Annotated in this window: 46 protein-coding genes and 3 pseudogenes (2 of these 49 running past the window's edge); 21 read left to right on the top strand and 28 right to left on the bottom strand. The window is 71.4% G+C overall.

Annotation, left to right across the window (positions count from 1 at the left end):
* Both WME89_RS43025 and WME89_RS43020 read left to right on the top strand, forming a co-directional pair.
* On the top strand, window positions 1-761 hold the 3' portion of the coding sequence (locus tag WME89_RS43025; RefSeq protein ID WP_438005383.1) for an SDR family NAD(P)-dependent oxidoreductase. It extends 22 nt beyond the left edge of the window; only the last 761 of its 783 coding nucleotides appear in the window; its start codon lies off the left edge, out of view; it ends in the stop codon at window positions 759-761.
* A gap of 356 nt (window positions 762-1117) precedes the next feature.
* Window positions 1118-2395 carry an amidohydrolase family protein gene (locus WME89_RS43020; RefSeq protein WP_438005382.1) on the top strand — a complete coding sequence of 426 codons (1278 nt, stop codon included), beginning with the start codon at window positions 1118-1120 and terminating at the stop codon, window positions 2393-2395.
* 15 nt (window positions 2396-2410) lie between these two features.
* Here WME89_RS43020 and WME89_RS43015 read toward each other — a convergent pair whose 3' ends face one another.
* From WME89_RS43015 to WME89_RS43000, 4 genes are all read right to left on the bottom strand, one after another.
* Window positions 2411-3808, bottom strand: coding sequence for an MFS transporter (locus WME89_RS43015; RefSeq protein ID WP_438005381.1), 1398 nt, complete (start codon window positions 3806-3808; stop codon window positions 2411-2413).
* Between the two features lie 206 nt (window positions 3809-4014).
* Complete coding sequence (locus WME89_RS43010) at window positions 4015-5820, bottom strand: fatty acyl-AMP ligase (protein WP_438005380.1); 1806 nt, start codon at window positions 5818-5820, stop codon at window positions 4015-4017.
* Window positions 5817-6083 carry an acyl carrier protein gene (locus tag WME89_RS43005; RefSeq protein ID WP_012239660.1) on the bottom strand — a complete coding sequence of 89 codons (267 nt, stop codon included), beginning with the start codon at window positions 6081-6083 and terminating at the stop codon, window positions 5817-5819. Before WME89_RS43005 ends, WME89_RS43010 begins: the two co-directional genes overlap by 4 nt.
* 104 nt (window positions 6084-6187) lie before the next feature.
* On the bottom strand, window positions 6188-7186 hold the full coding sequence (locus WME89_RS43000; RefSeq protein WP_438005379.1) for a helical backbone metal receptor: 999 nt from the start codon (window positions 7184-7186) through the stop codon (window positions 6188-6190).
* A 320-nt stretch (window positions 7187-7506) separates the two neighbouring features.
* Here WME89_RS43000 and WME89_RS42995 point away from each other — a divergent pair, with 320 nt between their 5' ends.
* Entirely contained in the window at window positions 7507-8919 is a 1413-nt protein-coding gene (locus tag WME89_RS42995; RefSeq protein WP_438005378.1) for a serine/threonine-protein kinase, read from the top strand.
* Between the two features lie 139 nt (window positions 8920-9058).
* Here WME89_RS42995 and WME89_RS42990 read toward each other — a convergent pair whose 3' ends face one another.
* Window positions 9059-9655, bottom strand: a complete 597-nt coding sequence (locus WME89_RS42990; protein ID WP_438005377.1) for a DUF2231 domain-containing protein — start codon at window positions 9653-9655, stop codon at window positions 9059-9061.
* A 479-nt stretch (window positions 9656-10134) separates the two neighbouring features.
* On the opposite strand from WME89_RS42990, the gene priA reads away from it, so the two are divergent.
* Complete coding sequence (gene priA, locus WME89_RS42985; RefSeq protein ID WP_438005376.1) at window positions 10135-12591, top strand: replication restart helicase PriA; 2457 nt, start codon at window positions 10135-10137, stop codon at window positions 12589-12591.
* A 52-nt stretch (window positions 12592-12643) separates the two neighbouring features.
* On the opposite strand, the gene WME89_RS42980 is transcribed toward priA, so the two are convergent.
* Complete coding sequence (locus WME89_RS42980; protein ID WP_438005375.1) at window positions 12644-13219, bottom strand: hypothetical protein; 576 nt, start codon at window positions 13217-13219, stop codon at window positions 12644-12646.
* Between the two features lie 456 nt (window positions 13220-13675).
* On the opposite strand from WME89_RS42980, the gene WME89_RS42975 reads away from it, so the two are divergent.
* Window positions 13676-14125: a helix-turn-helix domain-containing protein gene (locus WME89_RS42975; protein ID WP_438005374.1), complete on the top strand. Its 450-nt coding sequence runs from the start codon at window positions 13676-13678 to the stop codon at window positions 14123-14125.
* Between the two features lie 12 nt (window positions 14126-14137).
* Here the strand turns inward: WME89_RS42975 and WME89_RS42970 are convergent, their stop codons facing one another.
* Window positions 14138-14689: an RNA polymerase sigma factor gene (locus WME89_RS42970; protein ID WP_438005373.1), complete on the bottom strand. Its 552-nt coding sequence runs from the start codon at window positions 14687-14689 to the stop codon at window positions 14138-14140.
* Between the two features lie 568 nt (window positions 14690-15257).
* Here WME89_RS42970 and WME89_RS42965 point away from each other — a divergent pair.
* Both WME89_RS42965 and WME89_RS42960 read left to right on the top strand, forming a co-directional pair.
* The gene (locus tag WME89_RS42965) at window positions 15258-16226 is read left to right on the top strand and encodes a prephenate dehydratase (RefSeq protein WP_438005372.1); all 969 of its coding nucleotides are present in this window, start codon (window positions 15258-15260) and stop codon (window positions 16224-16226) included.
* Between the two features lie 353 nt (window positions 16227-16579).
* Window positions 16580-18706, top strand: a complete 2127-nt coding sequence (locus WME89_RS42960; RefSeq protein ID WP_438005371.1) for a hypothetical protein — start codon at window positions 16580-16582, stop codon at window positions 18704-18706.
* On the opposite strand, the gene WME89_RS42955 is transcribed toward WME89_RS42960, so the two are convergent.
* The 3 genes from WME89_RS42955 to WME89_RS42945 form a co-directional block, all read right to left on the bottom strand.
* Window positions 18690-20621 (bottom strand): bifunctional metallophosphatase/5'-nucleotidase, encoded by a 1932-nt coding sequence (locus WME89_RS42955; protein WP_438005370.1) that lies wholly within the window; start codon window positions 20619-20621, stop codon window positions 18690-18692. The genes WME89_RS42960 and WME89_RS42955 overlap by 17 nt on opposite strands.
* 91 nt (window positions 20622-20712) lie before the next feature.
* A complete protein-coding gene (locus WME89_RS42950) occupies window positions 20713-21996 on the bottom strand; it encodes a diaminopimelate decarboxylase (protein ID WP_438005369.1) in 1284 nt (427 codons plus the stop codon).
* A 248-nt stretch (window positions 21997-22244) separates the two neighbouring features.
* On the bottom strand, window positions 22245-23195 hold the full coding sequence (locus WME89_RS42945; protein ID WP_438005368.1) for a protocatechuate 3,4-dioxygenase: 951 nt from the start codon (window positions 23193-23195) through the stop codon (window positions 22245-22247).
* A gap of 1116 nt (window positions 23196-24311) precedes the next feature.
* Here WME89_RS42945 and WME89_RS42940 point away from each other — a divergent pair.
* Window positions 24312-24716: a response regulator gene (locus WME89_RS42940; RefSeq protein WP_438005367.1), complete on the top strand. Its 405-nt coding sequence runs from the start codon at window positions 24312-24314 to the stop codon at window positions 24714-24716.
* Between the two features lie 100 nt (window positions 24717-24816).
* A complete protein-coding gene (locus WME89_RS42935) occupies window positions 24817-25716 on the top strand; it encodes a dienelactone hydrolase family protein (protein WP_438005366.1) in 900 nt (299 codons plus the stop codon).
* A gap of 59 nt (window positions 25717-25775) precedes the next feature.
* Here the strand turns inward: WME89_RS42935 and WME89_RS42930 are convergent, their stop codons facing one another.
* From WME89_RS42930 to WME89_RS42920, 3 genes are all read right to left on the bottom strand, one after another.
* Complete coding sequence (locus tag WME89_RS42930; protein WP_438005365.1) at window positions 25776-26651, bottom strand: Uma2 family endonuclease; 876 nt, start codon at window positions 26649-26651, stop codon at window positions 25776-25778.
* 124 nt (window positions 26652-26775) lie between these two features.
* A complete protein-coding gene (locus WME89_RS42925) occupies window positions 26776-28110 on the bottom strand; it encodes a hypothetical protein (protein ID WP_438005364.1) in 1335 nt (444 codons plus the stop codon).
* Window positions 28107-32411, bottom strand: a complete 4305-nt coding sequence (locus WME89_RS42920) for a VIT domain-containing protein (protein WP_438005363.1) — start codon at window positions 32409-32411, stop codon at window positions 28107-28109. Before WME89_RS42920 ends, WME89_RS42925 begins: the two co-directional genes overlap by 4 nt.
* Window positions 32412-32949: 538 nt before the next feature.
* Here WME89_RS42920 and WME89_RS42915 point away from each other — a divergent pair.
* Both WME89_RS42915 and WME89_RS42910 read left to right on the top strand, forming a co-directional pair.
* Entirely contained in the window at window positions 32950-33660 is a 711-nt protein-coding gene (locus tag WME89_RS42915) for a thermonuclease family protein (protein WP_438005362.1), read from the top strand.
* A 655-nt stretch (window positions 33661-34315) separates the two neighbouring features.
* A complete protein-coding gene (locus tag WME89_RS42910; protein WP_438012046.1) occupies window positions 34316-35656 on the top strand; it encodes a cytochrome B6 in 1341 nt (446 codons plus the stop codon).
* A gap of 23 nt (window positions 35657-35679) precedes the next feature.
* On the opposite strand, the gene WME89_RS42905 is transcribed toward WME89_RS42910, so the two are convergent.
* Window positions 35680-36597, bottom strand: coding sequence for an NmrA/HSCARG family protein (locus WME89_RS42905; protein ID WP_438005361.1), 918 nt, complete (start codon window positions 36595-36597; stop codon window positions 35680-35682).
* A 134-nt stretch (window positions 36598-36731) separates the two neighbouring features.
* Between WME89_RS42905 and WME89_RS42900 the strand changes: the two genes are divergently transcribed.
* Together WME89_RS42900 and WME89_RS42895 are read left to right on the top strand one after the other, a co-directional pair.
* Complete coding sequence (locus tag WME89_RS42900) at window positions 36732-37067, top strand: winged helix-turn-helix transcriptional regulator (protein WP_438005360.1); 336 nt, start codon at window positions 36732-36734, stop codon at window positions 37065-37067.
* A gap of 261 nt (window positions 37068-37328) precedes the next feature.
* On the top strand, window positions 37329-38717 hold the full coding sequence (locus WME89_RS42895) for an extracellular solute-binding protein (protein ID WP_438005359.1): 1389 nt from the start codon (window positions 37329-37331) through the stop codon (window positions 38715-38717).
* A gap of 93 nt (window positions 38718-38810) precedes the next feature.
* On the opposite strand, the gene WME89_RS42890 is transcribed toward WME89_RS42895, so the two are convergent.
* Window positions 38811-39179, bottom strand: coding sequence for an MmcQ/YjbR family DNA-binding protein (locus WME89_RS42890; protein WP_438005358.1), 369 nt, complete (start codon window positions 39177-39179; stop codon window positions 38811-38813).
* A 375-nt stretch (window positions 39180-39554) separates the two neighbouring features.
* On the opposite strand from WME89_RS42890, the gene WME89_RS42885 reads away from it, so the two are divergent.
* Window positions 39555-40247, top strand: a complete 693-nt coding sequence (locus tag WME89_RS42885) for a hypothetical protein (RefSeq protein ID WP_438005357.1) — start codon at window positions 39555-39557, stop codon at window positions 40245-40247.
* A 59-nt stretch (window positions 40248-40306) separates the two neighbouring features.
* Here the strand turns inward: WME89_RS42885 and WME89_RS42880 are convergent, their stop codons facing one another.
* The gene (locus WME89_RS42880; RefSeq protein ID WP_438005356.1) at window positions 40307-41002 is read right to left on the bottom strand and encodes an NmrA family NAD(P)-binding protein; all 696 of its coding nucleotides are present in this window, start codon (window positions 41000-41002) and stop codon (window positions 40307-40309) included.
* A gap of 133 nt (window positions 41003-41135) precedes the next feature.
* Between WME89_RS42880 and WME89_RS42875 the strand changes: the two genes are divergently transcribed.
* Window positions 41136-41471 (top strand): winged helix-turn-helix transcriptional regulator, encoded by a 336-nt coding sequence (locus tag WME89_RS42875; RefSeq protein ID WP_438005355.1) that lies wholly within the window; start codon window positions 41136-41138, stop codon window positions 41469-41471.
* A 15-nt stretch (window positions 41472-41486) separates the two neighbouring features.
* On the opposite strand, the pseudogene WME89_RS42870 reads toward WME89_RS42875, so the two are convergent.
* The 7 genes and pseudogenes from WME89_RS42870 to WME89_RS42840 form a co-directional block, all read right to left on the bottom strand.
* Window positions 41487-41603 (bottom strand): annotated as a pseudogene (locus tag WME89_RS42870) (helix-turn-helix domain-containing protein); the annotation flags it as partial.
* Window positions 41604-41615: 12 nt separating this feature from the next.
* Window positions 41616-43928 (bottom strand): xanthine dehydrogenase family protein molybdopterin-binding subunit, encoded by a 2313-nt coding sequence (locus WME89_RS42865; RefSeq protein ID WP_438005354.1) that lies wholly within the window; start codon window positions 43926-43928, stop codon window positions 41616-41618.
* A gap of 9 nt (window positions 43929-43937) precedes the next feature.
* Window positions 43938-44927, bottom strand: a complete 990-nt coding sequence (locus tag WME89_RS42860) for an FAD binding domain-containing protein (RefSeq protein ID WP_438005353.1) — start codon at window positions 44925-44927, stop codon at window positions 43938-43940.
* The gene (locus WME89_RS42855) at window positions 44924-45598 is read right to left on the bottom strand and encodes a 2Fe-2S iron-sulfur cluster-binding protein (protein ID WP_438012045.1); all 675 of its coding nucleotides are present in this window, start codon (window positions 45596-45598) and stop codon (window positions 44924-44926) included. Before WME89_RS42855 ends, WME89_RS42860 begins: the two co-directional genes overlap by 4 nt.
* Window positions 45537-46085, bottom strand: coding sequence for a DsbA family protein (locus tag WME89_RS42850; RefSeq protein ID WP_438005352.1), 549 nt, complete (start codon window positions 46083-46085; stop codon window positions 45537-45539). The genes WME89_RS42855 and WME89_RS42850 overlap by 62 nt, the downstream gene beginning before the upstream one ends.
* Window positions 46082-46561 carry a redoxin domain-containing protein gene (locus WME89_RS42845; protein WP_438005351.1) on the bottom strand — a complete coding sequence of 160 codons (480 nt, stop codon included), beginning with the start codon at window positions 46559-46561 and terminating at the stop codon, window positions 46082-46084. The genes WME89_RS42850 and WME89_RS42845 overlap by 4 nt, the downstream gene beginning before the upstream one ends.
* A gap of 114 nt (window positions 46562-46675) precedes the next feature.
* Entirely contained in the window at window positions 46676-47329 is a 654-nt protein-coding gene (locus WME89_RS42840) for a BON domain-containing protein (RefSeq protein WP_438005350.1), read from the bottom strand.
* 468 nt (window positions 47330-47797) lie between these two features.
* On the opposite strand from WME89_RS42840, the gene WME89_RS42835 reads away from it, so the two are divergent.
* Complete coding sequence (locus WME89_RS42835; protein WP_438005349.1) at window positions 47798-48148, top strand: Hsp20/alpha crystallin family protein; 351 nt, start codon at window positions 47798-47800, stop codon at window positions 48146-48148.
* A 95-nt stretch (window positions 48149-48243) separates the two neighbouring features.
* Window positions 48244-48897 (top strand): BON domain-containing protein, encoded by a 654-nt coding sequence (locus WME89_RS42830; protein WP_438005348.1) that lies wholly within the window; start codon window positions 48244-48246, stop codon window positions 48895-48897.
* A 136-nt stretch (window positions 48898-49033) separates the two neighbouring features.
* Here WME89_RS42830 and tkt read toward each other — a convergent pair.
* Window positions 49034-51158: pseudogene (gene tkt, locus WME89_RS42825) on the bottom strand (transketolase).
* 314 nt (window positions 51159-51472) lie between these two features.
* Between tkt and WME89_RS42820 the strand changes: the two are divergent.
* Together WME89_RS42820 and WME89_RS42815 are read left to right on the top strand one after the other, a co-directional pair.
* Window positions 51473-52150, top strand: a complete 678-nt coding sequence (locus tag WME89_RS42820; RefSeq protein ID WP_438005347.1) for an erythromycin esterase family protein — start codon at window positions 51473-51475, stop codon at window positions 52148-52150.
* 9 nt (window positions 52151-52159) lie between these two features.
* Complete coding sequence (locus WME89_RS42815) at window positions 52160-52822, top strand: HAD family hydrolase (protein WP_438005346.1); 663 nt, start codon at window positions 52160-52162, stop codon at window positions 52820-52822.
* 165 nt (window positions 52823-52987) lie between these two features.
* Here the strand turns inward: WME89_RS42815 and WME89_RS42810 are convergent.
* From WME89_RS42810 to WME89_RS42795, 4 genes and pseudogenes are all read right to left on the bottom strand, one after another.
* A pseudogene (locus WME89_RS42810) lies at window positions 52988-53134 on the bottom strand (glucose-6-phosphate dehydrogenase); the annotation flags it as partial.
* Window positions 53135-53228: 94 nt separating this feature from the next.
* Window positions 53229-53639: a hypothetical protein gene (locus WME89_RS42805; RefSeq protein ID WP_438005345.1), complete on the bottom strand. Its 411-nt coding sequence runs from the start codon at window positions 53637-53639 to the stop codon at window positions 53229-53231.
* Window positions 53640-53665: 26 nt separating this feature from the next.
* Window positions 53666-54817 carry a zinc-dependent alcohol dehydrogenase gene (locus tag WME89_RS42800; protein WP_438005344.1) on the bottom strand — a complete coding sequence of 384 codons (1152 nt, stop codon included), beginning with the start codon at window positions 54815-54817 and terminating at the stop codon, window positions 53666-53668.
* Between the two features lie 443 nt (window positions 54818-55260).
* Window positions 55261-55617 (bottom strand): BON domain-containing protein, encoded by a 357-nt coding sequence (locus WME89_RS42795; RefSeq protein WP_438005343.1) that lies wholly within the window; start codon window positions 55615-55617, stop codon window positions 55261-55263.
* Between the two features lie 273 nt (window positions 55618-55890).
* Here WME89_RS42795 and WME89_RS42790 point away from each other — a divergent pair, with 273 nt between their 5' ends.
* Together WME89_RS42790 and WME89_RS42785 are read left to right on the top strand one after the other, a co-directional pair.
* A complete protein-coding gene (locus WME89_RS42790) occupies window positions 55891-56487 on the top strand; it encodes an Hsp20/alpha crystallin family protein (RefSeq protein WP_438005342.1) in 597 nt (198 codons plus the stop codon).
* Window positions 56488-56529: 42 nt separating this feature from the next.
* On the top strand, window positions 56530-57075 hold the 5' portion of the coding sequence (locus tag WME89_RS42785; RefSeq protein WP_438005341.1) for an HdeD family acid-resistance protein. The gene runs 60 nt beyond the window's last position; the window shows 546 of its 606 coding nt (coding positions 1-546); the start codon lies at window positions 56530-56532; its stop codon lies beyond the right edge, outside the window.

Below are 57075 nucleotides of genomic sequence, written 5' to 3'. Positions count from 1 at the left end.
CGCCGCCCCGATTCGACCTCACGGGCCAGGTCGCGCTCGTCACCGGCGCCGCGCGCGGGCTCGGGGCCGCGTGCGCCGTCGCGCTGGCGCAGGCGGGGGCCGACGTGGTGCTCGGGCTGCGCGACGCGGGTCGCGACGACGGGCCGGCGAGCGCCATCCGCGCGCTCGGCCGCCGCGCGCTCCCGGTGCAGATGGACATCACCCGCGCCGAGGAGATCTCGCGGGCCGTCGCCGAGGCCGAGCGCACGTTCGGCCGCATCGACATCCTCGTCAACAACGCCGGGATCGGCCCCCCCAACCCGGCCGAGAAGGTCACCGAGGCGGACTTCGACCACACCGTGGCCGTCAACCTGAAGGGGACCTTCTTCGTCAGCCAGGCGGTTGGCCGGGTGATGCTCCGGCAACGCTCCGGCAAGATCGTGATCCTCAGCTCGCAGGCCGGCTTCGTCGCGCTTCCGACAGAGTCGGTGTACTGCATGACGAAGGCAGGGCTCGTGCACCTCACGCGGTGTCTGGCCGTCGAGTGGGGCCCTCACGGGATCAACGTCAACGGCGTCGCGCCGACCTTCATCCGCACGCCAGGAACGGTGAAGTGGCTGGAGGACGACGCCTTCCGCAACGACCTCCTTTCGCGCATCCCGCTCGGCCGCGTCGGCGAGCCGGTCGACGTGACCGGCGCGGTCGTCTTCCTCGCCTCCCCCGCGGCCTCGCTCATCACCGGTGCCACCCTGCTCATCGACGGCGGCTTCACCGCGCGGTGACGGCGGCTTCACCGTGCGATGACGGCGGCGCCTCCGCGCGCCAGGCCGTCACGTCGGTGCCCTCACCCCTCGGTCTGCCCGCGGGTGCCCTGCGCGCGGTCTCGTGAGGTTCGGCCCGGCATATGGTAGATTGCGCCGCCCGCACGGCGAATGCGTGCTCCGGCGGCGCTTCATTGCGCCGATTCTTATCGCAGTAGCAATTTGCGGTTTAGCTGTATGAGGCGACGAACTGCTGCAGCGAGCCTCGAGGTTCGGCTCGCACCTCGCCTTCGCACCTCCGAACGCCGCATCGGCCGGACAACCCATCAGAACCGTCCCGAAAAGGACAGCGCCACTGCAATCGCGGGAGGCATCCAGTGACACAGACGATCTTCAGGAACGTGGCGGTCGTGGACGGCTCGGGGGCGCCGCCGTTTCGCGGCGAGGTCCTGGTCCAGGGCAACCGCATCCAGGCGGTCTCCCGGACGGCCGGGGCGCTGTCGGCGCCCGGCGCCGAGGTCGTCGACGGGGGCGGCGCCACGCTGATGCCGGGCATGGTCGAGGCCCACGCGCACCCGAGCTTCGCCAACACGCCAGATATCGAGTCGCTCGGCGCCATCCCGCCGGAGGAGCACACGCTGCTCACGATGAAGCACGTGCGCGTGCTGCTCGACCAGGGCTTCACGAGCATCCTGAGCGCCGCGTCGGCGAAGCCGCGGCTCGACATCGTCATCCGCAACGCCATCAACGCGGGGGAGATCCCGGGGCCGCGTATGCTGGCTGCCTCGCCGGAGATGACGGTCACCGGCGGCCTCGGCGACGTCCGGCTCCACCATCACCACCGCGACAGCTTCGCCGTCATCGCCGACGGCCCTGACGAGTTCCGCCGGGCCGCGCGGCACTTCGTCCGCGAGGGGGTCGACACCCTCAAGATCAACCCTTCGGGCGACGAGTTCGTGCCGAGCGCCAGGGCGATGCACACCGTGATGAACGAGGCCGAGGTCGCCGCCGTCTGCGAGGTGGCGCGCTCGCGCGGCAGGCGCGTCGCCGCCCACGCGCGCAGCGCCGAGAGCGTGAAGATGTGCCTGCGCAACGGCGTCGAGATCCTCTATCACGCGACCCTGTCCGACGCGGAGGCGCTCGACATGCTCGAGGCCGCCAAGGACAGGATCTTCGTCGCGCCGACGCTCGGCATCACCTACACGTCGCTCCATGAGGCGAAGGATTACGGCGTCATTCCGCCGAGGGACGTGGCGCGCGCGCTCGAGTCCGAGCTCTCCCTCGGCTGCGAGAACATGAAGGCGCTGCGCCGGCGCGGGGTCCGCATCCTCCCCGGCGGCGACTACGGCTTCACCTGGAACCCGATCGGCCGGAACGCGCGCGATCTCGAGCACTTCGTCAACCTGCTCGGCTACACGCCGATGGACGCGATCGTCGCGGCGACCAGGCTGGGCGCTCAGCTGATGATGCTGGGCGACGAGCTCGGGCAGGTCAGGGAGGGGTTCCTCGCCGATCTGCTGCTCGTCGACGGCGATCCGACGGAGGATGTAGGCATCCTGCAGGACAGGGACCGGTTCCTCGCGATCATGAAGGACGGCCAGCTCCACAAGCGCCCGCCCGCCGCGCGGGGCGCCTACGCGATCGCCGCGGAGTGACCGGCGGCGCGCGCGTCAGTGCGCCGCCGCCTGCCGCTGCGGCCTCGCGTTCCACAGGCGCGTCGCCAGCGCGAAGCCGACGAGGGCGACAGGGAGCATGGCGACGGGCCAGGACATCCAGTTTCCCGGGTTCTTCGCCGCGTCGCCGGAGGGCAGGACGCTCGCGTAGAGGAACGACTGCGCTGCCGTGCCCAGGTAGACGAAGCCGTCGATGATGCCTGTCGCGATGCCCGCGTTCTTCTTTCCGCCGAAATCCATGCTCGCGGTCCCGGAGAGCATGCCGTGGACGCCGATCACGCAGAGGGACATGAACACGACGGTCCACCCCGCGATGGGCAGGCTCAGCGTGAACAGGACGATCACGGCGCCGAGCACGAGGCCCGCGTACAGCACCGAGGCGACCGGGCCGCGGCGCGACTCGAACACGTGATCGGAGATGAAGCCCGCGAAGACGCCGCCGAGGATGCCGGCGATGCACAGGAGCACGCCCCAGTGCGCCGACACGAAGCCCTGGAGCCCGGTCTTGTCCGCGAAGATGAGGTACCACTTCATCACCGCGTTGCGGAGGAAGCCGCTGCAGAACTCGATGGCGACGATGATCCAGATGACCTTTTGCGAGAACATGCGCCGCGCGACCTCGAAGGGCCCGATCCGCTCTCCTGTGTCGCCTGACGAGGCGTCGGCCGTGTCGAAGTCCTTGTATCCAGCCTGGCCTGGCGTGTCGCGGATGACGAAGAAGTCGAGCACCGCGAACCCGAGCAGCAGCAGCGCGGGGATCTGGAAGACCCACGGCATGGGCAGGAGCTTGGCGATGAATCGACTCCAGTCGTAGGCGAAGTAGAGCCCGAGCGAGATCAGGATGCCAAACACGCCGCCGAGCATCCCGCGCTCGCGCACGTGGAACCAGGGCGCGTTCACCTTGACGATGGACACGGCGCCGAAGCTCTGGAAGTACATGTTGCCGGCGAAGAGCACCGTCATCGCGGTGATGGCCGCGTCGTGGTCGATCTGTCCTTCCTCGGCGAAGCGGACCGCGGTGCCCATGAGCAGGTTCATGAGCGCCGAGCCGCCGGCGGCGAGGAGGATGGTGACGCGCCCGCCCCACCTGTCGGTGAGCGGCCCGTTCAGCAAGAAGGCGATCCCGTAGACGGCCGAGCCCCAGCCGTCGATGTTCCCGAACTCCTGCTTGCTGACGAGGTGCATGGCGTCGAGCGCCGACGCGTTGGCGGAGAAGTTGTACCGCCCCATGTAGAGAAAAGCGTAAGTGAGCCCCAGCGGAAACCAGTTGAAGAACCGCCGGCGCCGGAACTCCGCCGAGTGTCCGAGGTCGATCTTCGGCAGCCGCCGCATGACGACCGCGATCGCCGCGAGCAGCAGAAGGATCGGCAGCAGCTGATTGAGCCAAGCAGGCATGGATCGCCCTCCGGCCGCGGACGATAACGGCGCCCCGCACCAGCGGCTACGCCTTCACGCGCACTCCTGCCCGCCCGCTCGCTCCACAGAGAGCCGCCGCACAGGGCATCCGGCACGGCCTCGAGCCGCCGGAGGGGGCAGCGAGCGCGTGCGGCGCGCGCGCTGCCCCCTCCGGCGGCCCTTGCCTTTCAGATCCCCCGCCCGGATCACCCCCCGCGCCCGCGGAAGATGGCGTGGCGGAAGTAGTTGATCTGGCTCTTCGCGAACTCCTTGGCCGCGTCCAGCCGGTCCCCGTCGCGCGACGAGCTCCGGATCAGGAGCTCCCCGTTCTCGTAGAGCTCCCGCGTCTTGCTCCGCTGGAGCTTCCCGCTCGACGTCTTGGGCAGCACGCCCATCCCGACCGCCACCACGTCGTCGACCGTGAGCCCCATGGCCTGCTGCACCACGCGGCGCACCTCGCCCTTCAGCGCCTGCTTCTCCTGCTCGTCCGACGCCGCCGTCTCGAAGACGATCACCACCCGCTCGCGGTCGTTATGCGGCTTCATCGTCCCGAACGCGATCACGTTGCCCTTCCGGACCCCGGCGACGCGGTTCGCCTCCCACTCGAGGTCCTGCGGGTAGTAGTTGCGCCCGTTGACGATGATGACCTCCTTCGAGCGCCCGCAGATATAGACCTTGCCGTCCGCGAGATACCCGAGGTCCCCCGTCCGCAGCCACCCGCCCGCGAACGCCTCCTTCGTGAGCTCCGGCTCGTTGAAATAGCCGGGCATCACGCTCGGCCCCCGCAGCCTGAGCTCCCCGACCTCGCGATCCCCGAGCGGCCGCGCGCTCTCCGCGTCGTCCGACGCGAACACGGCGATCTCGTGCCCCTCGAACGCCGACCCGCACTGCACGAGCGACGACGCGCCGTCGCTGTCGGCCGCGGCCGGCACCGCCTTGCCCTCTTTCCAGAGCGTCTCGCCGTCCACCACGTCGGTCTGCAGCCCCGTCCCGAGCGTGCTGAACGACACCGCCAGCGTGCTCTCGGCCATGCCGTAGGAGCAGACGAACGCCTTCTCGTCGAAGCCGACCTGCGCGAACTTCTCCGCGAACGCGCGCAGGTTGTCGGCCCGGATCGGCTCGGCGCCGCAGCCGGCCACCCGCCACGTCGAGAGGTCCAGCCCCGCCATGTCCTGCTCCCGGATCCGCTTCACGCAGAGCGCATAGGCGAAGTTCGGCCCGAACGACACGTTGCCCCGGTGGCGCGTGATCGCCTCCAGCCAGCGCACCGGGCGCTTCAGGAACAGGAGCGGAGGCAGGAACGTGACCGTGTTGACGTAATAGAGCGGCGCGATCACGAAGCCGATGAGCCCCATGTCGTGGTAGAGCGGCAGCCACGACACGCCGGTATCCACCGACTCGCGCACCCCGAGGCCGAGGTCCACGATCGCCCGCACGTTGGCGGCCAGGTTCGCGTGCGTGAGCACCACGCCCTTCGGGCGCGACGTCGAGCCGCTCGTGAACTGGAGGAAGCACACGTCGTCGAGCTCGACCTTCACTGGCTTGAGCTCCTCGCGGGAGCCGCGGATGCCCTCCACCGCCACGATCTGCTGGAGCTCCGGCGCCTGCGCCTGGATCGTGCCGAGCACGCGCTTGATCTCGGCGCTCGTGAGCAGGACCTTGGCGCCGCTCTTCGCGACGATGTGCAGCGTGTTCTCGAGGTAGCCGGTCAGCTTGCCGAGGCCGGTCGGCGGGTAGATGGGCACCGGGATGACGCCCGCGCGGATCGCGCCAAGGAAGGCGAAGATGAAGTCGGCGTTGTCCGGCAGGATCAACGCGACGCGATCGCCCTTCTGGAGCCCGAGCGCCTGGAGCGCGCCGCCGATGCGCGCGCTCGCCCGCTCGATGCCGCCATGCGTGAAGAACGGCTCGGTCTCGCTCGACTCCTCGATGAAGCGATAGCCCGTCTTCGTGCTCGTCGCTGCGTCCTCGATCGCCTGTGCGACCGTTCGCGCTTTCCAAACAGCCGTCATCCCGAGAGCCTTCCTTCGTTCTTGAGCCTGAGCTCGATGGCCTTGACGACGTCGGCGACCGTGTCGACCTCGCGCAACATGTCGTCGGGGATCGAGAGGTCGAACTTGTCCTCCATGTCCGCGACGATCTCCATCACCCCCAGCGAGTCGAGGCTGAGGTCGGCGACCAGATGGCTCGACTCCTCGATCTTCACCTCGCCGGCCGTGTGCCCTTCCAGGAGCTGGATGATCTCTGCCCGCAACGTCTCCCGTGTCCACGTCATCGTCCGGTCCTACCCCAACTGCGGCGTGGCGAGGAGGGGGCTTGCTCCGGCGGCGAGGCGCTCGAATGCGGCCGCGCGTCCCCTGAACAGACCTTCGCGCTGCATCAGGGACGGGCGGCGTCGATGATCTCGCGCAGCCGACTGAGCCCCTCCAGCGCCCGCGCCCCGTACCACATGAGGTCCTTGCCATCGCACCGGAACACGTGCCCACGGCGGGCGGCGGGGATGTCGAGGGAGCGAAATATTGCCGCGTCGGCGTCGGTGAACGCGTGCGGCTCGTCGGGCAGCAGCACGATGTCCGGGGCGCGGGCGATCACCTCGTCCAGGGTCACCCGGGGGTAGCGGAGGTCGCGGCCCTGGACGCGCTCGGGCGGGAGCGGCGGCGCCTTGCCCAGGTCGGCCGCGAGCGGGTAGCGCCGGGGCCGGTCCTCGAAGACGTTCTGCGCGCCCGCGAGGTCGAGCATGTCGGAGATGAATGTGTCGCCGTGGACGGTCATCAGCGGGGCCATCCAGATCGGGACGAAGGCGCGGAGCGGCGGGCGCTCGCGGCGCCGCGCCTCGGCCGCGGCGTGGGCGCGGTAGGCGGCCGCGACCTGCTCGCGCGCGACGGCCGAAGGGGGCGGCGGGGCGGGGGCGCCGCCGTCCGGCGCCGCGGGGCGCGCGGACGCCGTGGGCGACGCGGAGTGGCCAAGCAGGCGCGCCAGCCGGGCGAGGTGCGCCACGCCGTCGGCGACCCGCCTCGGGAACGAGACGAGCACCCGGAGGCCCGCCGCGTCGAGGCGCTCGATGTCGCCCTTGCTGTTCTCCTCCTGGTTCGCGACGACGACCTCGGGGTCGAGCGCGACGATGCGGTCGACGTCGGCGTCCTTCGTGCCGCCGACGAGCTCGATGCCCTCGACGTCGTCCGCGGGCGCGACGCAGTAGCGCGTGCGGCCGACGAGCCGCTCCCTGGCGCCGAGCCGGATGAGCGAGTAGGTGTCGCTCGGGACGAGCGAGACGATCCGCTGCGGCGAGCCGCGCCACTCGTGCTTGCGCCCGCGGTCGTCGACGATGCGGATGAACGACCCGGCGAAAGCCGGGCCCCAGCCTGCGCTGAACGCCATGCGCCGGATGTAGCCCGTCGCCGCGCGCGCTGCACGCGCTCGGCGCGGCGTCGCGCGCGCCGCGCGCGATCGGCGCGGGGCCGCAGCCGAGCGCGGCGGGCACGGCGGGCGTGGCGGGCACGGCGGCGTGACGGGCACGGCCGGCGCCGGGGTGGTGTCGGGACTGGACGACGGCGGCGGGAAGATAGGGCAAAACCTGAACAAATGTGGATAGTTACAGGCCTCGTGCTGGCGCCTCCGGGCGGATGCGACAGCCACCTCGCCGGGCGCGGCGCCCGCGTAGAGTTGGCCCACCCGGGCGAAGTCTGCGACGAGGGGTCGTGCAGATCGATCGCCTCGATGTGCGTCGCGGAGGCACGCTCCCGTACCCGCCTTCCGGCCTGCCGCCCCTCGCCCGCGTCCCCGCGCGCGAGGAGCCCCCGCTCCGCCGGGCGCCCCGCGGAGGGCGGCTGCTGCCGTGCCGCATCGGGCGCTACACGCTCTTCGATCACATCGGCCAGGGCGGGATGGCCGACCTCTACCTGGCGCGGGTGCGCACCGACCTCGGCGCCGCGCGCCTCGTCGCCATCAAGGAGGTCGCCCCGAGGTTCGCGCACGACCCGCGCTTCGTGGAGATGCTCGCGAGCGAGGCCAGGCTCGCCGCGGGGCTGCGCCACGCGTCGATCGTGCAGGTCGAGGACCTCGGCCGCGAGGACGGCGCGATGTTCATCGCGATGGAATACGTCGAGGGCTTCGACCTGCGCGAGCTGCTCCGGCGCTGCGCGCGCCAGAAGGTGAAGCTCCCGGTCGCCTTCTCGCTGCTGATCATCGTCGAGGCGCTGCAGGCGCTCGCCTACGCCCACCGCAAGGGCGTCGTGCACCGCGACGTCTCGCCGTCGAACGTGCTCCTCAGCTTCGAGGGCGAGATCAAGCTCTGCGACTTCGGCATCGCCCGCGCGCACGAGCGCGGCGGGGGGACGCTGGACGAGGCGCTGCAGGGCAAGGCCGGCTACATGAGCCCCGAGCAGGCCCGCGGCGAGGCGCTCGACGCGCGATCCGACATCTTCGCGACGGGCATCCTGCTCTGGGAGCTGCTCGCCGGTCGGCGGATGTACAGCGCGGGCAGCGCGTCGCTCTCCAAGGAGGAGGCGCGCGGCGAGCTGCTCGAGCTCGCCCGGCGCGCCGCGATCCCGCCGCTCGTCGAGCGCGGGCTCCCGGACGAGGCCACGCTCCACGCCATCGTGGCGCGGGCGCTCGCGGAGGCGCCCGAGGATCGCTACCCGAGCGCGGCGGCGATGCTGCGGGACGTCGCGGCGTACGCGGCGGCGGCCGAGATGGCGGCGAGCCCGCTGCGCTTCGGGGCGTGGCTGCGCGACAACTTCGGCGCGGAGATCGTGGCCGCCCGCCGGGCGCGCGAGCGCGCGGTGCGCGCGCTGGAGCTCGGTCCGCCTGCGGTGATCGAGCCGGTCGCGACGGCGGCCGCGACGCCGCGGGCGCGGGCGGCGGCGGCGGCACCGGCAGCGGGGACGGCGGCGCCGCCGAGGGAGGCGGCGCCTCTGGCGAGGGCGGCCGGCGCGCAGCGCGCCAGGCCTGGCGCGCGGGTCGCGGGCGCGCCGATGTCGCCCCGGGTCGGGGCGCAGCTTTCGCTCGCTCGATCCCGGCGGCGCGCGCTCGGGCCGCTGCTCGCGCGCGGTGCGCTGCTGCTCGTGCTGCTCGCGCTCCTCGTCGCCGGCTGCTACCTCGCGGCGCGCTGACAGCGCCCTCTGGGCCGAGGAGAGATCCGGACGGCCCGGAGCGCCAAGGACGCCAGGAGGGCGCCAGGAGAAAGCAACGAAGAGATCTCCTGGCGGTCCCTGGCTTTCCCTGTCCGCGCGCCGGCGCCGCCGGTCGCCTTCATGCCGGCTCGGCGATCGGCGCCTCGGGCACGGGGACCTGCGTCTCCGGCTTCCGCTCGCACGCGTCGTTGCTGATGCCGACGCCGTAACGGTAGATGAGCTCTCCTCCGAGCCAGCCGCTCGCGCCGGCGAGGCCGAACCCCGTGGTCGAGAGCGCGATCCCGAGGGAGCGAAGCCCGACCGCCCGCGACGCGAGCGAGGCGCCGTACAGGCCGGCGATCGCCATGTTCATGGCGCCGTGGACGAAGCCGATCCGCTTCGCCGACCCGAGCGTGGTGCTCCAGTCGGCGAGCCCGGCGGCCGCCGCCGCGACCGCGCCGGCGAGGCCGATCGCCGCTGTCGCGTCCGCGCCGCGGTGGACCTTGCGCCCGCCCCCGATGCCGGCGAGGTCGAGCACGAGCGCGCACGACCAGGCACCGATGGGGATGGTCACCAGCACCGGGTGCAGAGGGTGCCCGAGGAACTTGCCGTGGAGCACCTTGGCCACCGTGGGCGCTCGCCTCAGGACGGACCGGATGCCGCGCTGCAGCGGGTCGGCGATCCGGTCGATCCAGTCCTGCTGCTCGATCTCCCCCAAGACTGCGCTTCCGATCATGTTCCCTCCCCAGAGGCGCGCGTCTCCCGCGCGCATTCCCGGCTCATGGCGCCCGCGCGCCGAACGTCCAGCCGCCGTCCAGCGGTGGACCCCCGCACGACGACACACGAGCAATCGGCGGACCCCGCGCGAGCGGTTCGGGCCTTCCCACCGCGGCGCGGACAAAGGCCGGCGCACTCGCTCCTGCAATCGTGCGATGCCGAAATTTCAGATTCGAAATCGAACGCGCGTATCTGGGAAGAAATCCGTTCGAATCGTGAACATCACGGATGGCATGGACGGTGCTCTATGTCCGGACAGCGCTGCCGGCGCGGCCTTCCCCCCCCCGAGGCCCCGGCGGCGCTTTTTTTTGTCTTCTTTCCCCGCCGTGCAGGGCGCGCCCGCGCGAGGGCGCCCTGCGTTCCTCGTCGTTCCTCGTCCCGCGCGGCGTTCTCTGGTATCTCGCCCGTGCCGCGCCGCGCGCGGCCCTCCCCGGAGCGATGCCCCTTCTCGCCGACGTCGCGGTGCCCGTCCCGCTCTCGCAGGCCTTCACCTACGAGGTCCCCGCCGCGCTCGCCGGCGAGGTGCGGCCGGGGGCGCGCGTGCTCTGCGAGTTCCACCGGCGCAAGCTGCTCGGCGTCGTGCTCTCCGTGAGCGAGCGCAGCACGGCGATCGATCCGTCGAAGATCAAGCCGCTCGCGGCGCTCGTCGACGCGCGGCCGGCGCTGCCCGCCGAGCTGCTCTCGTTCCTGCAAGAGCTCGCCGCCTACTACTTCGCGCCGATCGGCGAGGTGCTCCGCCTGGCGCTGCCGGCGCTCGAGCGCGAGCAGGTGCGGGCGCTCAAGGCCCAGGGCGAGCTCGACGGCGTCCTCGACCTCGGGCGCGCCAAGCAGGTGGGCGGCCGCAAGGTCGCCTACGCGCGGGCGACGGACGCGGTCGAGGAGCCGGGCACGCTCCGCGGGCAGGCCGCGGCCGTGCTCGCGCTGCTCCGCGCGAACGGCGAGCAGCCGGTCGCGCGGCTCGAGGAGCGCTTCGGCAACGCGCGCAGCGCCCTGAAGAAGCTCGCCGAGCGGGACCTCGTCGCCCTCGAGGAGCGCGAGCCGCCGCGCGACCCTTTCTTCCGCCTCGCCGAGGCGCGCGACGTGCCCCCCGAGCTCAACGCGGCGCAGGCCGAGGCCGCCGCGCGCATCGACGCGGCGCTCGCGGCCGCCTCCGCGCCCGGGGCAGGGGAGCACCGCGCGGGGGCGCCGCACGAGCCCCGGCCGGCGGCGCCGAGCGCGTTCCTGCTCTTCGGCGTGACCGGCTCCGGCAAGACGGAGGTGTACCTGCGCGCCATCAAGAGCTGCCTCGAGCGGGGCCGCGGCGCCCTCGTGATGGTGCCGGAGATCGCCCTCACCCCGCAGCTCGTCGCGCGCTTCCGCGCCCGCTTCGGCGACGCGCTCGCCGTGCTCCACAGCGGGCTCAGCGACGCCGATCGCCACGGCATGTGGTCGAGCCTGCACGGCGGCAACGTGCGCGTCGCCATCGGGGCGCGCTCGGCGCTGTTCGCGCCGGTGCCGGACCTCGGCCTCATCCTCGTCGACGAGGAGCACGACGGCTCGTTCAAGCAGGAGGAGGGCGTGCGCTACCACGCGCGCGACATGGCGCTGCTGCGGGCCCACCGCGCCGGGGCCGTGTGCGTGCTCGGCTCCGCGACGCCCTCCATCGAGTCGGTCGCGCTGGTGCGGCGCGGCAAGCTCGCCGAGCTGCGCCTGCCGGACCGCGCGCACCGCGAGGCCAGCCTGCCCGAGGTCACCCTCGTCGACCTCCGCCGCTTCGGCGCCGGCCCCTCGGGCGACCCGCTGATCTCGCTGCCGCTGCACCGCGCGCTCGAGAAGACGCTCGCGGCGAAGGAGCAGGCGATCCTGTTCCTGAACCGCCGCGGCTTCGCGCCGAGCGTCGTCTGCGGCTCGTGCGGGACGCTGACGACGTGCGAGGCCTGCTCTGTCGCGCTGACGTACCACCGCGGGCGGCGCCGCGACGCGCCCCCGCCGGCGGGCGTGCCCGCGGCGCCTGCCCCTGACGGCGCGCCCGCGGCGCCCCCGTCCGCCGGCGCGCTCGCGGCTCCCCCGATGGACGAGCGGCCCCAGGGCGGGCGGCTGCGCTGCCATTACTGCGACTACGCGGGGCCGCTGCCGGACCGCTGCGCGGCGTGCGGCTCGCGGACCCTGCTGCTCGAGGGGCTCGGCACCGAGCGGCTCGAGGCGACGATCGCCGCGTCGTTCCCGGAGGCGCGCGTGGCGCGCCTCGACCGCGACGTCGCGGGCAAGGACCGGTCGCAGGCGATCCTCGCGCGGATGCGCGAGGGCAAGATCGACATCCTTGTCGGCACGCAGATGGTCACGAAGGGCCACGACCTGCCCAACGTGACCCTGGTCGGCGTGGTGAACGCCGACGCCGCGCTGGGGCTGCCCGACTTCCGCGCGGCCGAGCGCGGCTTCCAGCTGCTCGTGCAGGTGGCCGGGCGCGCGGGCCGGCGCGACAGGCCCGGCCGGGTGCTCATCCAGACGCGCAACCCCGAGCACCCGGCGATCGCGTTCGCCGCGGCGCACGACGTGCCCGGCTTCCTCGATCGGGAGATCCGCGATCGCGAGGAGGTGGGCTATCCGCCGGCCACGCGCCTCGCGCTGCTCCGGGTCGACGCTGTCGACGAGGACGTGGGCCGCGGCGCCGCGGCGAAGCTCGCGGCCCACGCGCGCACCTGCCCGGAGGGGCTCGCGCGGCGCGTCGAGGTGCTCGGGCCGTCGGCGGCGCCGATCGCGCGCCTGCGCGGGCGGTACCGGTTCCGGGTGCTCCTCCGGGCGCGCGAGCGCGGGCCGCTGCGGGGGACGCTCGCGGCGCTGGCCGGGCTCATGAGGGACGGCCTCGACCGGAACGCGCGCGTGATCATCGACGTGGATCCCGTCGCCATGCTGTGACGGGGCCTCCGCGGCGCGCGCTGGGCGCTGGCCGGGCTGCTGCCGGGCGGAGCTAGCCGGGAGCGGAGAGCGCCGCGAGCTCGTCGCGCGCGGCGCCCGAGAGTCGCTCGAACTCGGCGCCCAGCCAGTCGAGGAACGCCGCGTCCCACGACGGCCCCTCCGGCCGGGCGGCGACCGCCTCGGCGAGCTCGCGATCCCAGCGGCCGTAGACCTCGCGGAGGAGCGCGTGAGCCCGGCGGGCCGCGGCGGAGGCCGGGTCCGCCTGGCCGTCCAGACGCTCGGCGAAGGCGTCCTCGCAGAGGAAGTAGTTGCACGTCGCGGCCCGCCGCTCGGCGGCGACGGTGCAGCCGCGGGGGCCGTGATACACGCACTTCGAGCGCCGCGGGGCCGAGCGCTCCTCGCGCTTGCGCACGCGCCGGAGCTGGAGTCCGCGGCTCACGGGGAGCAGGTTGCCGGCGGCGATCTGCTCGAGCAGCCAGGCGCGGCCGCCGAGGGAGGCGATGCGCCCGACGTCGGTCCAGTCGAGCTCGGGCGGGCTGACACAGCAGCCCGCGGGGCCTTGCGGGCACTGGCCGCACAGCGTCGAGTGCAGCCGGGTGTGCTCTCCTGAAAGCTCCAGACGGATCATCGATGCCCTTGCCGCGGCCCGAGGGGCCGAGACATGCCCTCCAGACAGCGCACGTCCTGGTACATGACTGGCGAGGAATGCCAAAAGCGTAGCGCGATTGCAAGAACGCAAACCAGACGCAGCCCCACGCGACCAGACACCGACCCGACGCGAGCTGCGCGACCCGCGCAAACAGATGTAAACAGACGCAACCAGACGCAACCTGCGCGACCAGACACAGAGCGGACGCGGGCCCGGCGCGCGCCAGCCGCGACCGGCGCGCCCCTCCGTACCAACAGCGTGTTCGAAAAGAGCGACAACTCGCACTCCCGGGCGCTCGTGGAGGAGCTGAATCAGTAATAGTAAGTAACGGGCACCGACGTGCGCGCACGTGCGCGTGGACACGCGCGCGACGGCGAGAGAAAGGTGCGATCGTGCTTCTCTGGCCGCGGCGGGAGTTGATAGGCTGCGCCGGTCATGGGCGATACGCTTCCCAAGGAGGTCGGTCGGGCCATTCGCGTGCTCCGGCTGCTGCACGGGCTCAGCTACGCCGAATTCGCCGAGAAGGCGCGCCTCTCTGCGACGTACCTGCGGCAGGTCGAGCGCGGCGAGCGCGACCTCGGGCTCGGCGCGCTGGCGCTCATCGCCCAGGGGCTCGACTGCGATGCTCGACTCCTCCTTCCCGGCGACGGGCGCAGCCCGGTCTCCGCCGTGGTCGCCGATCGCTTCGACCGCGCGCCCGAGGCGCTCCAGGACGCGCTCCTCTTCCTCCTGATCGAGCCAGACGACTCGCCGAAGAAGCAGGCCATCCTGGCGCTCATCAACGAGGATACGGACCGCGCGCGGCCGCGCTCCCGGCCCCGGCCGGAAGAGCGCGCGTCGCGGGGCGCCGTGCCCTCGTCGTCGAGCCGGCGCCCCGGGCGATGAGCCGCTGAGCGCTCACGGCCGCGCCGACAGCACGAGGAGCGGCGCCGCGCCGCCCGGAGCCCGCCGCGCGCCGTTCCGGGGCTCCGCGCCCCCGTCCATCGACGCGAGCCGCTGCGTGGCCAGGAGCTGAAACGCGGTCAGCGCGCGGGTCCGCCGCTTGTAGGCCGTCGAGAGGGGGATCCCGGACTGGCTCGCGAAGTCCGCCATGGGGACGCCCTCGATGTCGTGCGCCATGAGGACCGCGCCGAGCTCGCCGTCGATCTCCCGCAGGACGGAGAGCGCAAACAGCCGATCGCACTCCGAGATGATGTACTCCTCCGCCGACGGCTCCTCGAGCTCGGCGTCGAAGTCGTCCGGCAGCGGCTCCTCCACCCGGCGTCGCGCGCGCTCCGCGTAGTGGGACGCGGTGTGGACCGCGATCCGGTTGAGCCAGCGATCGGGCGGCCCGCGCGCCGGATCGTAGTTCGCGAAGCTCTCGTGCGCCGCGAGCATCACGATCTGAGCGACGTCGCGGCGATCACGGCGCGGGACCCCCAGGAGGCGCAGCCAGCGCCGCACGAGCACGATCGTTTTCTTGTTGAAGATCCGCCAAAAAGCCTTTTCCCTGTCGTTCGGCGGCTGCGCACCGTTGCTCCCATGCCCCGTGCCCGGCATTGCGTAACGATCGTTATCACAAGAAACGAAACTTGCAAAACGCGGTCGACGCGATCCCAGGCAGAATTTCGCCTGGTAGGTGAGATGATGTAGGTGAAGGTGGACGGGATTGCCCGTGGCTGCCTGGGGCGTGTTTTACGCGTGCGAAGGCTGAAACGTAGGAGAATGCGTCGTTTCACGATGGTGCTGGAGATGTAACGATCGTTCCTCTTCCGGTTCCGGACACGCCGGTTCCGGTTCCGGACACGCCGGGCCCGTTCGAGCCGCTGGCGCCTCGAGCACGTTCGTTTCCGGGCGCCTCGGGGCCTCCTCCCGGGTGGCGGCCGCTTTCCTCGCTGGACGCCACGGCACCGCGCCGGTACACGGCGCTCGATGCACAGGCTCCATCGAAGGATGCCGGCCTTCCGGTGGCTCGGCGCGCCCTGCCCGGCGCGCGACGCGCTCGTCCGCGGGGGCTCTGGCGAGGCGCTCACCGCCCATGTCCGCTGACGCAGGGAACCCAGGGGCGGCGCCCCGCGACGAGGCGGCGGCCGCAGGCGGCGCAGAGGCGGCGGCCGCAGGCGGCGCAGGGGAGGCGGCTGCAGGCGGCGCGGGGGAGGGAGAGCCCGCGGCGGCGAGCCAGCGGGTAGCGTACTTCGGGCGGCCCGGGACGTTCAGCCACGAGGTCGCCTCCCGGCGGTTCGGTCAGGGCGCGGAGCTCGAGCCCCGGCGCACCATCTCGGCCGTGTTCGACGCCGTGGCCGGCGGCGCGGCGACCTACGGCGTCGTGCCGATCGAGAACGCGGTGGGCGGCCCGATCTACGACACCGTGGATGAGCTGATCCGACGCGAGGGCACGGGCGCCGGGCTCGTCGTATGCGAGGAGCTCTCTCTGCACGTCACGCTGTCGCTCCTCGGCAGGAAGGGCGTGACGCCGAGGCGCATCTACTCGCACTTCGTGCCGCTCAAGCACTGCGGCGACTGGCTGCGCGAGAACTACCCTGGCGCGCAGATCCTCGAGGCGGAGAGCACCGCCGAGGCGGTCGAGCGCGCGGCGCAGGACGGCGAGGCCTGGGCGATCGGCAACAAGGGGGCGGCGGCGATCTACAAGCTCGACATCCTCGTGCCGAAGCTCGGGGTGAAGGGCGAGAACATCACGCGCTTCTTCGTCGTCGGCAGGGCCGAGGAGCCGCCGCCCGCGGGCGGGCGGACGCTGCTCCTGTTCGGGCTGGACCACCGCCCGGGCGCCCTCGTCGCGGCGCTCTCCGCGCTCGGGAGACACCATATCAACCTCACGCGCATCGTCTCGCGCGCGCTGCCGGACAGCCCCGAGGAGTACCTCTTCCTCGTCGAGTGCGAGGGCAGCACCGAGGAGCCTTCCTTCAAGGAAGCGCTCGCGCTGCTCCAGCAGCACGCGACGGGGGTTCGCTCGCTCGGCTCGTTCCGCGTCAGCCAGAAGTACGAGTGAGGGCCGCGGCCTCCGGCCCTTCGCCGTCCGCTTCACCCCACGGTCCCGGGCGCGTGACCCGCCCGTGAGCTCGGGCTGGGTACCTTCGCGCGTCATCCCCCCTGGGAGACACAGGGTGCGCCTCGGGACCAAGCTGCCCGATGACAGCGAGTTGATCGCGGCGGACGTGGGCCGGCCTCTCGTCGAGTAGGCACCCTCACTGGCTCGCTCAATAACGCCGCTCGGAAGGTGGAAATATCTTTGCGCAGGGTAGCCTGCGTGACCCTCTGTTCTTTTCGGTGGCCAATCGCGCCTCGCCTGCGACTAGAACGCTCGCTGCGTGCGGTCTCGCACTCCTCGACAGGCAAGGTGACATGGATCGACGATGGCGATGGCTCTTCGTGGTTGTGCCGGCGCTCATGGGCTCTCTGGAAGGGTGTGATGTGGGCCCGTGGGTGGCGGCGTTACCGGTCGAAAGCGGCATGCGCGGCGGCGGCGCAGGCCCGAAGGTCAAGCCGGTCGGGGCGAGCTGCGGCTGTGATGCGGACTGCGACGGCGAGGCGGTCGTCTGCATGCTCGGCATCTGCATGCAGCGCGCGGAGGGGCTGTGTGCGGCGCCGAACAGCGAAGAGGGCTGCGCGCCAGGCTCTCGCTGCTTCAACACCGACATCCTGACGGACACGGGGGTGTGTTATCCCGTCTACGATCCCGCGACCTGCGAGGGCGTGGAGAACCGTCATGGCCTGTGCTCTCCGCGGCGCGGCGACGGGTGCAACGCGGCGTGCGGCGCGGCGTGCGCGGAGGACACGGTCATCCCCGGGGACGTGGGCGCGGCGTGCGACACAGCGGAGGCGTGCTCGCTGCCCGGCGCGACGTGCTACAGCGACGCGAGCACGACGGAGCCGAACGGCTGGGTCGAGGGCTACTGCCTCGCCTTCGACTGCGAGGGCGACGACCAGTGCGGCCCGGAGGCGGGCTGCTTCCCCGCGGGGGAGGACGGCGCGCCCATCTGCCTGAACACCTGCGGCAGCGACCTCGACTGCCGCCCTGGCTACGTGTGCCACTCGTTCGACGGCGCGAGCGGCGACGGCGCGAGCGGCGACGGCGCGAGCGGCGACGGCGCGAGCAAATCTGCCTGCTTCGCCGGCTGCGACGCCGCCGCGACCTGCCCGCGGGGCACGACCTGCCTCGGGGAGCTCTGCGTGTCGGACGAGGTCGCGTGCTCGCCCGACGTCCCGTCCGGGTGGTGTCCGGAAGGCGAGGCGTGCGACGACGGCGTGTGCCGCAAGGACGCCTTCGCCTGCGAGGCCGAGGGCGACGCGCTCGAGCCCAACGATGATCCGGGAGCCGCGGTGAGCGTGCCCGTGGGCCTCACCGAGGAGCTCACGCTGTGCGAGGGGGACGAGGACTGGTTCAGGATCGTGGTGCCGGAGAAGACGATCGTCCGCGTGGGCATCGAGCTCCGCCACGCCGCCGGGGACATCGATCTGGTGGCCTATGACGGCCAGGGTCGCCTGCTCGGCTCGCGTTACGGCGATCAGTATCCGTACTCGTATCGAGATCAGGAGACGAACACCGAGGTGTACGGGTTCTACTCCGAGCGAGGCGGCGCCGAGTACCTCGTCCGGGTCGTCGGTCATGACGGCGCGCAGAACGCCTATGGGCTGGACGTGACCACGTACCCGTACGTCGACGGCCCGAGCTGCGTGGACGCCGGCTTCTCCTTCGACGAGTGCGCCGGCTTCGGCGAAGGCGGCAGCGGGCTCTTGCCGTTCCCGTTCCCCGACCCCGACGACTCGGTCGTCGGCGGCGGCTATGTCTGGGAGACCTTCAGCAACTACCGCTTCGCGCGGCGCGAGCTCATCATGCTCGTGCGCGACGCGCTCGCCGAGACGATGTGGGCGTTCCCGGGCACGACGCCGCTCTCGCTGATCGACGTTTGTCAGATCAACGGCGTCACGCCCGGATACGACATCGGCGACCCGCGCCACCCCGAGTCGACGCACGATCAGGGGGGCAACATCGATATCGCCTACTTCCAGACGGACGGCTCGAATGACGGGGAGATCATCTGCGGAGACGGGTCGAAGCACGAGGACGGGTACTGCTCCTCGGCGGCGAAGCGAAAGCACATCGTCGATCTCGAGCGGGAGGCGTTCTTCATGGCCAGGCTGTTCCGCTCGCCCCGCACGCGCGTCGTCGGGGTGGACAAGATCATCGCGCCGTTCCTCTCGAGGACCGCGGCCAGGCTGAACGCCCTTCCGGAGCGCGACCGGCGGAGGATCACCGACGACGAGCTCGCGAGCTTCTCGGACCGGATGGCGTACGGCGAGGGGTGGCCGTACCACCACCACCACATCCACCTCAGCATGAGCTGGTGGCCGAGGGACGCCGCGGGCGACCAGCGCGCGTCGGGCGCGTCGCCCCTCGCCATCCGCCGGTCGGCCGCGACCTCGGCTGAGCAGCGGATGGCGTGGACGCCGCTCAGGGCACGACCGTGATCCGGTCGAGCGGGGGCGGCGAGACCGGAGAGCTCGCCGCGAAGTAGGCGCGCAGGGCGTCGAGATCCAGCGCGCCGCCGAGGCGATCGGTGCCGTCGTTGAGCACGGTGAAGCCGTCGCCGCCCGTCGCCAGGAAGCTGTTCACCGTCACGCGGTACGTCCGCGCCGCCTCGATCGGGACGCCGTTGATCCGGATCGAGGCGATGTCGACCTTCGAGCCGATCGGCGCGCTCTGGCTGTAGCTGTACGTGAAGCCGTCGGAGACCTGCAGGATCAAGCTCCGTGGCACGCCCATCGAGTCCACCCGGAACTGCTGCTCCAGCAGCGTGTGGAGCTGCGCGCCGGTGAGGGTCATCACGACCAGGCTGTTGCCGAAGGGCTGCACGGTGAACGCCTCGCCGTAGGTGACCACCCCGTCCATGAGCTCGGTCGGCGAGGCCGCGTAGGTCAGGTCCGTGCGGACGCCGCCCGGGTTCATGAGCGCGACCTCGGCGCCGCCGGTGCTCGCCCCGCGCGTGGCGGCGAGCTGGGCGTCGGCGATGACCGCGCCCAGCGTGAACAGCCCGGGCCCCATCGGCGGGACCGTGCGGTCGAGCGTCGCGGTGATCGTGCCGATCTGCTCGTTGGCCAGCGGCGCCGAGAGGTTCTTGTAGCGCGTCACCAGGGCGTCCACCGTCGCGTTGGCCGCGTCGCGCGTCACGAGGACGTTGTTCGCCGTCTTCGCCGTCACCTCGCCCGTGCTCCTGCTGATCTCCAGGTCGATGTCAGTGACCAGCCGGCCGAAAGACGCCGCGCTCGTCACGATCTTGTCGCCGAGGAGGCAGTTGTACGCCTGGTGCGTGTGTCCGCTGACGATGACGTCCACGGCGGGGTCGACGTTCGTGGCGATCTCGACGAGGGGGCCAGAGAGGTCTGGGCACTCGTTGAAGTGGCCCGTGGGCAGCCCTCCCTCGTGGAGCACCACCACGATGGCCTCGATGCCCTGCGCCTGGAGCTCCGGGACGATGTCGTTCACCGTGTCGACCTCATCCATGAACGAGAGCCCCGCGACGCCGACGGGCGTCACGATCGACGGAGTGTCCTCGAGCGTCATGCCGATGAAGGCGATCTTTGCGCCGTCGAACTCGCGGACGTCGTAGCGCGGGAAGAGCGTCCTGCCGGTCGACGTGTCCACGACGACGTTGGCGGCGAGGAACTTGAAGGTGGCGCCCGGGAAAGAGGTGCCGTCCGCGCAGCCGTCGACCGGGCTGCACCCGCCGGATTGCATCCGGAGGAGCTCGGCGGTGCCCTTGTCGAACTCGTGGTTGCCGACGCCGTTGATGTCGAGGCCGAGGAGGTTCATGGCCTCGATCGTGGGCTCGTCGTGGAACAGCGCCGACACGAGCGGGCTCGCGCCGATGAGGTCTCCGGCCGAGACAACCACGGTGTTCGGGTTCGTGGCGCGGAGCTCGGCGATGCGCGACGCGAGGTGCGCGGCGCCGCCCGCGTCCACCTGCGTCTCGTCGGGCATCGTGATCCTGCCGCTGCTGCCGGCGGGCGGCTCCAGGTTGCCGTGGAAGTCGTTGAAGGCGAGGATCTGCACGCTCACGGTGTCGCCGCCGCCGGAGCCGCCGTCGCCCGAGCCGCCGTCGCCGCCCTGACCGCCGGTGCCGGTAGCGCCGCCGGAGCCGCCGTCGCCGCCCTGACCGCCGGTGCCAGTGGCGCCGCCCGAGCCGCCGGTGCCGGTAGCGCCGCCCGAGCCGCCGGTGCCGGTAGCGCCGCCCGAGCCGCCGGCTTGCTCCTGGGGGCTCGTGGCCTCGTCGTCGCCGCAGCCGGCGGTGGCGATCGGCGGTGCGATCAGCGCGGCGCCGAGCAGCGCGACCCGCCACGCCCGTGCGCTCCGTCCCACGACCCCGGAAGCTCCCGTCGACCTCATCTCTGCTCCTCCACTTCGCGGCGCCCGCCGCTCTAGGCTGTCACATCCTGGGTTCGCGGGGAAACAGCCACGTGAACGCCGCGCAGCGGCCTCATGGCTGGCCGCGGCTGCGGCTCCAGAACGCCACGACGTCCTCGGGCCGCTCTCGCTCGCGCAGGACCCGGATGTCGTCGCCGTCGACGCCGAGCACCGCGGGGATGCCGCGGCTGCAGTGGCGGGACCACATGCTCAGCGTGTAAGCCCCCGTGTCGCGGACGAGCACCAGATCCCCAGGCGACAGGTCCGGCAGCGGGAGATCGCGCGCCATCACGTCGCCGCCGAAGCAGAGCGGGCCGCCGAGGGTGCACGGCGAGAGCGGCCCCTCCCTGGGCGCGGCGTCGGGGTCGAGCGCCACGAAGTCATGGTGCCAGTCGGCCGGGTGATACGCGCGGCGCAGCAGGAAGTCGGCCCCGAGGTGCAGGATCGCGGTGCGCCCGGCCGAGTCCTTCTTCACGTACTCCACGCGCGAGAAGGCGAAGCCGCAGCCCGCCTGGACCCAGCGCCCGAGCTCGGTGATCAGCGTGGTCCCCGCCTCGAAGAGCGTCGGGACCTCGAGGCGCAGCGCGGCCGCGTAGTCCTCGAGCAGCGGCGGCCGGTCGGTGCTCCGGTAAGCGACCGGCAGCCCGCCGCCGATATCCATGGTGCCGGCGGCGCCCGGCCCCAGCGCGCGGCGGAGCTCCTGGCGCAGCGCCTCGACGCGGCGGATCCCGTCGACCAGCTGCGAGAGCGAGCAGCCCTGCGAGCCGACGTGCACGTGCAGGCCGGTGAGCCACCGGTACCGCGCGAAGGCGGCGCGCACCGCGTCCGCCTGCTCGAGGGGGACCCCGAACCTGGAGCGCCGATCCGCGACGCTGGTGAGGGCGATGCTGGATGCCCCGACCTGCGGGTTGATCCGCAGCCCGATGCGGCCCGCCGCCCCTTCGGGCCCGACGAGCTCATCGATGCGCTCGAGCTCGTCGAGGTTGTCGGCGTTGATCCGCACGCGCAGGCGGAGGGCCTCCGCGATGTCGGCGCGGGTCTTCGCGGGCGAGTCGTAGACGATGCGGCCGGGGGGGCACCCGGCGGCGACCGAGAGCTTCACCTCCTCGAGCGAGGCCGCCTCCAGCCCCGCGCCGCAGTCGACCGCGGCGCGGAGGACCTCCACGAGGGGGTTCGCCTTGATCGCGACCGTGTGGAGGGCGCCCGGCGGGAACGCCGCGCCGATCCGACCGATGCGCGCCCGCATGCGCCCGAGGTCGTGGAACAGCACCGCAGGCTCCACGTCCATCCCGCGGCGCCGCGCCTCGCGGAACACGCGCGCCATGCTCCCTGGATCCAGCCGATCCCCGTCGCTCATGGGACCTCCCTACCGCAGTCTGGCGTCCGGGAGGGCGGCTGTCCGCCCCGCGCGACGCCCGCGACGCCGCGACGAGGAGGTCAGCCTGGGTTTCCAGGATGTCTCGCGGCCCTGGGCGGGCAGCGCCCGGGCGCCTTCCGACGCTCAGGCGCCCTCGCGCTGGAGGCCGCTCGCCGAGGTCGCGAGCAGGGGCGCCCTCACGGCGCCGCCGTCCGCGATCTCGGCCTGCTCGGGGACAGCTCGTACGCTCAGGCGCGGTTGACGATGACGTTGAGCGTGGCGGTGATCAGCCCGGGGGTGTGCTTCATGGTCGGCATGGCAGGGTTGCCCCGCGGCGGATCGAGGCTGGACGCCGGGATGTTCGTCGAGCGAGCCGCGTACTCCGGCTCGGACGCGTACACCTTCGCGCTGAAGTCGGCGTCGAAGTAGAGCTGCGTGGTGATCAGCCTGGTCGTGGACCCGTTGATGCGCGCGACCAGGTGAACGTGGACGGGGCGCCCCGCGTACCATCCAGGCCAGAGCGAGGTGAAGCCCACGATCCCGTTGCGGTCGGAGAGCTGCACGCCGCGGCAAAACCGGTCCAGGTTATCCGGCGTACGCTCGATCGGGCCTGCGTACGGCGTGGAGGGATCCTGGTTGTCGAAGCCGCTGTAGTACCCCTCCGCGTCGCAGTGCCAGATGTACACCTCGGCGTCGGGGATCGGCTCGCAGTCGTTCTGGCCGTCGAGCAGGCGGAAATAGAGCCGGAGCTCGCAGCCGGGATGGCCGTCCCGGATATCGCTCCGGAACAGGTTGATGTCGTTCGGGATCTCGTTGTCGTCGAGGAAGAACGGTCCCTCGATGTCCGTGGTCGTCATCGAGCAGCTTGCTGCGTCCTCGAATATCGAGGGATCCAGCGAGTCGCCGCCCTCCACGCCGACGCCGCCCGCGCCGCCCGCGCCCACGGTCGTGCTGCTCGAGCTGGCAGGACCGCTGGCGGTCGTGCTGCTGGCGGTACCCCAGCCCGTGCTCGTGCTGCCGGAGCCGCCGCCGGCGCCGCCGCTTCCGATGGTGTCGTTGCCGGCCGCCCCGCCATCCTCTCCGCAGGACACGATCGCGGGCGCGGTGACGGCGAACGCCCCGAGCTTGATGAGAATCTGCCGCCGGTCGAGGACCCAGCCGAGCAGATCACGAGCCGCGGCTCCTTTTCTCTCACCCATACAACGATCTCCTTGGATAAGTCATGCTCTCAAAGTCACGCCCTGACCGTGAAATACTCTGACCAGGCTGAGCGGAAGCCGGCGCCCCCTCCAGGACCCACTGGCGGATGGCGCGGGCCGAACAGCCGGAATCCCCACGGAAGGGGCTGCCCTCTCTAAGTAAGAATCGCGCAACGCCAGAGGGTGGCCGTCGCATGACGTCTGCCCGTCAATGGGAATACCGTCGCTCGATTTTTTTGTCAAACAGATAGTTTGATTTCCAAGCATGTGCGACGTCAAATCGCGCCGGGCCAGGGCTGTGATTGAGTCGAACCGTAACAGGTCAGCGGGAACAGACCGCGTGTCCCGGAAGGATTACACTCCACCTCATCGAGCGCCGACCGGAGGGAGCAGCGCGGCGCGTATCTCTATCTCATCTGTCTCGCTCGTGGCGCGGGACAGGACAGGGGCAGAGGGCCAGAACCGGTGACGTGAGCGAGGGGCGGGGACAGGGCCCGCGCTGGAGCCACCGGAGCTCGTGGACCCGCGGCGCGTCCGGCGCCGCGGGCGCGACCCAGGTCGCCGGCGCCGCCCTTGCGATCGGCATCCCTGGAGTCTGCGCCGCTGCAGATCGCAGGGAACAGCCCGGCAGCCGTGGCGAAGATGTGCAATGACCTGGCGCGCACAACGGTCTCCTGTGTGGCTCAGACGAATTCCCGGACCGGGCGGATGTGATCACGCCGGGCGCTGAGGGCGGAGCTGAAGAGGCGTCGTGTCGTGGAGTCGCCGCGCCTGCCCGGCCGAGCCGCCGGCCGTGTCGGTCGCGCAGCGCGCCGCGCGACGCAGGGCAGCGCGCCGCGCGACGCCGCCGTCGAGGGTGCGCAGGTGCACAGATGTGCAGAGCTGGGCCGGCATGGTCCGGTGGAGCGGCGCGTCCCGCAGGCGGCCGTCCCGCAGGCGCCGAGCGGGCCTCGGGCTCAGGTTAACGGCGCGGAGCGGCCTCAAGGCGAGCTCAGCGGGATCTGCTCCGTGGACCGGTCCGGCGCTGGAATGTCGGAAATTTGATGAACACTTCCAGTTTCGTTGATTTTGCTGTACATAGCCGGCCCAAGAGCCCCATCCGGACGCACTGCTCGTATGATTCGCCTCCTCCTCATCGACGACTCCGCCGCGATGCGCACGCAGATGCGGGCGGCGCTCGAGGGGGCGAGGGAGCTCGGGCTGGTCGAGCTCGCCGAGACGGCGAGCGGGTTCGAGGCGCTCCGGCGGATGCATCGGGGCGCGTACGACGCCGTGATCATCGACATCAACCTGCCGGACATCGACGGGCTGGAGCTCATCCGCTTCATCCGCCAGAGCCGGCACCACCGCGACGTCGCGCTGATCGTCGTCTCGGCGATGTCCTCGGCGCGCGAGCGCGAGCGCGCCGTCCGGCTCGGCGCCCACGCGTTCGTCGCGAAGCCGTTCTCGCCGGACACGCTGGTGGCCGCGGTCCGGCGGGGCCTCGAGTCCAGCCAGCTGCGCCTGCGGGTCGCGACCTAGGCAGGGCGCGGCCTCCCCGCCGAGGCCGCCGCGCGGGCCGCGGGCGCGGCCTCCCCCGAGACTTCCGACGCGCGGCGCTCTGCTGGTAGGGTGCGTCGCCATGAAGCTCAGCCTGCACTCCTGCCGCCTTGTCGCGCCGCTCGCGCTGGCCGTGGTGACCGCCTGCTCCGCCTCCCCCGCGCCTCCCGCCGCGCCTCCGCCCGGGGCCGCCCCGCCCGCGTCGGCGGCGCCCGCGGCGACCGGCGCCGCGGACGGGCCGACCGGCCGGCTCTCGGAGGAGGACTTCAAGGCCCTGCACCAGCTCCGGTCCGACAAGGCCCCGCCCGCGCGCGGAGAGGCGGTCGAGGTGGCCGGGACGCGGGCGTACCTGAGCCTGCCGCCGGGCGCGAAGGCGCCGATCCCGGGCGTCGTGGTCATCCACGAGTGGTGGGGCCTGAACGAGCACATCAAGCACTGGGCCGACCGCCTCGCGGAGGACGGCTACGCCGCGCTCGCCGTGGATCTGTACGGCGGCAAGGTGGCGACGAACCCCGACGACGCGATGGCGGCGATGAAGGCCGTGGACGAGGCGAAGGGGATCGAGGTCGTGCGCGCCGCGCACCGCTTCCTCACGACGGACGCGCGCGTCTCGGCGCCGCGCACCGGCGCGATCGGGTGGTGCTTCGGCGGCGCCTGGTCGCTCAAGCTCGCCATGAACGAGCCCGAGCTCGACGCCGCCGTCATCTACTACGGCCGGCTCGTCACCGACCCCGCGAAGCTCAAGGCGATCAAGGCGCCGGTGCTCGGCGTCTTCGGCAACCTGGACAAGGGCATCCCGCCCGAGGTCGTGAGCGAGTTCGACAAGGCGCTCCACGACGCGGGCGTGGAGCACCAGGTGCTCCGGTACGACGCCGACCACGCCTTCGCGAACCCGTCGGGAGAGCGGTACGACACGAAGGCTGCGGCCGACGCCTGGGAGCACGTCCGCAAGTTCCTGGCCGCCAAGCTGAAGGGCGGATAGCCCCACGGCGGCGACCTACGCGCCGGCCTGGTCGAGGGCCGCCCCGGGGGGCCGCGCGCTCAGCGGGCCTTGAGCCGCTCGATCTCCGCGCGCGCCTGCTCGAGCTGCCGCTCGGTCTCCTCGCGCAGGCGCTGCTCCTCCTCGCGCAGGCGCTGCTCCTCCTCGCGCAGGCGCCGCTCCTTGTCGAGCTCGGCGGCGAGCTCCTCGGCGATGCGCTGCGCGTCCTCCTGGTGGGCGATGACCTGATCGAGCATGCCGCCGAGGCGGGCGATCCTCTCGTCGGCGTCCTCGAGGGGCGCGTTGCCCGCGAAGAAGCGGAGGCGGGGGCCGTCGAGCAGGAGGTCGAGGCCGAGCACCTCGGAGGCGAACCGGCCAGCCTGAGGCACGATCCGCTGGTACGCGCGGGGACGAGAGAGATCGCCCTCGGGCGCCGCGGGCAGCCTGTAGGCGTGCAGGCGCAGGCGGGAGCGGTCGAAGAGGAAGTACTCGCGGATGCCGAGCCGGGCATACCGGTCGACGTTGAGCTGGTGATCCTTGGTGCGGCTGCCGGCCACGTGGACCTCGATCACGAGGTCGAGCCCCTTGCCCTCGCTGTCGACCACCCACCGCATGCGCTCGTGGGGCTCGACGTCGACGACGGCGAGCAGGTCGGGCGCGAACCGCGGCTCGCCGGGGTAGAAGACGGCGAGCTCGGAGGAGAGGTAGATCTTGCGAGCGACACGGCGGAAGAAGCTGTCGAGGGCGTCGAGCGCGTCGCGCTTGGCCTTGCGGTGCGCGTCCCCCTCGGGCGGCATGAGCTCCAGCGGGACCTCGGCGGGAAGCATGTCCACGACGCGATCGCGCTCGGCCGGGGTCATCCGCGCCCACTGATCGCTCGTAGGAGCGCGCGGATCCGCGGGGTCGAAGAGGTAACCGGCAGGGAGGGCCTGAACCACGACCCGAGTCTAGCCCATGGGGTGGCCATCCGGGAGGCTCCCGGCTCCACCCCGCGCGCAGGGATCGCTTACGGCCAGGCGTCCTTCTACGTTCGATTTCAGGAGCGATCTCCTGGCCATCGCCTCACCGCAGCTCGCGCAACGCCGCGATGAGCTCCGACAGCGACGTCGCGTCGCTCCGATCGAGGGCCAGGGAGCCCTCGGCGAGCGCCTCGGCGAGCGCCCGCGAGCCCCCGGCCTCCGGCGCGGCGGCAGCGACGGCCGACTCGGCGCGCGCGATCTCCGTCACGAGCGCGTCGAGCTCCGCCGGGTCGAGGGCCGCGGCCCTCGCGGCCGCGGAGAGCGCGCCCGCGGCGCTCTCGACCTGCTGCACCGAGGCGCGCGTCGAGGCGTGGAGCTCCGCCAGGCGCAGCCGCTCCAGCAGCGCCCCGTACGCGGACTCCATCGCGGCGAGCTCGCGCAACGCGAGCGCCGCCGGGCGCTGCTCCGGGTCCGAGCCGGCCGTGGCGCCCGCCGCGCCATCCGTGGCGCCCACCGCGCCATCCAGGGCGCCCGCCGCGCCGTCGGAGGCGCGCTGCGCCGCGATCACGGCGACCTCGTCGCGCGCCGCCCGCACCTCGCCCAGGAATGCCTCGATCGACGCGGAGGCCGGCGCGAGCGCGCCCGCGCCCAGGGTCGCCAGCGCCTGCGTGGCCTCGCGCGGCCGCCGCCGCAGGAGCCGCCGGAGCGGCGCGTTGCACGCGACCCGCAGCGCCGCGGCCTCCGCGGCGGCGAGCACCCGCTGGCCCATCGACAGCTTCAGCGCGGCCTCGTCGCACGCGCGCGCGAGGTCCTCGGCGAGCGCGCTCGCCTCGGCCGGCCGCTGCTCCGCCCGCGGTCCGTCCATCGCGCCGCCCTCGCCCTCGCCGCCCGCGTCACCTCCGTCCCGCGCCGCGTCGCGCTTTGCCTGGAGCGCGGCGCGCGCGTCGGCCAGCGCCCCGACCGCGGCGCGCAGCCGCTCGACGGCGGCGTCGGCCGCCGCCGTCTCGGCGGCGAGGTCGTCGCCCTCGATGTAGGCGCGCTGGCTCGCCGCGAGCAGCCGCCGCCGCTCGTCGCCCGCCCGCAGCGCCGCCGCCCTCCGCCGGACCCGCGCCGCCCCGAGCGCCGCCGCGCCGCGCGCGCCGAAGGTCCACGCGCACGCCGCGGTCGCCCCGAGCGCCGCCGCGGCGGCGATCCCCACCGCGGCCGTCGGGACGACCGCGCCCGCGCCCGCGCCCACGCGCAGCCCGACCATCCCGGCCGCGAGCGTGCAGGCCGCAGCGCCCGTGCCGACCGCGCGCGCGCCGCGCTGGCGAGGAGCTGCCTCGAGCGCCGTCACGCCGACATACGCCGCCGCACCGAGCGCCACGAGCAAGAGCACGAGCGACAGCGGCGACGTCAGCGTCACGACCAGCCAGCCGAGCAGCGAGACGTCGATCATGGCAGCGCGTCGGCCGCCAGCGCGACCTCCCGCTCCTGCGCGCCGATCGACCCCGGCACGCTCGTCACCCGGAACGACGCCCCGTCCCACACGAGCGTCGTCACCACGAAGCGCACGTCCCTCCCCGGCGGATCGCTGCGGAACCGCACGCGCCACTCGAGGCGCGCGAGCTCCGGCGCCGGCAGCTGCACCGCCGCGAGCCCGATCGCCGGCGCGAAGACGCCGTCGCCGAGCGCCGCGTCCACCTGGCCGTCCCGCGCCGTGAGGGCGAGCTCCGCCGCGTAGTCCTCCCACAGCACGACGCGGAGCGCCCCGGGGCCGCTGAAGAGCTGCAGCTCCTTCAGCTTGCGGGCGAGGCTCTCGGCCTCGGCGCCGGCCGCGCCCCCCGGCGCGCCGCCCCCGGCGAGCAGCCGCCCGATGCGCGCCGCCGACAGGAGGCGCGCCCACGCGCGCGGATCGTCCGGCCCCGGCGTGCCCTCCGCCGCGGCCACCTTGCGCTGGATGCGCAGCGCCTCGTCGACGCGCCCGCTGCCCGCGGCCGCCGCCGCGAGCCTCAGCCAGCCCCGGGGCTCGGCCGGCGCGAGGTCGGTGAGCGTCGTGTACTGGCGGTACGCCGCCGCGTACCAGCCGTGCCGGAGGTAGACGTCGCCGAGCATCTCGCGCGACGCGGGGCTCGTCGGATCGAACTCGACGATCTCGGAGTACGTGCGGAGCGCGTCCGACTCGAAGCCGCTCGACGCGAGCACGTCGCCGAGCTCCAGCGCGAGCCCCGGGCTCATGAAGCCGCGGTCGCGGAGCCTCCGCCCGTAGGCGAGCGCCTCGTCCTTCCGCCCCGCCTCGGCCAGGAGGCGCACCCTCCGGATCTCCCCCTCCGGATCGTCGGGCCGCTCGGTGAGCATCTGGCGCACCAGCGCGAGCCGCTCGTCCGCCGTCGGGAGCGCCGCGAGCCGCTCGTCGACCAGCGTCCAGCGCGCCCTCGGATCGGCGCCCCCGAAGAGCGTGCGCCGCACCGCCGCGGCGATCGCTGGATCGACGCTCCGCCGCATGAGCGCGCGCGCGATGAACCGCTGCGCCTCCAGCTCGTCGGCGAAGCGGACGAGCAGCGCCTCGGCGCCGCCCTCGGTGGCCACCTTCGCCTGGAGGAGCGAGAGGAGCGCGGCCCTCGCGCGCCAGTCCGGCAGCTCGCACGTCGCGAGCGCGCCCTCGTAGCGCGCGATGAGCTGCTCGGCCGTCGTGGCGCGCGCGAGGCGCTTCGACCACACGACGAGGCGCTCGGCGAGCGGGCGCCGCGCCGTGTCGCTGCACGGCGACATCGCGACGGACCGGGGCCTGGGCGTCCACGCCTGGGCAGCTCTCCGCGCCGCCGCCCCGCCCGCCGCCCCCGCAGGCACGGCGTTCCCGGCCGGCCCGCCGGCGCGGGGCGGGGGCCTGGACGCGTTCGCGGCGGGCGCGCCGAACGCGACATGCGCGCTCGCCGCCAGGGCGCCCCCGCTACTGGTCTGCGTGCGAACGGCGGCCGGCTTCGGCGCTGCGAGCGTCGGCTCCTGCGGCGCGGGAGCCTGCCCCGCCTCGTCGGCCGCGGCCGTGGCCGTGGCGGCGGGCGGCGCCGGCAGGGCGGCGGCGGGCTCCGCGAGATCCGCCCTGGCGCCCTGCGCCTCGCCCTTCTCCGCCATGGCCGGCGCCGGCGCGGCCTCTGCCATCGGAGCGGCCGCTGGCGCCGCCGCCTGCTTGCTCAGCCCGTAGCCGCCCTCCTTGTTCGAGGCCTCCTCGTAGCTCGCGCTCGGCTCGCTCCTCCCGCACCCGGCGGCGATCGCCATGGAGGGCGGCGCGAGCAGCGCCGCGAGCTCGCGCTCTCGCTCGGGCGTGAGCGCCGTCAGCCGCTCGCCCCGGAGCGGCGAGCGCCGCCGCCGGATCCCCTGGTTCAGGTACGCCTGCTCGCTCTCGAGCGCCAGCGTGCTCGTGAACGGCGTGATCAGCCCGTACTCGAGCCCGAGCTCGACCACCTTGCCCCGGTGCGCCTCGGCGTCGTCGCCGTCCGCGAGCAGCCGCCGCATCTTCTCGGCCGCCCAGAAGCGCGGCACGAGCGCCGCCCCGACGCCCCTGTCGATCTCGATCGTGTGCTCGCGGGAGTACTCCTTCCCCGCGAGCCGCCCCTTCACGACCGCCTTCGCGGGCAGCGCGTGGTGCGTGCGCGCGAGCAGCACCACCTCCTCGCCGCGCGACACCTTGCCGCTCGCGGTGAGCATCGGCTCGTCGAGCCCCGCGCCGAGGTCGATCGAGAGATCGGTGATGGTCGCCGTCTTGATCGCGCTGGCGAGGCGCAGCACCTCGGACGTCGAGCCCTCGGTCTCGTCGATCCGGAACGACTGCCCGCCGCCGGCGCGCGCGAGCTCGCGGAGCAGCGCGTGGTTCGCGTTCTCGCCGACGCCGACCGTGAAGAAGCGCGCGCGCGAGGCCGCGAGCGAGCGCCGGAGCCGCTCCGAGAGGCGCGCGCCCGTCACCTCGCCGCTCGTCGCGAGCCCGTCGCCGATGTAGATGACGGCCGGCTGCTCCTTGCCGTGCACGCGCCCGAGCGCCGACTCGAACAGGGCGCCGAGGTCGGTCGCGCCCCCCGTCGCGTGCTCGGCCAGCCGCGTGAGCGCCGCGGAGATCTCCTGCTCCGACGCCTCGGCCAGCCCGTCCCTCGGGTGCAGGACCGCGGGCGCCGAGTCGAGCGCGATCAGCGCGAAGTGGTCCGACGGCGACATCGCCCGCAGGATCGCCTCGGCCGCCGCCGCCTTCTGCTGGCGCGCGGTCTCCTCGGCCGACGCCGACGTGTCCACCACGACGACGAGATCGGCGGGCAGCTCCTTGAGCTCGGTCCAGTCCACGTCGGGCACGTACCGCGCCATCACGTAGTCGGCGCGGTCCTCGCCCGCCGCGAAGCGCGCCACGCGCAGCGGCGACGGCTTCGTCTTGACGGAGGCCTCGAGCTGGAAGTCCGCGCGCGGCTCGTAGCCGCTCCGCCGCATGCTCACCCGCCGCCCGCCGTCCTCGATCACCGCGTCGGCGAGCGTCGCGATCTGCATCCCCTGGCCGGCCTGGCCGAGGTCGACGGAGAGGGAGAACTCGCCGATCTGGGCCGGCTCGCTCGACCGCATCGGGTACACGTAGGCGAGCTTGCCGGCCGGCGCGCCGAGCATCTCCACGTAGCGCAGCACCACGCGCCGGGAGCCGCTCGCGGGCACCGGGAAGATGCGGGCGCGGTAGCTGTGCCCGTCGACCCACTCGAGCAGCGCCGGCTCGTGGCCGGTCTGCACCGCGGCCTGGTACCGCTGCGCCGCCTCCTTCCGCTCGATGACCTCCCCCTCGACGAGGACGCCGTCGGTCTCCACCGCGAACGAGCTCACGAACGCCCGCTCGGGCACGGTGAACCAGTACCAGCCCTCGACCTGGCGCCCGCCCGGGTTCGAGAAGGTCTGGTCCACCTCGGTCTCGGCGATGCCGTCGCGCAGCACCGCCCGCACGGCCTGCCGGCTGATCTCGAGCGTGCGCGCCGGTGCCCCGGGGGCGCCCTGCAGGTCGACGCCGTAGATCCGGCCGGAGCCGCTGCCCTCGCCGGCGAGCGGCCGGTGGTCGCCCATGCCGCCGGTCCAGTCCTCCCAGTAGGCGAGCGGCGTGACCTTCGGCGCGGCGCTGCCCGCGACGGTCGCCTGCTCGCCGGCGTGCACCTCGACGCGCCCGCCGGGGGCCGTGACGAGGGCGAGCCCGCGCGCCACGTACACGCTCACCCCCTCGGCCGAGCGCCTCATCGACAGGCCCGCGTCGGCGGCCGACACCCTCACGTCTCCGAGCGCGTGCGAGAGCTCGCCGCGCTCCGAGGGCGGCGCGTCGAGCCACACCTCGCCCTGGGCGAGCGAGAGCCCGTCCGTGCCGAGCGCGATCTCCGAGTCCGCGCGGAGGAACACCGCCGAGCCGTCGGCGAGCCTCACGAGCGCCCGCGCCCCCTTGCCGGTCGCGAGCTCGGCCCCGACCGGGATCGGGACGCCGGACACGACGGTCGCCCGCCTGTCGTCCTGCGCGCCCGCCGTCAGCGTCACCTCGCCCGAGGAGAGCTCGAGTCGGGCGCCGATGGCGCTGGCCTTCGCGGGCCGCGTCTCCTGGCTCAGGACGAGCGCCGTCACGCTGGCGGCGAGCACGAGCACCCCGGCCGCGAGCCGGAGGCGCAGGCCGCGCTTGCGGCGTGCCAGCGCGGCGCCCGTCTCTGCTGCGCCTTCCCCGGCCGGCGCTCCGGCCGGCCCTACCTCTTCATGCGACGACATCCAGGTCCCTCCTCGCCGCGGTGGCTCTCGCCCCCGGAGCCCAGCGCGGGGCCATGCAGACGTCCCATGCCCCGCAACGATCTATCGAAGAGATCGCAAAGTTCATCCTAACGGGAAAAGGCGCAGGAAGCGTAGCCCGATCCCGCGGCGGGACGGCGGGCGGGCGTCGTCAGGCCGCGGTTTGCCGGGGAAGAGATTCGAGCCGCCAAGGACGCCAAGGACGCCAAGACGAGGAGAGAGGACGAGATAAATGGATTTGATCGTGCGTCGTGTATGTCTGTCTTTGCTCTCCCTCTCTCTGTGCGCTCTTGGCGTCTTGGCGTTTTTTCTTTCTCCTTCTCTCTCATCCGCTCGACGCTTCAGGTCACCTCGTCCCCGGGGTCAGGTCACCTCGTCCCCGGGGTCATGAGGCCAGGCGCTGTCATCGGGCCGGTGCCCGCTTTATATCTTCATGGAACAGGCTGCCAGGGCAGGACGGAAGTCCGAGCGCCATGACGAACGGTGGTTTCTGGGGGTCTATCCATCCAAGGAGGGGGCGATGACAGGACTGCTTCCGGGATTCCGGAGGTTCATCGGCTACGTGTCCCTTGTTTCCCGGCGGCGGAGGTTCCGCCGGGCGCCGGATCTCCCGGGCGACTGCTTTCGCGCGGAGGTGGTGAAGACGGTCGACGGGGACACGCTCCACGTGCGCGACGAGCGGGGCGTGATCCACTCTGTCCGCATGCTCTCGATAGATACGCCGGAGACGCACTTCCTCGGCACCTCGCAGGGCCATTGGGCCGAGGCGGCCGCCGCGCGGCTCGCCGAGCTGGTGCCCGACGGCGCCGAGGTCGAGATCCAGACGGACGAGCAGCCTTGCGACGCTTACGGGCGCGTGCTCGGGTATGTCATCTCAGGAGGCCAGCTCATCAACCGGCTGCTGCTCGAGGAGGGCCTGGCGATCACCTACACGGTCGCGCCGAACCTGCGCCACGCGCAGGAGCTCTCCGACGCCGCGCGGGACAGCTTCACAGCGAAGCGCGGCATGTTCAGCGACCCAAGCGTCATGCTCCCGTACGAGTACAGGTGGAGCATGAGGGGCCAGTCGAGCGCGAGGCTCGTCGGCAGCCTGTCCCGCGGCGAGGTGTTCGACCTGTCGGAGCGCGAGCGGATACCCTGCTGGGATCGGGTGTTCTTCTTCGACGCGCGCGACGTGAGGGATCCCTTCGTCCGCGTCGCGGCGGAGCGGAGCGCGCGCGGCGAGCGCTAGCGACCTCGGGAGCCAGCTCCCTTTCAGATCACCTTCGACGCCGTCGACGACTGACCACGGGGCTCGGCGGCGGAGCCCTGAGCGGTCGCGAGCAGCCGTGGGCCGGGAGCGCCCCGGGCGAGGCCCCTTCCGAACCCGTCGTCATCGCCCGTCGTCCCCGTTGCGCCTGGTGAAGCACGGCGAGCATTCATGCCACGGCCGTGGCAATTCGCCTCATTTTGCCCGGAGCCTCAGCACCAGCGAGCTGCGCTCGAAACGCCGAACCTCCGCGCGCCGCTCCTGATCGGGAGGCAGGCTCCAAACGGACTCGACCTTGGCACGGGAGTCGCTGTGGGCGGGTTCGCTCGCGGCGCCTGGCCTGTGTGCCCGGCGAGCCGCTGTCGCTCGTGGACCCACCGGCCGCTCGGGTGGACCAGAGCGCTGCGGCGCGCGGCCGGTCGTCAGTCCCCTACCGACAACTTCTTCGTGAAGGAGCGCTTGTATGCCAGTGAAGAGAATGGATGTCTCGTGCCTGGTCGCGTGCACCGCGGCGCTCTCGCTCGGGCTCGTGAATTGCGGCTCGGCGCCGGGCGCGGGCCCTGAAGAGCCTACCGGCCCCCGGAGCCCCCCGCCGGCGGCGGTCGGGGCCGTCGCCCCGGCGGGACCGCGGGCGCCGATGAACGCGAACCCTCCGCCCGGGGCCGACACGCCGCGCACGAGCTACTTGCCGGTCGACGACAAGGAGCCGTTCGCCGCCCTGGTCGCCCGGATGAAGGCCGATAAACCCGCGGTGACGAAGCGCCACCAGGCGCTGCTCGATGAGCGCTACGACCTCGCCAACCGCGCTGCGGCTGGGGTCACCATGTCGCGCGGGAAGCCCGTCCAGGCGGGCGTCCGGGTGAAGCTCCCGAAGGGAAACACGTGGGAGGCGCTGGCCGCGCTCGCGCCCGACGCCATCCGGGAGCAGGGGCTCTGGCCGAGGGGCTTCCTCCCGCTGCCGCACCCGAACCACCCGGAAGGGGGAATGATCTTCCCGAAGTTCCAGATCGACGAGCTGAAGCGCCAGACAGGGCGTGATCTCACGCGCTTCGATCTCGACTTCGACCTGCCGGATCACCTCATCTCGGAGTTCCCGGCGCCCATCTACCTCACCACGCGGCCCGACCTGGGCGACGTCTCCAAAGGGCAGCTCGTCACGATCGACAACTTCTACGAGCTCTTCAACGGCATCCTGACGCCCAAGCAGCTCGAGGGGCTCCGGCTGCTCGTGACGCCGTTCCCGCAGATGCAGTTCAACGCGACCTCGGACCGGCGCTCGGAGAGGGCGAGCCTCGGCGTCGCCTGCTTCGACTGCCACGCCAACGGTCACACCAACAACGCGACCCACCTCGTGGGCGACACCCGGCCGCAGGAGTTCCGGCACCGGGTCGACACCCCGACGCTGCGCGGCGTCAACATCCAGCGCCTCTTCGGCTCGCAGCGCGCGCTCAAGACGGTCGAGGACTTCACCGAGTTCGAGCAGCGAGGGGCCTACTTCGACGGCGATATCGTCATCGCCGTGAAGAAGGGGGTCAACATCCTCGATCGCGGGCACCAGGTGCAGGCGATGAGCGAGTTCCAGGAGATCCTCGACTTCCCCCCGGCGCCGAAGCTCGGCGTCGACGGGCGCCTCGACCCCGCGAAGGCCGCGCCGGAGGAGCTCCGCGGCGAGCAGGTCTTCCACGGCAAGGGCCGGTGCGGGACGTGCCATGTGGCGCCGTACTACACCGACAACCTGATGCACAACCTGCGGGCAGAGCGCTTCTTCAAGCCCGAGCTCATCAACGGCCGGATGGCCACCGCGGACGGCCCCATCAAGACGTTCCCGCTCCGTGGCATCAAGGACAGCCCGCCTTACCTGCACGACGGTCGCCTGCTCACGCTCGAGGACACGGTGGAGTTCTTCAACCTCGTGCTCGGTACGAAGCTGACCGCGCAGGAGAAGGCAGATCTCACGGCGTTCCTCCGCGTTCTGTAGCCCCGATCAGAGCGCTGGGGCCTTCACACGCGCGCCGCGCCGTCCGGCCCGAGCGTCCTTAGCCAGGCTGGATTCGCCACGGTATCGACCCAGCTCTCCAGCGTGTGGCGCACGGGCAGCTTCTCGTCCAGCGCGGCGAAGTCGAGCGTGAAATTCACGTCGCGGATGTAATCGTAGATGCGCCGCAGCTCGAGGCGGTAGGGGGCGTCAGGCACGTAGTCGCGCACCACCTGCTCTGTCTTCTGCTCGCTCCACTGTTCATAGACGATGCGCCTGCCCAGCGCGCGGCTGAAGGCCTCGGCCATCTGCTCGCCGGTGCTCGTGCTGCTGGCGAGGTTGATGCGCACGCCCGCGTAGTCGTCGGGCGCCGCCAGGGCGCTCGCGACGAAGCGGCCGATGTCCTCGACGCTGACCCAGCCGTGCGGTCGATCGGGCGCCGTCACGAAGCCGAAGACGTTCCGCTCGAGGTCGAAGAAGTCGGGGCCAAAGCCCTCCATGAACCACACTGGACGCAGGATGGTCGCGTGAGGAATGGCGTCGAGCGTCATGGCCTCGATGATGGCCTTGGTCTCGATGTTCGGGAGCCCGGCGTCCCTGTCGATCCCGGCGCTCGAGTAAACGAAATGCGGGACATGCGCCTCGAGCGCCGCCTCGAGGACGTTGCGCGCCTGCAGGAACTCGGCGACGTAGCCAGCCCGCCAGAAGTTCTGCATGCTGAACACGCCGTGCGCGCCGCGCGCCGCCGCGCTGAGCGCGCCGCGATCCTCGAACGTGCCTTCGACCGGGGTCGCGCCCCAGGATCGTAGCCGCTCCGCAGCGGGTGTGGTGCGGTCGCGCACCAGCGCGCGGACCGCGAACCCTGTCCGCAAGAGGTGCTTCACCACCTGCTGGCCCTGGCGGCCGCTTGCCCCGGTGACCAGAACCGTCCTATCTTTGCTCATTGCGCTCCTCCCGCGCCAACACACCAGGCGCCCTGAGAGGCTAGGAACGACGCGACCCACCCACAAGAACGCACCGTCTGGAGAGCAGCTTTCCAGGAGGAAAGCATGCGGCCGAGACGCCGGAGAACAGACCCATGGCCGACCCGAATGCCTGCCCCTTCGCCGCGACGTTCGAGCTGATCCGCGGCAAGTGGACCTACTGCATCCTCGTGCTGCTCGCGGAGCGGACGCGCGGCTTCAACGAGCTCCTGCGCCTGAATCCGGAGCTGACACCCAAGGTGCTCGCGCAGCGCCTGCGCGAGCTCGAGGAAAACGGCATCGTGTCGAGGCGCGTCGTCCCCACGAGGCCGCCCTCGAGCGAATATGGCCTGAGCGCGCTCGGGCACGAGCTGCTCCCGCTCATGTTCTCCATCGAGCGCTGGGGGCGCGACTACCTCTCCGCCCGCCAGCAGCCGGCGATGCCCGCATGAGGCGGCTGCCCTCTACCTCAGCGCCGCCCTCGCGCCGACTCGGCCTCGCGGAGACGGTGAGTCGCCATCTCGCGCTCGTCGGCAAGCAGCAGGCCCGTGGTCAGGTGAGCCTGCTGGACGGCGCTTGCTCCACGGAATCAGGCCATGGTACACCGCGTGCGGAAGGGCGAGAGCCATGGTGCTGCCATCATCCCTTGTAGAGCCCCATGCACCGATCCTCCGGGCTGTCGCCGCCAGCTTCGAACGACGAGGTGTGTCACCATGGGAATGAAGGAAGATAAAACTGGGTATTTCTCGTCGTCGGGCCTGTCCGCCTCGATGGCCCGCAACCTGACCCGGATGGTTGGCCTGATGTTGCTCTCGACGCTTGGCTGCTCGAGCGGCATGGATGAAGGCTCGTCGGCTGGTGCCGGTGGCAGCGGCGGCCAGGGCGGGAGCGGGGGCGGGGGCCAGGGCGGGAGCGGGGGCCAGGGCGGCAGCGCCGGGGAGAAGACCGTGCTCCGGGTTCCCCTGTATCCCTATATCCCCGACGCGGCGGGAGATCAGCTCGTGGCGATGGCGCTCCGCATCGAGGCCGAGTTCGAGGCAGCGCACTCCGGGATCGATCTCGTGGTGAATCCGCCCTGTTTTGCGGGCGACTTTTACGACCCCGCGTCGCTGGCCGAGGGCCTCGCCGCGGAGGACGCCGATTGCTCGTATGACGTCATCGAGACGGACATGATCCTGCTCGGCGAGCTCGTGGCCACGGGCGCGATCCGCCCGTGGGCGGAGCTTCCCCCCGCGGACTGGCACCCGGCGGGCGTCGCGGCGTCCACCTACCATGGGGAGATCTACGGCGTCCCGCACTGGCTCTGTGGCCATTTCACCTTCTCCAGGGACACGTCCGTGGAGAGCGCTGGCACGGCGACCGAGCTGGCGTCGGCGCTTGTCGGTCTCCAGACGGATGCGCCGGACATGGCCGGCAACTTGCTCGGAAGCTGGAACCTCCCCGGGCTGTATCTGGACGCGTGGGCGGACACGAACGGCCCCGACGGGGTCGCATCGGCGATCTCCACCACGATGTACGACGTGGCGACCCTGGATGCGCTCAGCATCTTCTCGAGGACGTGCGAGAGCGGGGGGAGCAACCCGTGCCTCGACGGCACCTACGATCTGGAGGAGAACTTCGACCTCCCGGCACAGCGATTCGCAGCAGGGGAGGTCGATGCGACCTTCGGTTATTCCGAGCGGCTCCATGCGATCTTGAAGAACCTTCCTCCTGAGGGTGATCCGGCCGAGATCAAGATCTCCTCGGCGCCGCTGGGCGACGGCAACCACCCGCTGCTCTTCACGGACAGCTTCGTCGTGAGCGCAAGATGCACGGATGCCTGCGCCGAGGCTGCCGCCGCGTTCGTCGCCTACATGAGCTCGGCCAGCACCTTCGCGTGGATCCTCGCGAGCGAGGACGCGCCGCAGGAGACCCGCGTTCCACGCTACCTCCTGGCAGCGACGCTCGACGCGTACGGGGCGCCCACGATCAGCGAGGAGCCCTTCTACCAGGCCCTCGACGCGCTGACGCAGGAAGGAATGAGCTTCCCGAACGGCGGGCTCGTCGACGTCAGGAACGAGATGCGAGATGACATCCTCGCGACGTTGACATCCGCTCCCTGATCCACCCGCGGCTCGTGGCGAGCGATCTCGGCGTCCATGACCGTCGGACGGGCCCATCGCGGTCCACCGGGGTCGTCGCCGGACGCGCGCGCCTCAGGGGCGCTGCTGTCTCGGCTTCGCGGGCGCGCGCTGGTCGAGCTGCTTCAGCAGGGTCTTCGGCGCCTTGAGGCGCCACGCTCGCTCGAGCCGCATGCGGCACTCGGGCGCGCGCAGCGCCGAGAGCCGCGCCAGGACCGCCGGATAGCCGCGGTAGTGGTCGGTGATGAAGTAGATGTCCGGCTGCGCCTCGATCAGGAATTCCTGCTCGTCGACGCTCTCGAGCAGGAAGACGACGGACTGGCCGTCCTCCTTGAGGCGCACGAACGACTTGCCGCGGACCTTGAGCGCGGGCGTGCGGAACCAGACGTCCTCCACCACCTCGGGCAGCGCGAGGCCGAGCTTGCAGAGCTGCTCCCAGTTCATGGCTCGTCGAGAACGCTCACGTCGGGCTGACCGCCTTCCCGCGGCGGCCAGTGGCAGGCCGCCAGCCGCCTCCGCGGCTCCAGAGGGAACACGAGCGGCCGTCGAGAGTCCAGAACAATGCCCGGCCCGGCGTGCTCGCGCTGCGCCGCGCCGTGGGTGCCGCGCGAAGGGCGCTCCCGGAGCCCCTCCCTCTCGACGCGCCCTCGACGCGCCCGCGCGCGGTCCACCGTAGCGCAGATCCGCACGTCGATTGGCTCTGCTGCGCTATGGAATGTGCGAAAGTGAACTGGCATACTCGCGCGGGAGAGCACAAGATGCGCCGCGCGAGGTTCTTGAATGCACGGGGGACAGCGGCCTTCCTGGATGGGTGCACTGATGTTGAGCGCTGCGCTCCTCGAGGGCTCGGACGGCGCCGGCAGCGGCACCGACGGCCGCTCAGGCGCGCTGGACGGCCAGATCGGCGGAGTGGATGGGCCGTGCACGGCGCGCTCGGAGATCATCGGCGTGGAGGACGCCTCCCGGCTCGGCTTCTCGGCGAACGACGCGATCTCTGCCATCTCGGGCGCGCGCTCTGCCACGCTCACGTGGGCGAGGGGCGGGAGCACGACCGTGACGGTCTCCGCGGGGGCGCCGCTCACCGCGCGCTTCGTTCACTTCACGAGGTCACGGGTCCAGCACGCTGCGGGGGGCGACGGGGCGCCCGAAGACCCTGTAGACCCCATGGCGACGAGCTGCCCCTTCGGCGATCCGTTTCTGGAGATCGACGTTCCGCTGAGCTTCGCGACGGAGGACGGCGCCTTCGCCGACGCGTTGCCGGTCACCCTCCGGGCCGGAAATCGCGAAGCTGTCACGTACATCCACGTGATCCATCCCTTGCAAGTCCAGGGTTCCTATCGGATTACCGAGGTCGACCCCGCGGAGGTCGATGATGTGCGGCTCGTCCTCCACGGCACGATCCGCAGCAGCACCATCACCGGAAAGCTACAAGGGTTGACCCCGGGCAACCTGAACGGGACCGGCGAGGGCCCGGGCACGCACGGGCGAAGGTTCGACGTCGCGGAGTTCTGAACGTCGTCCAGCGCGGCGGCGCCCGGCCGGACGAGCGCCCGCATCACGACGTGAAGACATCAGGCCGCCTCGTCGCCGCGGAGGCCGTACGCCGCCATCTTGCGCTTCAGCGTGCTCCGGTCGATGGCGAGCGCGCGCGCCGCGCGGGAGATGTTGCGCACGCCCGCGTAGTCGTCGGGTGCAGCCAGGGCGCTCGCGACGAAGCGGCCGATGTCCTCGACGCTGACCCAGCCGTGCGGCCGATCGGGCGCCGTGACGAAGCCGAAGACGTTCCGCTCGAGGTCGAAGAAGTCGGGGCCAAAGCCCTCCATGAACCACACCGGACGCAAGATGGTCGCGTGAGGAAAGGCGTCGAGCGTCATGGCCTCGATGATGGCCTTGGTCTCGATATTCGGGAGCCCGGCGTCTCTGTCGATCCCGGCGCTCGAGTAAACGAAATGCGGGACACGAGCCTCGACCGCCGCCTCGAGGATGTTGCGCGCCTGCACGAACTCGGCGACGTAGCCGGCCCGCCAGAAGTTCTGCATGCTGAACACACCGTGCGCGCCGCGCGTCGCCGCGCCGAGCGCAGCGCGATCCTCGAACGTGCCTTCGACCGGGGTCGCGCCCCAGGATCGTAGCTGCTCCGCAGCGGGTGTGGTGCGGTCGCGCACCAGCGCGCGGACCGCGAACCCTTGCCGCAAGAGGTGCTTCACCACCTGCTGGCCCTGGCGGCCGCTTGCCCCGGTGACCAGAACCGTTTTATCTTTGCTCATTGCGCTCCTCCCGCGCCACGACACAGGCGCCCTGCCACGCTAGGAACGACGCGACCCTCCCACAAGAACGCACCGTCTGGAGAGCAGCTTTCCAGGAGGAAAGCATGCGACCGAGAAGCCGGAGAACAGCCCCATGGCCGACCCGAATGCCTGCCCCTTCGCCGCGACGTTCGAGCTGATCCGCGGCAAGTGGACCTACTGCATCCTCGTGCTGCTCGTGGAGCGGACGCGCGGCTTCAACGAGCTCCTGCGCCTGAATCCGGAGCTGACACCCAAGGTGCTCGCGCAGCGCCTGCGCGAGCTCGAGGAAGACGGCATCGTGTCGAGGCGCGTCGTCCCCACCAGGCCGCCCTGGAGCGAATATGGCCTGAGCGCGCTCGGGCACGAGCTGCTCCCGCTGATGCTCTCGATCGAGCGCTGGGGCCGCGACTACCTCTCCGCCCGCCAGCAGCCGGCGATCCCCGCATGATGCGGCTGCCCTACCTCAGCGCCGCCCTCGCGCCGCCTCGGCCTCGCGGAGACCGTGAGTCGCCATCTTGCGCTTGAGCGTGTTCCTGTCGATGCCGAGCGCGCGCGCCGCCCGCGAGATGTTGCCCTCATGGACGCCGAGCGCTCATCCGGCTCCCTGGGGTCGGCTCGCCCCTGGCGCGGGCTGCCTGTCTGCGGGCGCCCAGAGCAGCTTCTCCGGCGTGATGGGCAGGCCGCGCACGCGGACGCCGGTGGCGTGATGGACCGCATTCGCGATCGCCGCCGCGACGCCGGTGATCCCGATCTCCCCGGCGCCGCGGCAGCCGACCGCGTTGAAGACCAGATCCGGCTCATCGAGCCAGCTCACGTCGATGTCCGGAACGTCGGCATGGACGGGCACGAGATAGCCGGCAAGATCGGCGTTGATCGGCTGCCCGTGCGCTCCGTCGTAGGCCAGCTCCTCGAGCAGCGCCTGCCCGATGCCGAAGACGATGCCGCCGATGAGCTGGCTGCGCGTCGCCTTCGCGTTCAGCACCCGCCCGACGTCGAAGACGCTCACCACGCGCGAGACGCGGATGCGGCCGATGTCCGGATGAACGCGCACCTCCACGAAGTGCGCGCCGAACGACTGGAACGTGAAGCGGTCGTCATGCAGGCTCCTTGGCGCGGTCTTGCCCTCGGCCTCCAGGCTGTCGCGCCCGATGCGCGCCAGCAGCTCGGCATAATCGATGTGGAGGGCGAGCGGCGGACGGCGGGGGAGGCTCCCCTCCGCGCACGGGAGCTCGCCGGTCTGGTCCGCCGCACCCGAAAGGCCGCTCGGCGTGGCCGCGGCGAGCGCGAGGATCTCCCGGCGGAGCGCGGCGCATGCATCCAGGATCGCCGGCGCCGTGCTGGCCGTCAGGTTCGAGCCGCCCGCAGGGGGGCAGGGCGCGAGCCGGGTGTCGCCCAGCTCGGCCGTGACCTGAGCGAGCGGCAAGCCGAGCCCTTCCGCCGCGACGAGCGCCATCATCGTGTACATGCCGGTCCCCACGTCCACACCCGCCGTCGAGACGACGGCGCGGACGCCGGCCCCGCGGCGCTCGAGACGCACGCGCGCGGTCGCGCCCATGAGCCAGGCGGGGTGCGTGGCCGTCGCCATCCCCCAGCCGACGAGCGCGTCGCCATCGCGCATCGAACCCGGCTCCGGCGTGCGCTGCGCCCACCCGAACCGCTCGGCGCCCCGCTCGTAACAGGCGAGCAGGTGCTTGCTCGAAAACGGAGTTCCGCGGTGTGGATCGATGTCCGCGTGATTGCGGCGGCGCAGCTCGAGCGGATCCATCCGGAGCACGAGGGCGAGCTCATCCATCGCGCTCTCCAGCGCCCACATACAGGGGGCTTCGCCTGGTGCCCGCATCCATCCAGGCGCCATCACGTTCAGGCGCACGCAGTCGTAGGTCGCTTCGTAGCTCGGACAGGCATACAGCAGCCGGGAGGTGCAGCTCGTCGGTTCCAGGAACCCCTCTCCGTCCAGGCGCTCGTCCGCGGCCGTGTGCACGCGCGTGTGGTGGCGCAGGGCCAGGAGCGCCCCGGCTCGCGTCGCGCCCAGCTCGAAGCGCTGCACGGTCTCCGTGCGATGTCCCACGTTGGTGAGCACCTGCGCGCGGGTGAGGACCGCTCGGACCGGCCGCTTCAGCCTCAGGGCGGCGAGCGCGGCGAGGACCGTATGCCAGCCCGTGGCGACCTTCGAGCCGAACATGCCGCCGACGAACGGCGCGAGCACTCGGACCTTCTCCTGGGGCAACCCGAGCGCCGCCGCGAGCACGGCCCGGTCGCCCCGCACCCATTGCGTCGCGTTGTACACCGTGAGGGTGTCGCCGTCCCACGAGGCGACCGACGCGTGCGGCTCCAGCGCGCACGGATGCTCGTTGGGCGTCGCGTAGGTGACGTCCAGGCGCACCTCGGCCGCGGCGAGCGCGCCCGCGAGCGACGGGCCCCGCTGCACCTGCAGCTCCTCGCCGAACACCTGCCGCGGCACATCGGCGATCTCCAGGGCCTGCTCCATCGCCACGGCGAAGGGCGCGCGCTCGTACGCGACCTGGACGAGCGACGCGGCGTAACGCGCCTGCTCGGGCGTGTCGGCGACCACCATCGCCACGTACTGGCCGTAGCGATGGATGCGCGTATCCTCGAGCGGGGGGCGCCGCTCGGGCGTCATCCCCGTCCAGTCCGCGCTCGTCGGCATCTCGCCGAGCGGTCCACGGTTCTCATGGGTGAGCACGAGCAGCACCCCCGGCGCACGCTCGGCAGCCGCCACGTCGAGGCGCACCACCCGGCCGCTCGGGATCGTGCTGCCCACGAGCGCCGCGTGCGCCGTCGCGGGCAACGTGGTCTCGGCTGCGTACCGCGCGCCGCCGGTCACCTTCATTCGCCCGTCCACACGGCTGACGGGTGTGCCGATCAGGCAGTTGCCAGTCGCCATCGTCGACTCCTAGGCCGCCCGGGCCGTGAGCTCGCTCAGCGCACGCACCAGCGCGCGCTTCGCGAGCTCGATCTTGAAGCCGTTGTGCCGCCGGGGGACAGCGCCCGCGAGCGCGGCGTCCGCGGCCGCACGAAAGCTGTCCGCCGTTGCACGCCGCCCGGCGAGCACCCGCTCGGCCTCGGGGCAGCGCCACGGCTTCGTGGCCACGCCGCCCAGCGCCACGCGGGCCGCGCGGATCGTCTCGCCATCCATGTCGAGCGCCACGGCCGCCGACGCGAGGGCAAACTCGTAGCTCGCCCGATCCCGCACCTTGAGGTAATGGGAGCGGCGGGCGAAGGAGAGGTGCGGCAGATCGACGTGGGTGATCAGCTCTCCATGCTCCAGCACCGTCTCGCGCTCGGGCGTGTCGCCCGGGAGCAGGTGAAGGTCCTCCAGGGGAATGCTGCGCGTCGTGCCGTCCGGCTTCCGCGTCCGCACGACGGCATCGAGGAGGACGAGCGCTGCGGACATGTCGGATGGATAGGTCGCAATGCAGTGCTCGGTCGTGCCCAGGACGGCGTGACTGCGATTGAATCCCTCGATGGCATCGCAGCCGGACCCGGGCTCCCGTTTGTTGCACGCCGCGTGCACGTCGCGGAAGTACGGGCACCGGGTGCGCTGCAGGATGTTGCCGGCGGTGGTGGCCATGTTGCGCAGCTGCGTCGAGGCGCCGGAGAGGATCGCCTCCGAGAGGACGGGGTAGCGCTCGCGGATGGTCGCGTGCCACGCGAGCTGGCTGTTGCGCACGTTGGCCCCGATATGCACGCCTTCCCCGTCCTCCGCGATGGAGGCGAGCGGCAGCCGACGGATATCGACCAGCGTGTCCGGCGACACCACATCGATCTTCATGAGGTCGATCAACGTGGTGCCGCCGGCGAAGAAGACGGCCCCCGGCGCGCTGGTCACCGCGCGGGTCGCAGCCTCGGCGCTCTCGCCTTCCATGTAGCGGAACGGCTTCATGCCGCGCTTCCTCCCCCGTTCAGATCCCGCGCCCGGCGCACCGCGGCGACGATGTTCGGGTACGCGCCGCAGCGACAGAGATTGCCGCTGAGACGCTCGCGGATCTCCTCATCGGAGAGAGCACCCAGCGAGGGCGGCGCGGAGACGTCCAGCGTGACATGGCTGGGGACGCCGCGGCGCGCCTCCTCGAGGAGCGCCACGGCCGACATGATCTGACCCGACGTGCAGTAGCCGCACTGGAGCGCGTCGCATTCGATGAAGGCCGCCTGCACGGGGTCGAGCCGGTCGCCGTCCGCGAGCCCTTCGATCGTCGTGATCTCGTCCTCCTGGTGCGCGACGGCGAGCGCGAGACAGGCGAGCTCCCTCTGGCCGTCCACGAGCACGGTGCAGGCCCCGCACTGCCCGAGGTCGCACCCCTTCTTGCTCCCGTTCAGGTCGAGATGCTCGCGCAGCGCGTCGAGCAGCGTCGTGCGCGGGTCGAGGCGCAGCTCGCGAAGCTCACCGTTGACCCGGAGACGCACGGGCACGCAGCCCTCAGGGGACTGCGACGCTCCTATGCCCGCATCCACTCCGGTCGGGCGCTGTCGATCGGCGACGACCATGGCGCCATCACCCCGTCGCCGCCAGCGTCTTCGCGCGGATCGCGGCGCGCAAGGCGGCCGTGAGCGTATCCGCGTCCCAGCTGTCGTCGAAGCGCACCTCGTCGATGAAGAACGTCGGCGTGCCGTTGACGCCGCTGCGCACGCCGGAGCGGACTTCGGTCTTCACCTTGTCGAGGTGCGCGTGGCTCGCGAGCTCGTCGGCAAAGCGCTCGGTATCGAGCCCGAGGTCGGCGGCGTAGCCGACCAGGTCCTCGAGATCGAGCGCGTCCTGGTGCTCGAAGAGCGTGTCGTGCATGGCCCAGAACTTCCCCTGCGCCCCCGCGGCCTCGGCGGCCTCTGACGCCGCGAGCGCGTGCGGGTGCAGCTCGGCGAGCGGGAAGTGGCGGAAGACGAAGCGCACGTCGCGACCCACCCGGCGCAGCACGTCCTGGACCACGAGGTGGGCGCGCCCGCAGTATGGGCACTCGAAGTCGCCATACTCGACCAGCGTGACGGGCGCGTCCGCGTCACCGAGGATGTGGTCGCCGGGGCCGACCGGCGGTGTCAGCTTGCTCATTTCGAACCTCCTAACTTGTCCAGCGCGTCGAGGATGCCGTCAGCGCCGGGGTTGATGCCGACGGGCGAGACGTAGCTCCACGCCACCTTGCCCTCCGCGTCGATGACGAACAGCGCCCGCTCGGAGATGCCGTCATGCGTGCGGTAGACGCCGTACTGCCGCGCCACCGCGCCCTTCGGCTCGAAATCGGCGAGCAGCGGGAAACGCAGCTTTCGGTCGCGGGCGAACGCGAGGTGGCACCACACCCCGTCGACGGAAACTCCGAGGAGCTTGGCGTGGTGTCGCTCGAATTCGCTGCGGACCTCGCTCTCGTTGTAGAGCGCCAGCTGGTCGCCGCACACGGGGCTCCAGTCGGCCGGGTAGAAGGCGAGGATGACCGGCTGCCCGCGGAAATCGCTCAGCGATACCTTCTGGTCGGGCGTGGTCGCCAGCGTGAAATCGGGTGCGGCCGCGCCCTGGTCGATCGGTTGGGCCATGATGGTTCCTCCCCCTAGGTTCCTCCCCCTATTTGATGGCAGCATGGTGCTCCCACCGGGTACCGCAAGAAGCGATCTGGGCTCCCGTTCGAGCGGCCAGCGGCGGCGGTCGGCTCAGGGCGAGACGGTGACGAGGTCCTCGACGCTGTAGACCCCGGGCGCCGACCAGGCTGCTCTCTCGGCCTCCTCCCTCTCGGCCCACGAGCGCACGCTCCCGCGCAGGACGATCTTGCCGCCGTTCACCACATCGACGCTGATGCGCCGGGCGTCCATCTCGGCGCTGCGCTTGAGGGCGTCCTCGATCTTGGACCTGACCTCCGCCGGTGAGACGTGCGGCTTGACCGTGATCAAGTTGCTCACCCCGAGCACGCCTACCAGATTGCGGACGGCCTGCTCGGCCTCGTCCTTCTGGAGCTTCCACTCCACCTCGCCCTCCAGCGTCAGCCAGCCCTTGCTGACCGTGACCTTGATCTTGTCGGCCGGCACGAGCACGTTGGATCTGAGCGCGCTGACGGCCGCCGCAGCGATGTCCTCGTCGGTGCGCTGGCTGCTGCCCGGCAGCCTGACCTCGAGCTCGTTGGCGACGGCCTTGACGCCGTAGACGCGCTTGGCCGCCTGCTCGGCCGCGTACTTCTCCGCAAGCGATTGCACGCGGCCGCTCAGGGTGACGATGCCGTCCTTGACCGCCACGCCGATTTCGGCTGCATTGACGCTCGGCTCCCACGCCAGCTCATCAAGGACATCCCGTTGAAGCTGTCTGTCGTTCATCGAACGCTCTCCTTTTTTGTTGCGTCGGTTCTGCCTTGTTCTTCTTGACCTGCCAGGCCGGTGGGCGCACCCGAACGGTGGCATCGGCGCGCATGCGGCTGCTCCACCTCGGCCGCGTTTTCATCGGCGCGCATGAGCTCCCCTCGGGCCGGCCTTCCAGCCTTGGTCTTGCGAGACTGCATCGCACGTGCCATCTCGGACCATCGCCCAACCGCGCTCTTCTGTTCTGGGGTCGAGGAGAGGCACTCGAGCCGTATGAGCGGTCGATCCGGAGCCCTCGCGCTCCCTCCTCTCCCGCCTGTATGACCGGATGAATGGCAGTCCTGGATGCGCCCGCTCTCGAGCGTGTCGGGCCGGCGAACGCGAGACGAGAGGGGAGGCTCCCCGGCGCGCCTTGCGGACCTGCGCCGCCGTGCGGTGCGCACGATGGATGCTTAGATTGTAGGGCGGAGGAAGAAGGAGTGTACGATGGTCAATCCAAGCATTCGACGAGGCGATCCACGCGAGCTGCTCGCCACCGCCTGGAATCCTGCGCGCATGACGGGTCCGCTCCGCGCGCGCGATCCCTTCCGCGTGATCCGCGATCTCATGGGCAGCGACCCGTTCGCCAGCATGGTCCAGGCGGCGAGCACCGTGTTCGACCCCGATATCGAAACCAAGGAGACCAAGGACAGCTACGTGCTCAACATCGACCTGCCCGGCGTGCGCGAGGAGGACATGGAGGTCTCGGTCACCGTTGACGAGCGGCTCCACGTCGTCGGGATCGAGCAAGAGCAAGAGGCAAGAGAAGGAGGGACCTCACCGGTCTCGGCTCGATGATTTATCGGCGGCCGAGCCTGGTCGAGCCTGACGGAGTGCCACATGATGCGCCGTGCTAGACGCTGCCTGCTGCCACATGATGGGGGGAGTGCCACATGAAGACCGACATCGAACTGCAACGTGACGTCCTGAGCGAGCTATCGTGGGAGCCGAGCGTCGATGCGGCCCACATCGCCGTCTCGGTCAAGGATGGTATCGTCACCCTGGGCGGCCACGCGTCCACCTACGCCGAGAAGCACGCCGCGGAGGAGGCTGCCAAGCGCGTCTACGGCGTCAGGGCCGTCGTCAATGAGCTTGACGTCAAGCTGGCCGACAGCGGCCGGCGCACCGATGAGGACATCGCCGCCGCAGCGGTCAAGGCGCTCGAGTGGAATCTCCTCGTGCCAGCCGACAAGATCAAGGTCACGGTGAGCAACGGCTGGCTGAAGCTGGAAGGCGAGGTGAACTGGCAATTTCAAAAGAACGCTGCGGAGAGGGCCGTCCGCTATCTTGCGGGTGTGAGGGGGGTGAGCAACTTGATCACGGTCGGGCCGCGCGTCTCCCCGGCGGAGGTGGAGGCTCAGATCGAGGAGGCCTTGAAGCGCAGCGCCCTGCTGGATGCCCGGCGCATCCGCGTCGAGGTGGTGGACGGCGAGGTGATCCTGCGCGGGAGCGTGCGCTCGTGGGCCGAAAGAGAGGAGGCCGAGCGGGCAGTCTGGGCGACTCCGGGGGTTCGCCGCGTGGAGGACTTCATCGCCGTCGAGGCGTGATGATCCCCGAGAGACTCCGCGGCGCGCGAGCCAGGCGTCACCGCCGCTGGGCCACGGTCACTTGACACCGCTCAAGGGCGGCAGCTCGTTCCAAGGGCGGCGGCTCCCTCGGAGCCGAGATCTTGTCCTCCCATGCTCAACCCTCCGCCCGCGCGCCCGAGACCAGCGCGAGCGCGCGTTGGGCAATGTTGTCGGCCGTGAGCCCGTACTCCTCGAGCACCTTCCCGCCGGGCGCCGAGGCCCCGAAGCGAGGCACGCCGACGATGTCCCCTAGCTCCCCGGTCCAGCGCTCCCAGCCGAAGGGCGATGCGGCCTCCACCGCCAGACGCGCGACGCCGGGCGGGAGCACGCCCTCGCGGTACGCGGCGGTCTGCTCCTCGAACAGGCGCCATGACGGCATCGAGACCAGCCGGACCCTGACGCCTGTTCGCCTGAGGATCTCCGCGGCGTCGACGATCAGCGCCACCTCCGATCCGCTGGCCATGAGCACGATCTCCGGCTCATTGGCGGATCCATGGCAGGCGAGCACATAAGCGCCCCGACGGAGCATGCTCGCCGGCGCGAACACGTCGCGATCGAGCGTGGGCACCGCCTGGCGGGTGAGCACCAGCAGCGTCGGCCGGCGGCGCTCCTCGACGGCCATCTCTCGACGGCCATCTGCCACGCCCAGCGGGTCTCGTTGGCGTCGCAGGGCCGGATGACCACGAGATCAGGAATGGCGCGCAGAGCGGCGAGGTGCTCGACCGGCTGGTGGGTGGGCCCGTCCTCGCCCACGCCGATGCTGTCGTGCGTGTACACCCAGATCGAGCCGAGGCGCGCGATGGCGGAGATCCGGACCGGAGGCCGCATGTAGTCGTGGAAGACGAGGAATGTCGCGCCGAAGGGAATGAAGCCTCCGTGGTAGGAGAGCCCGTTCACCGCGGCGCCCATGGCGTGCTCGCGCACGCCGAAATGGATGTTCCGGCCCGCGTAGCTCCACGTCCCTCCCGCGGCGCCCTGCGCGCCCGGCGGCGGGCGCGACGGCGGCTCGAGGTCACCGTACCCCTTCAGCCACGTGAACGTCGACGCATCGAGATCGCCCGACCCGCCGACGAGCTCCGGCACGCCGGCGGCGAGCGATTGCAGGACCGCCTCCGAGGCCTTCCTCGTCGCCAGTCCCTCCTTGCTCGCGGGGAAGGTCGGCAGATCCTCGTCCCAGTGCTCGGGCAGCCGGCCGCCGAAGCGCCGCACGATCTCCGCGGCCAGATCGGGCAGCGCGCGCTCGTACGCCCGGAAGCTCGCGCGCCACGCCTCCTCCAGCGCGCGGCCGCGCTCCAGCGCCTCGCGGTAGCGCGCGAGCACCTGCTCGGGCACGAAGAAGGGTGGATCGAGGGGCCAGCCGAGGCGCTGCTTCGCCTTCACCACCTCGTCGCGGCCGAGCGGATTGCCGTGCACCTCGAACGTGCCCTGCTTGTCAGGCGCGCCCTTGCCGATCACGGTCCGCACCGCGATGAGCGAGGGCCGGTCCTCCACGTCGCATGCCTCCCGGAGCGCGCGCTCGATCGCATCGAGATCGTCACCGTCGGGCACGCGCTGCACGTGCCAGCCGTACGCTTGGTAGCGCGCGCCCACGTCCTCACTGAAGGTGAGGGACGTCGTACCCGAGAGTGTCACCCCGTTGTCGTCGTACAACACCACGAGCCGCCCGAGCTGGAGGTGGCGGCGAGCGAGCTCGCCTCGGACCCGACGCCTTCCATCATGTCGCCGTCGCTGGCGATCACGAACGTCCGGTGGTGAAAGATGGTGTGGCCCGGCCGGTTGTAGCGCGCGCCGAGGTGCGCCTCGGCGATGGCCATGCTGACCGCGTTGCCGAGGCCCTCCCCGAGCGGGCCCGTGGTTGCCTCGACGGCCTCGACCAGGTGCGACTCGGGATGTCCGGGCGTGAGGCTCCCCCATTGCCGGAAGCGCTGGAGTTGCTCCAGGGTCATCTCCCGGTAGCCCGTCAGGTAGAGGAGCGCATAGAGGAGCGCCGAGCCATGACCGGCCGAGAGCACGAAACGATCGCGGTCCCAGAAGCACGGGTGCTCGGGGCTGTGCCGCAAAAAGCGCGTCCAGAGGACATACGCCATGGGCGCGGCGCCCATCGGCATCCCCGGGTGCCCGGACCTCGCCTTCTCGACCATGTCGACCGCGAGCATCCGGAGCGCGTCGACCGAGAGGCGATCCAGCGCGGCCTCGTGGCTCGGTGTCTCGACGGGAACGATGTGCGACCCACGCTTCATGCTGCCCTCCTCATCTAGGCATCTAGTAGGCATCTAGCCACGCGCAGCAGCCGTCACGCCATGGCAGAGCCCATCCGTTTCATTCCGAACGTCCGCCTATGCGGTCAATTGTGATCTGCAAACGAGGTGCCGCGCTCGCTGCGGCGCGGTCCGCCATTTGCCGGGCACGAGCAGCGCGGCGCGACCTTGCCGTTCCGCCGCGGCGCCCCAGGGGATCGCATCATGGCTCGATGGCGAGGCATCACGGAGGCGGGCAAACATGCGACGCCGGACCTCCTGTCCGCGCTCCGCTCGCTGGCCCGGTCGTCGAGGTCATGTTCTACCGCGAGCGCGCCGCCCCCGACGCGCTGCCGGCCGCGCGGCAGGCGCTGCGCTGCTTCGAGCCGTATGCCGACGATGCCCGGGAGTACGCCCGGGCGACGGTGCTCGTGCCGGAGTCGTGCCAGGCGGAGGCCGTCAAGCTGCTCGCCGAGGTGCGCAAGAGAGCGCCGGAGCACGGCGGCGACGGGCGCGATGGGCGCTTCGTCGCCAAGCAGAACGCGCTCGTGGTCAAGAACGCCGAGGCCTACTACCGAGCGATGGTGCGCAGCAACGCGGAGCCGTGGAGCGTCAGCGATCAGCACATGGCCGAGACGCTCGATCGGCTGCTCGAACACCACGGCCCGCGCGCCCGGGCGATCGTCTGGGCGCACAACACGCATATCGGCGACGCGCGCTTCACCGACATGGCGGAGCAGGGGGAGGTGAACCTCGGCCAGCTCGCCCGCGAGCGCTATGGAGAGGAGCGCGTCGTGCTCGTCGGCTTCGGCACCCACCGCGGCGCGGTGATCGCCGCCCGGGAGTGGGGCGCGCCGATGGAGGTGATGCGCGTGCCGATCGGGCGGCCCGGGAGCTGGGAGGACGTGGCATGTGACGTCGGCAGCGTGGCGCGCGTGATGCAGAGTCGGAGAGGGGGTTGCTCATGGCGGAGTCGAGCGCCGGGCTATCAGTGAGGAAGCGCTGTGCACGCGATCATTTTCGATCTTGATGGGACCCTGGTGGACACGGTCTATGCCCATGTTTTGTCGTGGCAGCGCGCGTTCGCCGAGGCGGGCATGCCGATCGATGCCTGGCGGGTCCACCGGCGCATCGGGATGAGCGGCGGGCTCTTCGCTCGCGCGGTGGCGCGCGAGGTCGGCCACCCGCTCGCGACCGAGCAGGCGCGCTTCGTCCAGGAACGCCACGGCGAGATCTTCCAGCAGATCCTGCCGGAGCGATGCCCGCTCCCCGGGGCGGTGGCGCTGCTCCGTCACCTGCGTGAGGTGGGCGTGCCGCACGGGATCGCGACCTCCGGACGCCGTCCGGAGATCGACGCCTCGCTCGCGGCGCTCGACCTCCCGCCGGGCATGGTCGTGGTTGCTCGCGGTGACGTGAGCCGCGCGAAGCCCGCGCCCGATCTCTTCTTCGCGTGCCAGCAGCGTTTGGGTGTGGTGGCCGAGGATTGCTACGTTGTCGGTGACTCCGTATGGGACCTGCTCGCCGCGCGCCGGGCCCGCATGTTCGGGGTCGGATTGCTCTCCGGTGGGTACGGGCAGGACGAGCTGCTCGCGGCGGGCGCGTACCGGGTGTACCGCGACCCCGCGGAGCTCGGCGCCGCGCTCGACGAGCTCGGCGTCCTGCCCTGAGGACCGCCCGGCGGGTCGGCCTCCGCCGCGCGCAACGCGGCCGTCGACTGTCATGGCTCGTGCGCCCTTTCCCTCATTGGCGTTCGCGAAGCGGAAATAGACGATGTTCTGGACCGGCTCTTTGCCGAGGAAATGATCGATTCGATAGATCTCCTCTTCCGGAAAGATGCTCGCGAGCGTGCGGTAGAGCGCCCGAGCGGACGCCAGATCGTGGCCGAACGGCTTCTCGACGACGAGCCGCCCTCGGCGCACGCACCCGGAGCCGTCGAGCGCCTTGACGACCTCTTCGAACAGAGCCGGCCGCACGGCCATGTAGCCATGTAGTGGAGCGGCCGCTGGGCGGCGCCGAGTCGCTCGCGCAGGCGGAGGACGCGAGGCGCCGCGAGGAGATCGAGAGCAGAGAGGATCAGCGCCCTCTCTGCTCGCTGCGACGTCTCGGAGCAGCTGTCCTGAGCTTGCCCGCCCTGACGGCCCGCCTCTGGAAGAGGAGAGGGAGGCTCTCGAGCATGTCGACCCGATCCGCGATCATCCGCAGGATTGTGTGGGGAAGCCGGTGATCCGGGATCTCGTAGGCCAGGCGGCGCAGCGCGCCGCTCACTCCTCTCGGCGGCAAGGCCGTGCTGAACACCGGCGTCGGACGGTCGAGCCCTGGGCGCCAGAGCACCCGGCCCTCGATCGGCTGCCGCTCTGGCTCTGTCCAGTGCGCGCACGAAAGGAGGTGTGGCGGCGCCTCTCTCGGCACGCCGGGCCTGTCCTCCGGACACAGATCAACTCCCCAGTACGGCAGCTCCTTTGGCTGCACGATCTCGGCTTCCATGGTCGCCTCCTCGTCGATGACAGAGCTCACTTGGCCCCCGGCGGAATGAGCACGCACTTGATGATCCCGTCGGTCCTCGCGGCGAACAGGCGGTACATCTCCGCCGCCCCCTCGAGCGGGGCGCGGTGGGTGATGAGCGCCCTGGGGTCGAGGTTCCCCTTCCGGATGTGCTCGAGCAGGTGGGGCATGTACCGCTTCACATCGCACTGCCCGGCCTTGATCGTCAGTCCCTTGTTCATGGCCGCGCCCACGTCGACGAGGTTCCACGGCGGCCCGTAGACGCCGACGAGCGAGACCCTCCCGCCGCGGCGGACCGACTGGATCGACCAGTTGATGGCGACGGGCGAGCCGGCCTCGAGCATGAGCGTCTTGCCCAGCACGTCGTGCAGCGTCGAGCCGTTCGCCTCGAGACCGACCGCATCGATGCAGACATCCGGCCCGCGGCCGTCGGTCATGCCCCGGAGGACGGAGACGACATCAGGGACCTTGCTGAAATCGAGCGTCTCTGCTTGGTTGTACCGGCGCGCGAAATCGAGGCGGTAACCGACCGAATCGATCGCGATGACCCGGCGCGCGCCGAGGAGCCAGGCGCACCGCTGGGCCACGAGGCCGACGGGCCCGCAGCCGAAGACAGCGACCGTGTCCGCGGGGCCGATGTCTCCCATCTCCGCCGCCTGGTACCCCGTGGGGAGGATATCCGAGAGAAAGAGCACGTCCTCGTCCGAGAGGTCGTCGGGGATCTTCATGGGGCCGACGTCGGCGAAGGGGACGCGGACGCGCTCGGCCTGGCCGCCCTGGTAGCCGCCGGTGGTGTGCGAGTAACCGAAGATCCCGCCGGTGATCGTGGTGAGCGGGTTCGTGTTCTCGCAGGCGGAGGTGCGCTCTCGCTGGCAGAAGAAGCACGTCCCACAGGCGATGTTGAACGGCACCACGACGCGGTCGCCGCACTGGAGGGTCCGCACGGACGGCCCGACCTCCTCCACGACGCCGGTGAACTCATGGCCGAAGATGGTGCCGACGCGCGTGTCGGGCACGTAGCCATGATAGAGATGCAGGTCAGAGCCGCAGATCGTGGCGCGACTCACACGCAGGACCACGTCGTTCGGATGCTGAATCCGAGGCTCCGGGTTTTCCTCGACACGGACGCATTTCGGCCCATGGTATGTGAGCGCCAGCATTCGCACGACCTCCCCTTTTGCTCGATGGGGCGATGCAAGGAGCGAACCCAGCGCGCACGCTCATGGGTGCAACCGGCGTAGGCACCGGCGCTCCGCGAGCTCGCCGCCCGGAGGCCAGGGAGGACGGTTGTCCATCGTTTGAAAACCCGGACATCTACCGCTGCTCCATCGAGCTCCTTGTTCTGGCGCTTCGTCTCGTCGTGCGCCTTCCTCGGGGAGAGCGGGAGCTCCGTGTTCAACTCGAACGCGCAGCCATGTCGGTGCCACGACACATCGCAGGAGGGTCCGGGAGACCGGCGACCGCGGGCCCCGTCGCGCCCCGCAGGCGGACCGAGCTCTCCTCGATGGGCGTCGAGGGTGAGCGTTTTCGATGAGCCGTGGCGGCCCCCTCGGAGGACTTCACCTCAGGAACATGCCTGGAGGGAATCCAATGAAGCGCAGGATCACGGCCATTGGGCGCTGGCGATGATGAGCGGCGGGTGCGACCCGATCGTCGCCGCAACGCCGGTGATCCCGATCTCCCCGACATCGCGACAGCCGACGGCGTTGAAGACCAGATCCGGCTCACCGAGCCAGCTCAGGCCGCTTTCGCCCTCCTCCCTCTCGGCCCACGAGCGCACGCTGCCGCGCAGGACGACCTTGCCGCTATTCACCACATCGACCTTGATCTTGTCGGCCGGCGCGAGCACATTCGACCTGAGCGCGCTGACGGCCGCCGCGGCGATGTCCTCGTCGGTGCGCTGGCAGCTGCCCGGCAGCCTCACCTCGAGCTCGTCAGGCTTGGGCTCGCGAGCTTGCATCGCGTGAGCCATTTCGGACCATGCTCCGACCGCGCTCTTCTGTTCTGCGGTCGAGGAGAGGCACGCGAGCAGCATGAGCGGTCGCTCCGGAGCTGTCACGTCCTCTCCCGCCTGCGTGACCGGATGAATGGCAGTCCGGCATGCGTCCGCTCCGGAGCGCGTCGATCCGGCGAACGCGAGGGGAGGCTCCTCGGCGCGCATCGTGCGCTTGCGCCGCCGTGCGGCGCGCACAATTGATGCTTACAGTGGAGGGGGAGAAAGAAGGAGGGTACGATGGCCAATCTAAGCACTCGACGAGGCGAGCCACAGGAGTCGCTCACCACCGCCTGGGATCCCGCGCGCACGATGGGTCCGCTCCGCGCGCTCGATCCTTTTCGCATCATCCGCGACCTCGTGGGCACCGACCCGTTCGCCGGCATGGTCCAGGCGGCGCGCACGGCGTTCGCGCCCGATATCGAGATCAAGGAGACCAAGGACAGCTACGTCTTCAACATCGACCTGCCCGGCGTGCGCGAGGAGGACCTCGAGGTCTCGATCTCCGGCAACCGGCTCACGGTGAGTGGCAAGCGGGAGGAGGAGGAGCAGCGGGAGGACGAGCGGTTCTTCGCCTACGAGCGCTCCTACGGGGCGTTCAGCCGCTCGTTCGTGCTGCCCGAAGGCGCCGATCTCGACAGGCTGATGGTCGAGCTCAGGGACGGCGTGCTCCAGATCTCGGTGCCCAAGAAGGCGGAGATGCAGTCACGCCGCGTCCAGATCGGCGGCCGCAAGGAGGCGGGCGGCAAGGAGCTCGCATCCGGGCAGCCGGCCGAGAGGGCCGGGACGACGGCCGAAGCCGAGAAGGCTGCGAAGGGCGAAAAGAAGGCAGCGTAGACCCTGGGGAAACTCCAGCTCCAGGAGGAGGAGGGTATGCACATGGCTGATCGCTTGGAGGACCCTGACCGCACGACGAGCTTCGGATTGGGGTTGGTCGATGCTCATACAGTGCAGGAGAACCGCGGTTCGTTCGTGGGGCTCGGCGTCGCCCTGTTGGTGCTTGGCGTTCTCGCGATCCTCATGCCCGTGGTCGCCTCGCTGGTCTCGGCGGTCGTCATCGGGAGCGTGCTGGTGGTGAGCGGCCTCCTCCAGGGCGTCCACGCCGTCCGGAACCCGCGATGGGCCAACTCCTCCTGGTCCCTCGTGAGCGCCCTGTTCCAGATCGTCGCGGGCGTCCTGATCGTGGCCTTCCCGGTGACAGGCACGATGACGCTGACCTTGATCCTCGCGGCGTTCTTCTTCGCAGACGGCTTCCTCAGGATCATCCGCGCCATCCAGCACCGCGGGATGGCCGCCTGGGGCTGGCTCCTGTTCGATGGGCTGCTCTCGCTGGCGCTCGGGGTACTGATCTGGTGGCGCTGGCCGAGCACCGCGGTGTGGGCGCTCGGCCTGCTCGTCGGCGTCAACCTCATCATCAGCGGATCG

Source organism: Sorangium sp. So ce321, assembly GCF_051530195.1.
In the GTDB taxonomy this organism is placed as follows: Bacteria; Myxococcota_A; Polyangia; order Polyangiales; family Polyangiaceae; genus Sorangium.
The sequence above is the reverse complement of the archived record's forward strand: the minus strand, read 5'-3'. Positions and strand labels throughout refer to the sequence as shown.

Excerpts from the sequence above, each read along its gene's own strand:
- WME89_RS42830 (WP_438005348.1), top strand. The coding sequence starts at position 48,244 with ATGAAGACCGACATCGAACTGCAACGTGACGTCCTGAGCGAGCTATCG.
- WME89_RS42910 (WP_438012046.1), top strand. The coding sequence starts at position 34,316 with ATGAACGCGAACCCTCCGCCCGGGGCCGACACGCCGCGCACGAGCTAC.
- WME89_RS42890 (WP_438005358.1), bottom strand. The coding sequence starts at position 39,179 with ATGAACTGGGAGCAGCTCTGCAAGCTCGGCCTCGCGCTGCCCGAGGTG.
- WME89_RS42920 (WP_438005363.1), bottom strand. The coding sequence starts at position 32,411 with ATGTCGTCGCATGAAGAGGTAGGGCCGGCCGGAGCGCCGGCCGGGGAA.
- WME89_RS42800 (WP_438005344.1), bottom strand. The coding sequence starts at position 54,817 with ATGCTGGCGCTCACATACCATGGGCCGAAATGCGTCCGTGTCGAGGAA.
- WME89_RS42895 (WP_438005359.1), top strand. The coding sequence starts at position 37,329 with ATGGGAATGAAGGAAGATAAAACTGGGTATTTCTCGTCGTCGGGCCTG.
- WME89_RS42875 (WP_438005355.1), top strand. The coding sequence starts at position 41,136 with ATGGCCGACCCGAATGCCTGCCCCTTCGCCGCGACGTTCGAGCTGATC.
- WME89_RS42840 (WP_438005350.1), bottom strand. The coding sequence starts at position 47,329 with ATGAACGACAGACAGCTTCAACGGGATGTCCTTGATGAGCTGGCGTGG.
- WME89_RS42805 (WP_438005345.1), bottom strand. The coding sequence starts at position 53,639 with ATGGAAGCCGAGATCGTGCAGCCAAAGGAGCTGCCGTACTGGGGAGTT.
- WME89_RS42960 (WP_438005371.1), top strand. The coding sequence starts at position 16,580 with ATGGATCGACGATGGCGATGGCTCTTCGTGGTTGTGCCGGCGCTCATG.
- WME89_RS42885 (WP_438005357.1), top strand. The coding sequence starts at position 39,555 with ATGTTGAGCGCTGCGCTCCTCGAGGGCTCGGACGGCGCCGGCAGCGGC.
- WME89_RS42905 (WP_438005361.1), bottom strand. The coding sequence starts at position 36,597 with ATGAGCAAAGATAGGACGGTTCTGGTCACCGGGGCAAGCGGCCGCCAG.
- WME89_RS42860 (WP_438005353.1), bottom strand. The coding sequence starts at position 44,927 with ATGAAGCCGTTCCGCTACATGGAAGGCGAGAGCGCCGAGGCTGCGACC.
- WME89_RS42990 (WP_438005377.1), bottom strand. The coding sequence starts at position 9,655 with ATGATCGGAAGCGCAGTCTTGGGGGAGATCGAGCAGCAGGACTGGATC.
- WME89_RS43000 (WP_438005379.1), bottom strand. The coding sequence starts at position 7,186 with ATGGCGTTCAGCGCAGGCTGGGGCCCGGCTTTCGCCGGGTCGTTCATC.
- WME89_RS43010 (WP_438005380.1), bottom strand. The coding sequence starts at position 5,820 with ATGACGGCTGTTTGGAAAGCGCGAACGGTCGCACAGGCGATCGAGGAC.
- WME89_RS42915 (WP_438005362.1), top strand. The coding sequence starts at position 32,950 with ATGACAGGACTGCTTCCGGGATTCCGGAGGTTCATCGGCTACGTGTCC.
- WME89_RS42900 (WP_438005360.1), top strand. The coding sequence starts at position 36,732 with ATGGCCGACCCGAATGCCTGCCCCTTCGCCGCGACGTTCGAGCTGATC.
- priA (WP_438005376.1), top strand. The coding sequence starts at position 10,135 with ATGCCCCTTCTCGCCGACGTCGCGGTGCCCGTCCCGCTCTCGCAGGCC.
- WME89_RS42965 (WP_438005372.1), top strand. The coding sequence starts at position 15,258 with ATGTCCGCTGACGCAGGGAACCCAGGGGCGGCGCCCCGCGACGAGGCG.
- WME89_RS42925 (WP_438005364.1), bottom strand. The coding sequence starts at position 28,110 with ATGATCGACGTCTCGCTGCTCGGCTGGCTGGTCGTGACGCTGACGTCG.
- WME89_RS42950 (WP_438005369.1), bottom strand. The coding sequence starts at position 21,996 with ATGAGCGACGGGGATCGGCTGGATCCAGGGAGCATGGCGCGCGTGTTC.
- WME89_RS42955 (WP_438005370.1), bottom strand. The coding sequence starts at position 20,621 with ATGAGGTCGACGGGAGCTTCCGGGGTCGTGGGACGGAGCGCACGGGCG.
- WME89_RS42975 (WP_438005374.1), top strand. The coding sequence starts at position 13,676 with ATGGGCGATACGCTTCCCAAGGAGGTCGGTCGGGCCATTCGCGTGCTC.
- WME89_RS42880 (WP_438005356.1), bottom strand. The coding sequence starts at position 41,002 with ATGAGCAAAGATAAAACGGTTCTGGTCACCGGGGCAAGCGGCCGCCAG.
- WME89_RS42935 (WP_438005366.1), top strand. The coding sequence starts at position 24,817 with ATGAAGCTCAGCCTGCACTCCTGCCGCCTTGTCGCGCCGCTCGCGCTG.
- WME89_RS42790 (WP_438005342.1), top strand. The coding sequence starts at position 55,891 with ATGGCCAATCTAAGCACTCGACGAGGCGAGCCACAGGAGTCGCTCACC.
- WME89_RS42835 (WP_438005349.1), top strand. The coding sequence starts at position 47,798 with ATGGTCAATCCAAGCATTCGACGAGGCGATCCACGCGAGCTGCTCGCC.
- WME89_RS42850 (WP_438005352.1), bottom strand. The coding sequence starts at position 46,085 with ATGAGCAAGCTGACACCGCCGGTCGGCCCCGGCGACCACATCCTCGGT.
- WME89_RS42820 (WP_438005347.1), top strand. The coding sequence starts at position 51,473 with ATGTTCTACCGCGAGCGCGCCGCCCCCGACGCGCTGCCGGCCGCGCGG.
- WME89_RS43015 (WP_438005381.1), bottom strand. The coding sequence starts at position 3,808 with ATGCCTGCTTGGCTCAATCAGCTGCTGCCGATCCTTCTGCTGCTCGCG.
- WME89_RS42795 (WP_438005343.1), bottom strand. The coding sequence starts at position 55,617 with ATGCAAGCTCGCGAGCCCAAGCCTGACGAGCTCGAGGTGAGGCTGCCG.
- WME89_RS42945 (WP_438005368.1), bottom strand. The coding sequence starts at position 23,195 with ATGGGTGAGAGAAAAGGAGCCGCGGCTCGTGATCTGCTCGGCTGGGTC.
- WME89_RS43005 (WP_012239660.1), bottom strand. The coding sequence starts at position 6,083 with ATGACGTGGACACGGGAGACGTTGCGGGCAGAGATCATCCAGCTCCTG.
- WME89_RS42845 (WP_438005351.1), bottom strand. The coding sequence starts at position 46,561 with ATGGCCCAACCGATCGACCAGGGCGCGGCCGCACCCGATTTCACGCTG.
- WME89_RS42865 (WP_438005354.1), bottom strand. The coding sequence starts at position 43,928 with ATGGCGACTGGCAACTGCCTGATCGGCACACCCGTCAGCCGTGTGGAC.
- WME89_RS42980 (WP_438005375.1), bottom strand. The coding sequence starts at position 13,219 with ATGATCCGTCTGGAGCTTTCAGGAGAGCACACCCGGCTGCACTCGACG.
- WME89_RS42940 (WP_438005367.1), top strand. The coding sequence starts at position 24,312 with ATGATTCGCCTCCTCCTCATCGACGACTCCGCCGCGATGCGCACGCAG.